The following is a 50,763-nucleotide window of genomic DNA, read 5'->3' on the forward strand; positions in this document are numbered from 1 at the left end:
CCGCACGAACCACGGCCGTCAGGCGGCGTAAGCCCGCACGAACCACGACCGTCAGATGACCTAAGCCCGTACGAACCACGGCCGTCAGGCGGCGTAAACCCGCACGCCCACGGCCGTCAGTCGACCGCACAGCCCCCGGTGGCCGCTGGCAGTGGCTCCGGGACGCCGATCTTCGGCAGCCCCAGCATCACGCCCGCCGGCTTGGCCGCCTCGGCGGCGTTGCGCTTCTCCCAGGCGTCGCCCGCGCGCGTGGGGCGGACGAAGAGGACGTCGCCCTCGGCCAGGAGGTGGTGGGGGGCGGCGTAGGTGATCTCGACCGTGACCACGTCGCCGGGGCGGACCTGCTGGGCCGGCTTGGTGAAGTGGACCAGGCGGTTGTCGGCGGCGCGGCCGGAGAGGCGGTGGGTGGCGCCGTCCTTGCGGCCCTCGCCCTCGGCGACCATCAGCTCGAGGGTGCGGCCGACCTGCTTCTTGTTCTCCTCCCAGGAGATCTCCTCCTGGAGGGCGACGAGACGCTCGTAGCGCGCCTGGACGACCTCCTTGGGGATCTGGTTCTCCATGGTCGCGGCGGGGGTGCCGGGGCGCTTGGAGTACTGGAAGGTGAACGCCTGCGCGAAGCGGGCCTCACGGACCACGTGCATCGTCTGCTCGAAGTCCTCCTCGGTCTCGCCGGGGAAGCCCACGATGATGTCGGTGGTGATGGCCGCGTGCGGGATGGCGGCGCGGACCTTCTCGATGATCCCGAGGTAACGCTCCTGCCGGTAGGAGCGGCGCATCGCCTTCAGGACGGTGTCCGAGCCGGACTGCAGCGGCATGTGCAGCTGCGGCATCACGTTCGCCGTCTCCGCCATCGCCGCGATCACGTCGTCCGTGAAGTCGCGGGGGTGGGGAGAGGTGAAGCGGACGCGCTCCAGGCCCTCGATGTTCCCGCAGGCCCGCAGGAGCTTGCTGAAGGCCTCGCGGTCGCCGATGTCGCTGCCGTACGCGTTGACGTTCTGGCCGAGCAGCGTGATCTCGGAGACGCCCTCGGCGACCAGGGCCTCGATCTCGGCGAGGATGTCGCCGGTCCGGCGGTCCTTCTCCTTGCCGCGCAGCGCCGGGACGATGCAGAAGGTGCAGGTGTTGTTGCAGCCGACGGAGATCGACACCCAGGCCGCGTAGGCGCTCTCGCGCCGCGTCGGCAGCGTCGAGGGGAACGCCTCCAGCGACTCGGCGATCTCGACCTGTGCCTCCTCCTGCACGCGGGCGCGTTCCAGCAGCACGGGCAGCTTGCCGATGTTGTGCGTGCCGAAGACGACGTCCACCCAGGGCGCCCGCTTCACGATGGTGTCGCGGTCCTTCTGCGCGAGGCAGCCGCCGACCGCGATCTGCATACCGGGCCGTGAGGCCTTCCTCGGCGCGAGGCGGCCGAGGTTGCCGTAGAGCCGGTTGTCGGCGTTCTCGCGGACGGCGCAGGTGTTGAAGACGACGACGTCGGCGTCCCCGTCGGCATCCTCGGGGGCACGGACGTAGCCGGCCTCTTCCAGCAGCCCGGACAATCGCTCGGAGTCGTGGACGTTCATCTGGCACCCGTAGGTGCGCACCTCATACGTTCGCTTGACGTCCACGGTGTGGCTCCGGTCGATGCTGCTCATGCCATAAGGGTAAGGGCGCGCCGGGAGCACCCCTCCCGGGCGCCGATGCTCCCCGCACCGGAGGCCCGTTCGATGCCCTCTCCCCTGTCCTGGGACACCCCCGCCGCCGCGGCCGCCTATCGGAACCGTGACATGCGCCTGGCACGGCAGTTGATCTTCCCCGCGGTACTGGACCGAGTCGGCACCGCACCGCATCCCGGCGCGACCGTGCTGGACGTCGGCTGCGGCACCGGCGCCCTGTCCCTCGAACTGGCCGAGCGAGGCTGGACAGTGCAGGGCGTCGACCCCTCCGCGCACATGCTCGACATCGCCCGAGCCGACCGCCCCCACCCCCGCGTCGACTACCGCCGCTTCGACGGCCGCGCCCTGGACTGGCTCCCGGACGCCTGTGTCGACGCGGCCGTGTGCTGCCTGGTCTGCTGCACCGACCCCGACGACGGCCGCCTGGCCGCGCTGACCGCCCAGATCCACCGGGTGCTGCGGCCGGGAGCCCCGTACGTCCTCGCCGACCTCAACCCGGGCGCCGTCGGCGAGCGGTTCTCCACCCTTCGGTACGGCGATCCCGGCGCGGCCTACCCCGAGGGCGCACCCGTGCCGACGGTGCTGCTACAGCTCGACGGCGGCTCCGTCACCACGGCCTGCTCCTTCCGTCCCGCCTCGGCTTACGGCGCCCTGCTCACCGGGGCCGGCTTCCCCGCACCGGCCATGGAACTACCCCCCGCCGAGACCGGCGGCGCGCCGTACATGATCCTCAGCACCGTCCGCTGGCCCGGCTTCCGGCAGTACAGGGCGTCCGGAGTCCGACCCGACCCCATCCGGCCGGTGTACGCGATCCCGGCCGCGTCCTCGTCGTCGGCGCACTGCCCCTTGTAGTGGCCGTACGCGAAGTCCCCGCCCCTGGGCGCAGCTCCCCGGTTGTCGCCCCGGTCGAACCAGACCGTACGGCCACTCGTGCCGCCGGCGACGTCCGCCGTGCACAGCGCCGCGGAGACCGCCGAGCCACGGACGTTGTAGCCGGTGAGCAGGGAGCCGCCGGGGCACTGGAGTTCGGTGTAGCCGGACGCCCAGTCCTGCCGCACGTGCCGCTCGTCGACGACCACCTCGCAGGCGCCCGAGCCCGTTGAGAAGCCAACGTCCGAGCACAGGCGCCGGTTCCCGGTATGGCTGAGGCCCAACAGGCGCTGTCCGTCCGGGCAGACGGCCTTGCGGGCGCCGGGGTTCCAGTCGGCAACCTTGTCATGGCGGCGTCATGATGGCGCCGAACCCCTCGTCGGTCCATACCTTCGGCTCAGGGCTCGATGAGCCCCGCCCTTATCGCGTACCGCGTCAGCTCCAGCCGGTCCCGCACGCCCAGCTTCTGCAGCAGATTGGCCCGATGCCGCTCGACGGTCTTCGCGCTGATGAAGAGCAGCTCACCGATCTCCTTCGAGGTGTGCCCTTCGGCGACCAGCTTGAGTATTTCCTCCTCGCGTTCGGTCACGGGCCGCTCCGGCAGCCGGTCACCGCCGTGCAGCCGCTCCAGGTACGAGCGGACCAGGGCGCGTTCGGCGCCGGGATAGATGAACGGTTCGTCGCGTACGGCCGCCCGGCATGCCTCGACCAGATCGCGGTCGGCGACGGACTTGAGGACATATCCGCCGGCGCCCGCCTTCAGCGCCTCGAAGAAGTACTGCTCGTTGTCGTACATGGTGAGGATCAGGATCCGCACGTCGGGCAGTCGCCGGGAGAGTTCCCGGGCCGTCTGGAGGCCGGTCATCCGCGGCATGGCGATGTCCAGCACGGCCAGGTCGACCTCGTGGGACCGGGCCAGCGCGACCGCCTCTGCACCGTCGGCGGCCTCGGCGACGACCTCCAGATCCGGCTCACCGTCCAGGATGAGCCGCACGCCCCGGCGTACAAGGGTGTGGTCGTCGGCGAGGAGCACCCTGATCGGCGCAGCCATCAGTGACCGCCCACCCGCAGCCGTATCTCCTGCCCAGGCCCGACGGAGAGCTCCGCCCCCACCAGCAGCGCCCGCTCGCGCATCCCACGGATTCCCGCCCCCTCCGGCGCCGCCCCGAGTCCCCTGCCGTTGTCGCGTACGACCAGTTCGACGCCGTCGGCGAAGGGCCGGAGCCCGATCTCCGCGCGATCGGCGCCCGCGTGCCGGGCGCTGTTGGTCAGGCCTTCCTGGGCGACCCGGTAGAGCACGAGTTCGGACTCCTCGGTGAGCGGGGGCAGTTCGGCGGGGATGTGGTGGCGCACGGTCAGGCCGGGCGTGGTGAACTCGGCGGCCAGTGAGCGCAGGGCGCTGACCAGGCCGAGCTCCTCCAGGACCCCGGGGCGCAACCGACGGGCGATCCGCCGGATCTCGTCGAGTCCGGCCCGGGTGGCCTCCTGTGCCTGGCCCACCTCCTCGCGCAGTTCCCCGGGGGCCCGGTCGGCGACCCGCTTGAGCTGGAGCAGCACGGCGGTCAGCGTCTGGCCGACCTCGTCGTGCAGTTCCCGCGCGATCCGATGGCGCTCCCGCTCCTGCGCGGACAGCGCCCGGGCGGCCCCGGCGGCCCGCTCGCTCTGGAGCCGGTCGAGCATCGTGTTGTACGTCGTGATCAGTTCGGCCGCCTCGGACGGACCGGCGACCACCGCGCGGGCTCCGGGGCGCAGCAGGTCGGCGGCGGCCATGGCGCGGCCCAGCCGGTGCAGCGGGGCGAGCCCGAGGCGCAGCACGATCGCGTTGCCGAGCAGCAGCAGCGCGAGGCCCGCGACGACGACCAGCGCCTCGGCGGGCAGCACCGGCGTCGAGACGGTGACCGGGCCCAGGAGCAGCGCGGCGGCCACGACCAGGCCCACGGCGTTGAGCGAGAAGATCCGCCAGAACAGGGACACGGGCGCGTTCCGACTCCTTCCGGCTCTCCTGGGCACCGCCGTCACCAGCGTCGATGTTCGAGTCCGATCGCGTATATCCGTGCTGACACCCATATCGCCACCGTACGGGGGGCTGGCAGCATGCCGACCGAGCCGTTGGAACGATCACCAAGAGCGAGGGGAAGAAACGTGTCAGCTCCACGTCTGAGGGCGACGCCGCTGCCCGGTATCGGGGTCCAGTACGACCTCGTGACACGGGAACACCGCCATCTGTCCGTGGTGGCGCACCGCGACGGCGGCCGTACGGTGAACGTCTACCGGGCCGACGATCCCGACTCCTGCCTGCAGTCCCTGCGGCTGACAGGACCGGAGGCCGACTCGCTGATCGACGCGCTGAAACCGACCCACCACAGCGCGAGCCTGCTCTACACCACCGACCTGGGCCTGGTCGCGGAGCGGATCGAGGTGGCCGCGACCTCGCGCTGGAACGGACGGCTGCTGGGCGACACCCGGATGCGCACGGAGACGGGCGCATCCGTGGTGGCGGTGCTGCGCCGGGCCGAGGCGATCCCGTCCCCCGCGCCGGACTTCCGGCTGGTGGGCGGTGACACCCTGATCGTCATCGGCACCCGCGAAGGCGTGGACGCCGCCGCGTCGATACTCGGGCGGGAGTGAACCGGTGCACTCCGGCATCCTGCTGATCGAATTCGGTTCGATCATCCTCGGCCTGGGGCTGCTCGGCCGGGCCGCCGCCCGCTTCCGGCTCTCGCCGATCCCGCTGTATCTGCTCGCCGGTCTGGCCTTCGGGGAGGGCGGGCTGCTGCCGCTCGGGGCGAGCGAGGAACTGATCGCGGCGGGCGCGGAGATCGGCGTCATCCTGCTGCTGCTGATGCTGGGCCTGGAGTACACGGCCGGCGATCTCGTCACCAACCTCAAGGCCCACTACCCCGCTGGACTCGTCGACGGCGCCCTCAACGCCCTCCCCGGCGCGGCGACGGCGCTGCTGCTCGGCTGGGGCCCGGTGGCGGCCGTCGTCCTGGCCGGCGTCACCTGGATCTCCTCGTCCGGTGTCATCGCGAAGGTGCTGGGCGACCTGGGCCGGGTGGGCAACCGCGAGACCCCGGTCATCCTCAGCGTCCTGGTCCTGGAGGACCTGGCGATGGCGGTGTACCTGCCCATCGTCACCGCGCTGGTCGCCGGGGCGGGGCTGCTGGCGGGCAGCGTCACCCTGGCCATCGCGCTGGGCGCGGCGGGCCTGGTCCTGTTCGTCGCGGTCCGCTACGGCCGTGTCATCTCCCGTTTCGTCTCCAGCGACGACCCGGAGAAGCTGCTGCTGGTGGTGCTGGGTATGACCATCCTGGTCGCGGGCGTCGCGCAACAGCTCCAGGTGTCCGCGGCGGTGGGGGCCTTCCTGGTGGGCATCGCCCTGTCCGGGGAGGTGGCGGAGGGCGCGCACACCCTGCTCAGCCCGCTTCGGGATCTGTTCGCCGCGGTGTTCTTCGTCTTCTTCGGCCTGCGCACGAACCCGGCGAGCATCCCTCCGGTCCTGCTGCCCGCGCTGGCGCTGGCAGTCGTGACAGCGGCCACGAAGATCGGGACCGGCTACTGGGCGGCCCGGCGGGCGGGCATCTCGGTGAAGGGCCGCTGGCGCGCGGGCGGGGCCCTCGTGGCCCGCGGCGAGTTCTCGATCGTCATCGCGGGCCTGGCGGTCAGCGCGGGCGTGGAACCCTCGTCCCTGGGCCCCCTGGCCACGGCCTACGTCCTCATCCTGGTCATCGTCGGCCCGCTCACGGCACGGTTCACCGAGCCGGTGGCGATGTGGTGGGTGGAACGGCGGACGGCGGCGCAGAAGCGGGAGGAATCCCGGCACTACGAGGAATCGGAGGCCCCGGTGGCCGACCTCTAGCGCTGCCGGACCGGCGGGCGAGAGGTGCCGCCCCTGGTCAGGGAGGCGCAGCGGCTGGCAGTATCGCCCGCATGCCCACGCTCCTCCCGCCTGTCGGCAGGCGCCGCGCCCTCCAGGGCGCCGCCGCCGGCCTCGTCGCGCTCGGGCTGCTGCTGTGGTGGCTGCTGCCCCTGGGCGAGGAGCCACCGACCGGGACGATCACGTTCAGCACGGGGACGCGGGCCGGCGTCTACTACGAGTACGGCGAGCGGCTCCAGAAGGAGCTCGCCAAGGACATGCCCGGCCTGGAGGTCAAGCTGGTCACCAGTGCCGGCTCGCAGGCGAACGTACGGAGCGTGGCGACCGGGAAGGCCGACATCGCCATCGCCGCCGCCGACGCGGTGGACACGTACGAGACCGACGGCGGCGCCGGTGCCGACCGGCTGCGCGGGGTGGCCCGGCTGTACGACGACTATGTGCAGCTCGTCGTCCCGCCGGACTCCGACGTCGAGTCCGTCGCGGATCTGCGGGGCAAGCGGGTGGCCATAGGGCTGCCGAACTCGGGTGTGCGGCTCATCGCCAACCGGGTGCTGGAGGCGGCGGGCATCGACCCGGAGAAGGACATCACGCCCCGGTCGGACGGCATCGACACCGGGCCGAAGCGGCTGGGGTCCGAGCTCGACGCGTTCTTCTGGTCCGGCGGGCTGCCCACGCGCGGGCTGCGGGAGCTCGCCGAGACCTCCGCCTTCCGGTTCGTGCCCATCGAGCCCGCCCTGGTCGCCCGGGTGCACGCCCAGGGCGGGGCCACCCGCTACTACCGGGCCACCAACATGCCGGAATCGGCCTACAAGACCATCCAGAACGGCTCCACGGTCGCCACGATGGCCGTGTCCAACCTGCTCGTGACCCGCAAGGACCTCGACCCCCGGCTCACCGAGTGGCTGACCCGGACCGTGCTCGACAGCCGTGACGGCATCGGCGCGAACGTCCACTCCGCCCAGCTGGTCGACGTCCGCACCGCGATCTACACCGACCCGCTCCCGCTGCACGAGGGCGCCCGGCGCTACTACCGCTCGGTCAAGCCGTAGGCCCGCTCCTGGGCACCCGCACCGTCACCCTCAGACCCTGCGGCTCATGATGCGCGTACGCGATCGAACCGCCGCCCACCGAGAGCAGCGCCCGGGAGATGGACAGGCCGAGGCCGGAGCCCTTGACGTTCTGATGGCGGCCGCTGCGCCAGAAGCGGTCGCCGACGCGGGCGAGCTCCTCGTCGGTGAGGCCGGGCCCGTGGTCGGCGACCACGACGGTTGCGGTGCCGCCGTTGGACGCGACCGCCACCTCGACGCGCTCGCCCTGCGGGGTGAACTTCACGGCGTTGTCGATCACCGCGTCCAGCGCGGACGACAGCGCCACGGGGTCGACCCACGCGGTCGTGGCCGGGCAGTCCCCGGTCAGCTCGACCCCCTTCGCCTCGGCCGTCGGCGACCAGGCGGCGACCCGCTCGGCGGTCAGCGCGCCGATGTCGGTGAGCCGCAGATCGGCCGCGGTGTGCTCGGCGAGCGCCAGGTCGAGCAGATCGTCCAGGACCTGGGCCAGACGCTTGCCCTCGGCCTGGACCGAGGCGATCTCCTCGTTGCCCTCGGGCAGTTCGAGGGCGAGCAGTTCGATGCGCAGCAGCAGCGCCGAGAGCGGGTTGCGCAGCTGGTGCGAGGCGTCGGCGACGAACGCGCGCTGCTGTTCCAGCACGTCCTCGACGTTGTCCGCCATCTCGTTGAACGACCGGGCGAGCCGCCTGAGTTCCGGCGGTCCGCCGGCCGCCGCGACCCGGGACTTCAGGGCGCCGCTCGCGATGGCATGCGTGGTGGCGTCCAGGACCCGTACGGGTCTGAGCACCCAGCCGGTGAGCCGCAGCGCGGCGCCGACGGCGAGCAGCATCGCGGCGAACTCGCCCGCGGCGATGACCATCCAGCCATACAGGATCCGCGAACGCATCTCCCCGGTGGGCGAGTCGGTGACGACGACCGCGACGACATCGCCGTCCCGGACGACCGGTGAGGCGACGACAAGACGGCCCCGCTGCCAGGGCCACACCTGCTGCGGATCGTGGCTGCGCCGGCTGAGCAGGGCCTCCTCGAAGGCGTCGCGCACCTCGCCCGCCTCGGGCAGGAACCAGGTCTCCGGCGCGTTGGCCAGCGGGGTGTCGCCGGGCAGGAAGACGCCCGCGCGGATGCCGTAGACGCCGTAGTAGCTCTCCAGCTCCCGGCTCAGGGTGCGGCCCTCGTCGCGCGGGCCCTCGGGGGGGTCCATCACGGACCGGGCCATGGCCGCGAAGTACGCCGTGTCGTCGATCCGGTCGACGACCACCTTCTGCTGCTGGGCGGCGGCCAGGCTGACGGCGAGCGGAACCCCGAGCGCCAGCAGGACGGCCGCCATCAGGACGATGAGCAGCGGGAGGAGCCGAGTGCGCACCCGTACCCGCTAGGCGGCCGGGGCGACGAGGCGGTAGCCGACCCCGCGCACCGTCTCGATCAGGGCCGGCATCCGCAGCTTGGCCCTGAGGGAGGCCACATGGACCTCCAGGGTGCGTCCGGTCCCCTCCCAGCTGGTCCGCCACACCTCGCTGATGATCTGCTCGCGGCGGAAGACCACGCCGGGCCGCTGGGCGAGCAGGGCCAGCAGATCGAACTCCTTGCGGGTCAGCTGGACGACCGAGCCGTCCACGCTGACCTGCCGGGTGGGCAGCTCGATGTGCACGGAGCCCAGACGCAGCACGGTGTCGCCGCCGGACGCGGGGTCCTCCTGGACGGTGCGCCGGCTGACGGCGTGGATCCGGGCGAGCAGCTCGCCGGTGTCGTACGGCTTGACCACGTAGTCGTCGGCGCCGAGGTTGAGGCCGTGGATGCGGGAGCGTACGTCGGAGCGGGCGGTCACCATGATCACCGGGGTGCTGGTGCGCTTGCGGATCTTGCCGCAGACCTCGTAGCCGTCCTGGTCGGGCAGGCCCAGATCGAGCAGGACGACGCCGAAGCCGGCGCCCTCCGGGACGAGCGCCTGCAGGGCCTCCTCGCCACTGCGGGCGTGCGTGACGTCGAAGCCGTGCCGCGCCAGAATCGCGGACAGGGCGGCGGCGACATGGTTGTCGTCCTCGACGAGGAGCAGTCTCATCCCGTCCCCCTCCTGTTCATCGGCCGTACGGGTGACCTCACTACACACGATGTGTGCACGCGCGCGTGCACCATGGCAGTCACGCTGATGGACGACGGCGCCGTCAAGTGGGTTCCGGTTGCGCGGGGCTTGTCGTTATCCACCCGGTACGCGCCCAGCTCGCAAGTGCTACGACACGTGTCTGATTGCTACCGGATCGTGATGCTCAAATTCCCCTCAGGACTAATGACGCAGGTCGGATACGGTTATTAGTGTCCTCCGAAACCGAGGAGGACGGAGCCTGAGAGCGATGACCGAAGTATCGGTGGCCAAGGAAGACGTGGCTGCGACCGGCGACCTGGTCGTCCTGAAGAGTGTCAACAAGCATTTCGGCGCGTTGCACGTGCTCCAGGACATCGACCTGACGATCGCCCGCGGCGAGGTCGTCGTGGTCATCGGGCCCTCCGGGTCCGGGAAGTCCACCCTGTGCCGCGCCATCAACCGCCTGGAGACGATCGACTCGGGGACGATCGTCATCGACGGCAAACCGCTGCCCGCCGAGGGCAAGGAGCTGGCCCGGCTGCGCGCCGACGTCGGCATGGTGTTCCAGTCGTTCAATCTCTTCGCGCACAAGACCGTGCTCGAAAACGTCATGCTGGGCCAGATCAAGGTCCGCAAGACCGACAAGAAGAAGGCCGAGGAGAAGGCCCGCAAGCTGCTCGACCGGGTGGGTGTCGCCAACCAGGCGGACAAGTACCCCGCCCAGCTCTCCGGCGGCCAGCAGCAGCGCGTGGCCATCGCACGCGCACTGGCGATGGATCCGAAGGTCATGCTCTTCGACGAGCCGACCTCGGCGCTCGACCCGGAAATGATCAACGAGGTGCTGGAGGTCATGCAGCAGCTCGCCCGGGACGGCATGACCATGATCGTCGTCACCCATGAGATGGGCTTCGCTCGTTCGGCCGCCAATCGAGTGGTGTTCATGGCGGACGGGCGAATCGTCGAAGAGGCTGTGCCGGACCAGTTCTTCAGCAACCCCCGCAGCGACCGCGCCAAGGACTTCCTGTCCAAGATCCTGCACCACTGACGACGCACCGACGTCCACGAACGGCCCTGCGTCACCCGCACTGACGGCTCGCATCTCTTCACCAGACAAAGGATGTTCACCATGAAGCTCCGCAAGGTCACCGCCGCGGCGGCCGCTGCGCTCGTGCTGTCCCTCACCGCGACCGCGTGTGGCGGCGGCGACGACAGCGACAGCGCCGACACGGGTTCCGGCGGTGGCGACAAGATCAAGGTCGGCATCAAGTACGACCAGCCGGGTCTGGGCCTGAAGGAGCCCGACGGTTCCTTCTCCGGCTTCGACGTGGACGTCGCCACCTACGTGGCGAAGGAGCTCGGTTACGAGCCCAACCAGATCGAGTTCATCGAGACCAAGAGTGCCGACCGCGAGAACGCCCTCGCCCGCGGCGACGTCGACTTCATCGCGGCCACGTACTCGATCACCGACGAGCGCAAGGCGAAGGTCGACTTCGCCGGCCCGTACCTGCTGGCCCACCAGGACCTGCTGGTCAAGTCGGACTCGGACATCGCCGAGGGCACCGACCTCAACGGCAAGAAGCTCTGCTCGGTCACCGGCTCGACCTCGGCGCAGAACGTCAAGGACGAGATCGCTCCGAAGGCCCAGCTGAAGGAGTACGGCACGTACTCGGAGTGCATCGCCGGTCTGCAGAGCGGCGCCGTCGACGCCGTGACCACCGATGACTCGATCCTCGCCGGCTTCGCCGCGCAGGACCAGTACAAGGGCCAGTTCAAGCTCGCCGGCCTGAAGCTGAGCAACGAGAACTACGGCATCGGCGTCAAGAAGGGCGACACCGAGACCGTGAACAAGATCAACGACGCTCTGGAGAAGATGGTCAGCGACGGCGCCTGGGACACGGCCGTCAAGGACAACTTCGGCCCGGCCAACTACAAGAACGAGCCCGCCCCGAAGATCGGCAACATCGTTCAGTAACGCGGATTCCGCTCACGCGCCGCCGCCGTCGGCCCGACCTCACGGCGGCGGCGCGGCACGTCAGTACGGCGGCGGCCTGACACGACCGCCCGTACACCACGTACGCCACACACCCGGAAGCGCGGGAGATCGTGTTCGACTTTCTTTCTGACTATGACGACCCGAGCCTGCTCGGCGCCTTCTGGGTGACGGTGCAGCTCACCTTCTTCTCGGCCATCGGTTCCCTGATCTGGGGCACCCTGCTGGCGGCCATGCGGGTCAGCCCGGTTCCTCTGATGCGCGGCTTCGGCACCGCCTATGTGAACATCGTCCGGAACATCCCCCTGACCGTCATCATCGTCTTCACCTCGCTCGGCCTCGCCGACATCTTCGGGATGACGATGGGCGCGCCCGACGACTTCGAGGCCCAGGGCTTCCGTCTGGCGATCCTCGGTCTGGTCGGATACACGGCCGCCTTCGTCTGCGAGGCGCTGCGCTCCGGCATCAACACCGTGCCGGTCGGCCAGGCCGAGGCGGCCCGCGCCCTCGGACTGAGCTTCCGACAGGTGCTCAGCCTCATCGTCCTGCCACAGGCGTTCCGCTCGGTCATCGGCCCGCTCGCCAACGTCCTGATCGCGCTCACCAAGAACACCACGGTGGCCGCCACGATCGGCGTGGCGGAAGCGGCCCTCCTGATGAAGGAAATGATCGAGAACGAGGCTCAGACGCTGCTCATCGGCGCGATCTTCGCCTTCGGTTTCGTGGTACTGACCCTGCCCACCGGCCTGATCCTCGGCTGGCTGAGCAAGCGACTGGCGGTGAAGCGGTGACCTCGGTTCTGTACGACGCCCCCGGCCCGAAGGCCAAGCGGCGCAATGTGATCTTCTCGATCGTCTTCTTCGTCCTGCTGGCCCTGCTGGTCTGGTGGATCTGGACGGTGATGGACGACAAGGGCCAGCTGGAGTGGGCCCTGTGGGAGCCGTTCTTCACCGAGTCCGAGGCCTGGACCACGTATCTGCTGCCCGGTCTGGCGGACACCCTGAAGGCCGCGGCGCTGGCCATGGTCATCGCGCTGCCGCTGGGCGCCGTCTTCGGCATCGCCCGGATGTCCGACCACCGCTGGGTGCGGATCCCGGCCGGTGCCGTGGTGGAGTTCTTCCGCGCCATCCCGGTGCTGCTGCTGATGCTGTTCGCGAACGAGTTCTTCGCCCGTTCCACGGACGTCAGCAGCGCGGAGCGGCCCATGTACGCGGTCATCACCGGTCTGGTGCTGTACAACGCCTCGGTCCTCGCCGAGATCGTCAAGGCCGGCATCCTCGCCCTGCCCAAGGGCCAGACGGAGGCCGCCAAGGCGATCGGTCTGCGCAAGGGCCAGACGATGACGAGCGTTCTGCTGCCGCAGGCGGTCACGGCGATGCTCCCGGCGATCGTCAGCCAGCTGGTCGTCATCGTGAAGGACACCGCGCTGGGCGGCGTGATGCTCGGCTACACCGAGCTGCTGAACGCGCGCGGCACGCTCGCGGCCAACTACGCCAATGTCATCCCGAGCTTCATCGTGGTGGCGGTCATCTTCATCGTCATCAACTTCATCCTGACCAGCTTCGCCGGCTGGCTGGAGCGCAGGCTGCGGCGCAGCAAGCGCTCCACGGGAGCGGTCCTCGGCGCCGAGGACATGGAGGAACTCAACCCGGCGGCGGTCGGCGGCTCCTTCGGGACCGGCGGCGAGGGCGGCGGACCGGGCGGCTTCGGCGGCTTCACCTACCCGCCCAAGAACAAGTGACGCACGGTCAAGTGACCTGAGCGACACGCGAGACATGGCGTGAACGACACGGAGGCAGTGGCATGATCGCCACTGCCTTCCGTCACTTGACGCAAGCACCGGCAATGGGTTGCATACGTTCTGTGATCGTGCACCCTGCTCCAACCTCCTGTTCACACACGTCCCTCGGGGCACCGCTGCGGGCAGGGGGCACCACGCCGTGGACCCGGTGATCATCGTCGGAGCGGGGCCCGTCGGGCTCACGCTCGCCCTGGCGCTGGCGCGTCAGGAGGTGCCGTCGGTCGTCCTCGACGAGGGGCCCGGCAAGGACGAACCCCGCCTCGCGCGCACCGTCGTGCTGCGCGAGGACACCGCCGCCCTGCTGGAGCGGCTGACCGGTCTTCCGGTCGCGCAGGCCGGCTGCCGTTGGGCCGGATGGCGGTCGATGCGGCGCAAGCAGGTGATGCGGGAGGTGTCTTTCGAGGACGCGGCCGGGGAGGGGTCCTTCGACGGCTCGGGCCGCGAGGGGACCGCTTACGGCGCCTACGGCTCGGTGCGTGAGGGGTCCCCCTACGACTCCGCCGCCCCCGTGCACATCGCCCAGCACGTCCTGACCGGCGCCCTGCGCGCGGCCCTGGCCGGCGAGCGGCTGGTGAGGATCGCCGTCGACAGCCGTCTGGACGGCATCGAGCAGGAGCCCTCCGGCGTCACCGCCCACACCCGCGGCCCCAAGGGCACCTGGTGGCGCGGGAGTTACCTGGTCGGCTGCGACGGCCCCCGCTCCACCGTGCGCAAGCTCCAGGACATCCGCTTCCCCGGCCGTACGGCGGTGGAGCGACACGCCGTCGCCGCACTGCGCGCGGAACTTCCTTGGTCCGACGAGGCGTTGCTCCATCGGATGCCGCCGTGGCGGACGTCGGGCCCCTCGGGCGGGGAGGTGGTCGGCCGCCCGCTGCCGGACGGCGCCTGGCGGCTCGACTGGCTGCTCCCGCCGGGCAAGGACCTGGTCACTCCCGAGCTGCTGGTGGCCCGCGTCCGGGAGACACTCGCGGGGTGGACGGGCGGCTCGACACCGCCGTACGAACTCCTCGACACCGGAGTCCATACGGTGCACCACCGGCTGGCGCGGCGCTGGCGGGCGGGGCGGGTGTTTCTCGCCGGGGACGCGGCGCACCTGCTCGGGGCGCTCGGCACACAGGGGCTCGACGAAGGGCTCCGGGACGCCGACAACCTCGCCTGGAAGCTGGCGCTCGCCTGGCATCACGGGCCGCACGAGGCGCTGCTCGACAGCTACCAGAGTGAGCGGCGCATGGTCGTCGCCGCCCGGCTGCGCGCCGCCGACCAGGCGCTGCCGCTGCTGCGCGGCGGCGGGGGCATCAGGGCGTACGTGCCCGGCTCGGCCCGGGGCCATGACGCGCTGCTCGCGGAGGGCCACTTGGGGCGCGGGACGCTGGGCGCGCCGGGGGCGTACGCCGACTCGCCGCTCGCGCCCCGGCATCTGGAGGGCGAGGTGACCGTCGACACCGCGGTGGGCGCGCCGGTCGCCGATGTACGGGTGACCGCGGAGGACGGCTCGTTCGTACGGCTGCGGGGGCGGCTCGGGCGAGGGGCGCTGCTGGTGCTGCTGATCGCGCCGGGCACGGGGGTGTGGGACCGCAAGCACTGGGTGACCGCCGGGATCATGCCCCGCCTCGCGGCGGCCGTGACGGCGCTGCCGCATCCCGCGGAGCTGCTGGTCGCCGAGAGCTACCCGGGCGCACCCGCGCACACCGTCCTGCTCGTCCGGCCCGACGGCCATCTGGTCACGGCGCTGGGCGGGGTACGGCCCGCCGACCTCTACGCGGCCGCGGAGGCGACGCTGGGCGGTCCCGTGGAGGCGGGGGCGGAGGCTACGGCGGGGTCGCGCTGAGCGGTCCCGCTGGTCCGCGGGTCGCGCGCCGGGAGGCTTCCGTGGGCCCACCGTCCACATGCTGACGGTGAGTTGACCGGCCCACACCTCCATGGTGTACTCCGGATCGTGACCGACACCTGTGTGCACCTGTGGCGGAAGGTCCATGTGGACCTCGTCCGCTACGCGGGCTGCATGTGTACCCGGTCCTGCTGAATTCGCAGATCTCCCCCTTTCCGCGTGCGGCCCCTGTGCCCTCACGCGCTCCTCGCGAACACTCATCAGGACGGTCGAAGTGTCTGTCTCCCCTTCTGGTTCTGTTTCTGTTTCCACCGCCACCGCTCCCACACAGGCGGATCTCCTCGACTTCGTACGGCGTACGGCCGCGGATGCCGAGCTGGTCGCCTCGCTTCCGCTCGACCCCGAGGGCCGCACCTGGGTGCGTCTGGAAGGGCCCGCCGGGAGTGAGGCCTGGCTGATCGGCTGGCCGCCGGGCTCGGGCACCGGCTGGCACGACCACGCGGACTCGGTCGGCGCGTTCCTGACGGCGGCCGGTGAGCTGAAGGAGAACTCGCTCGCCGCCCGGCTGCCCACCGACGGCTGGAAGACCCTCGAACTCAGCGAGGACGTCGACCGGGAACGCAGGCTGTCGGCCGGCAAGGGCCGCTCCTTCGGCCGCCACCATGTCCACGAGGTCCTCAACGAATCCCCCGACCGGCATGCGATCTCCGTCCACGCCTACTATCCGCCGCTGCCCCGGATCCGCCGTTACAGCCGGAGCGGGCCGATCCTGCGGCTGGAGCAGGTGGAGAGGCCGGAGGACTGGCAGTGACCGGGTTCGGCGAACGGCCCGTGGGGATCGACGAGTTGCTGGAGCGGGTCCGCGCGACCTACGCGCGCGTGGAGCCCCACGAGGCCTACGACGCCGTCCGGTCCGGCGAGGCGCTGCTGGTGGACATCCGGTACGCGGCGCTGCGGGAGCGGGACGGGCTGGTTCCGGGCGCGCTGGTGGTCGAGCGCAATGAGCTGGAGTGGCGGCTGGATCCGTGGGGCAGCCATCGGGTTCCCGAGGCCGGCGGCCATGACCTGCGGGTGGTGCTGTTCTGCAACGAGGGGTACGCGTCCAGTCTGGCGGCTGAGTCGCTGCACCGGCTGGGGCTGCGCCGGGCGACCGATCTGGCCGGGGGGTTCCAGGCATGGCGGGCGGCGGGGTTGCCGGTGACGGACCCCGGACGGGGCGCGCCTCAAAGGACGTCCGGCGGACAGTAGAGCGGTGCCGTGTCCGCGTTGCTCTTCGTCACCAGACGGACCGGCGTGTGGGCGATTCCCGGCCGCGTCCCAGTCCCGTAGGAGGGAGATCGTGTTCGTCACCGCCCGTTCGCGGTGTCCGCGGCCGAGTTGGCGACGGTCGCCGCGAACCGGGCGTCCTTGAGCGCGGCCAGCTCCTCGTCGGTGCCGTTGACCGTGACGATCCTGACGGCCTCGGCGCCGGCCGCGTGCCGGGGATCTACGACGTGTCCTCTCGGGGACGACCGAGGTGAGGAAGACCGGGACATCGGCGTCGCGTGCCTTGGCGATGTCGGCCCGGAGGGCGTCGACGTCCACCGTCTGCACGGTGATCGCGTCCACCTCCCGGGCGATCATGTCCTCGATGTGGGCCAGCTCGGTCCCCGCGTCCTGGCGGGGGTTGGCGAGGTGGAGCTCGGCGAGGTTGTTCCGCGCCGTGTCGTCGACGCCCGCCTCCAGGCAGGTGTGGAACGGCGAGGTGCCGCCGTTGACGAACCCGAGCGTGAGGGGGCCGGCGACCCGGTCCTCGGTATCCGGTCCCAGAACCTCACAACCACTGAGGATGAGGCTTCCGGCGAGCACCGGCACGGTCAGCGTTCTTCGGCGGCGGACGGAACAATGCATCGCGGGCTGCCTTTCGGAACGCCCGGATTGCGGGTCCGTGCGGGAGTCGTCAGGGTCAACTCGTCGGTGGGGGCCACAGACCTGGAAGCCCACAGGCTCGAACGTCCGCGCGATGACGGCAGACGGCACAGCCACCGGGAGCCCGCTCAGCCCTCCCGGGAACGCAAGGCAATGCTGCGCCGGATGCATCCGGCGGGGCAGCTCACGCCCTGCGTCAGAACCCCTCGCCCTCCAGAAACTCCGTCTCCTCCCCCTCCGCTTCCAACGCCTGCCGGACCACCCGCAATGCCATCCCCTCGGGATACCCCTTGCGGGCCAGCATTCCGGCGAGACGGCGCAGGCGCTTGTCGCGGTCGAGACCTCGGGTGGACCGGAGCTTGCGGTCGACGAGTTCGCGCGCGGTCGCCTCCTCCTGCTCGGAGTCGAGCTGACCGACGGCCGCGTCGATCAGCGAGGAGTCGACGCCCTTGGTCCGCAACTCCTGGGCGAGCGCCCGCCGGGCCAGTCCTCGCCCGTGGTGCCGGGACTCCACCCAGGCGTCCGCGAACGCACCGTCGTTGATCAGTCCGACCTCCTCGAACCGCGACAGCACCTCCTCCGCGGCCTCGTCCGGGATCTCCCGCTTGCGCAGGGCGTCGGCGAGCTGCTTGCGGGTGCGTGGAGTCCCGGTGAGCAGGCGCAGGCAGATCGCCCGTGCCCGCTCCACCGGGTCCCTCGGGGGCTCCCCCTTCTCGGCCCTCGACGAGGCAGAGGTGCCTCCGTCCTCACCGGACGGCTCCTCGCGACCGCGCCGACGACGCCCTCGGGCGCCGCCCGCGCCACGAGCCCCGCCGGCTCTCCGGCGCGCACCGCCGGCGAGCTCATCGGCCTCCGACGCCGGGCCTCCGTCTGCCCGGTGCCCGCCGCCGTACGGTCCGTCCATGCCAAGGGCGCCGTCTTCGCCGTACGGCCGGTCCGCGCCCCGCGCGTCTTCGCCGTACGGCCCGCCCACGCCATGCCCGTCGTCGTACTCGCCACCGTCCATCCCGGCGGAACCTCCCACGCCTGTCCCGTCCCGCTCACGCGGCGGGTCCGGGTAGACGTGCTCGGCCCAGTCGGTTCGTCGCGTCACGGGTCAGCTCTTGGCGGCGGCGGCCTTGGTCTTGGCAGCCTTGGCCGCGGCCGGAGCGGGTACCGTCTGGGCCGCGTCGTCCGCGGCGGCGGCACCCGCGGCGTCCGCACCCGGCTCGGCGGCCGGCTCCTCCGGACGCACGCCGACGCCCAGCTTCTCCTTGATCTTCTTCTCGATCTCGTTGGCCAGGTCGGGGTTGTCCTTCAGGAAGTTGCGCGCGTTCTCCTTGCCCTGACCGAGCTGGTCGCCCTCGTACGTGTACCAGGCGCCGGCCTTGCGGACGAAGCCGTGCTCCACGCCCATGTCGATCAGGCCGCCCTCGCGGCTGATGCCCTGGCCGTAGAGGATGTCGAACTCGGCCTGCTTGAAGGGCGGCGCGACCTTGTTCTTGACGACCTTGCAGCGGGTGCGGTTGCCGACCGCCTCGGTGCCGTCCTTCAGGGTCTCGATGCGACGGATGTCGATACGCACCGAGGCGTAGAACTTCAGCGCCCGGCCACCGGTCGTGGTCTCCGGGGAGCCGAACATCACGCCGATCTTCTCGCGGAGCTGGTTGATGAAGATCGCGGTGGTCTTCGACTGGTTGAGCGCACTGGTGATCTTCCGCAGCGCCTGGCTCATCAGACGGGCCTGCAGACCGACGTGGCTGTCGCCCATCTCGCCCTCGATCTCCGCGCGCGGGACGAGCGCCGCGACGGAGTCGATGACGATGAGGTCGAGGGCGCCGGAGCGGACCAGCATGTCCACGATCTCCAGGGCCTGCTCGCCGTTGTCCGGCTGGGAGAGGATCAGGTTGTCGATGTCGACGCCGAGCTTCTTCGCGTACTCGGGGTCGAGGGCGTGCTCCGCGTCCACGAAGGCGACCTGGCCGCCCGCCTTCTGGGCGTTCGCCACCGCGTGCAGGGTCAGGGTCGTCTTACCGGAGGACTCCGGTCCGTACACCTCGACGACGCGACCGCGCGGCAGGCCGCCGACGCCGAGCGCCACATCGAGCGCGGTCGACCCGGTGGGGATGACCTCGATGGGCTCGTTCGGCCGCTCGCCCAGGCGCATGACCGCGCCCTTGCCGAATTGCCGTTCAATCTGTGCGAGCGCGGCGTCCAGGGCCTTCTCGCGGTCGGTTCCTGCCATGGGTTCCACCCGATTTGCTTGAGTCGATCGCTTCACGTCAAAGACGCTAACGCCTGCCACTGACAATGCGCCCCGACGCCCGTCCGGCCTGTGGATAACTCGGGCACTTCCCTGTCTGAACCAGGGCAAACCACCCGCCGAGAGCCCCGCCGGAGATTCCATAAGAATGGATGTTCGATTTTTGTGTCAAGCGCACCACGCGAGCGTCGGACGGGGGGGTGGGGGCGTCCACGGGTGGGTGCTTCAGCCGATCTGCTCGGCCAGTCCGACGACGATGCCCTCGGGGCCGCGCACGTAACAGAGCCGGTAGACGTCCTCGTACCGCACGATCTTGCCGACGAGACGGCCGTCGACGCGGCCCCCGAGGTGCTGGACATCGCCCGCGCGCGTGCCCCCATGCCCCACGTCCGCTTCGTGCAGGCCGATGTGTTCCGCTGCCGGCCCGCGCGCCGCTACGACACGGTGTTCTTCGCCTTCTGGCTCTCCCATGTCCCGCCGACACGGCTGTCCGGCTTCTGGAACGGCGTCGCCGCCATGCTCGCGCCGGGCGGCAGGGCGGTCTTCGTCGACGACGGCCCGGTCGCGGCAGCGGCCGAGGAGGGCCTCACGGAGGGACCTGTTCCCACCGTGCTGCGCCGGCTCGGGGACGGCGGCCGGTACCGGATCGTGAAGGTCTTCCACGACGCCCGGACCCTCACGGAGGACCTCACGGCCCTGGGGTGGACGGTCCGCGTCCGGCCCCTGGGCGCGAACATCGTCGGCATCGCGGAACCATCTGGTTCTATCGTGCAGGCATGACCATCGAGGTTCGCCCCGCGTCGGTCTTCGAGGACGTCAGGGCCGTGCTCGGCCCGAAGTCGCCCGGAGCCAACGTCTGCTGGTGTCTGAGCTACCGGATCCCGTCCAAGCTCAACAACGAGCTGCGCGGTCCGGCCCGGGGTGAGTACGTCGCCGAGCTGTGCCGGGCCGACCCGCCTCCCGGGGTGATCGCCAACGACGGCGACGAGCCGGTCGGGTGGGCCGCCGTGGCCCCGCGCGCGGAGAGCTCCTTCGCCCGCAACCGCAAGATCCCGCACGTCGACGATCTGCCGGTCTGGTCGCTGTGGTGCATCCGGGTCCGCCCCGGCCATCGCAAGCAGGGAATCTCACACGCCCTCATCGAGGGCGCGGTGGAGTTCGCCCGCGCGCACGGCGCACCGGTCGTCGAGGCCTACCCCCTCGACAACGGCGAAGCCAAGGTCGACCTGACGATGGCGTACGCCGGTCTGCGCAAGAACTTCGAGCGGGCCGGATTCGTCCACGCCGCCGACACCACCTCGGTGCTGGCCGGTCACCCCCGCATCCTGATGCGGCTCGACCTGCGCTGAGAGATCAGCCCTTGTCGGTCTTCGGAGTGGCTTCTCCCGGCCGCCGGGCCCATATCCGACGCGCGCGCGTGAGCAGACCCGGTCCCTGTCCCCGGTGCCCGTGCACACGGGGGTCGTCGGTGACGTCGTACCGCTTCACATACGCCCCCAGGAAGGCCTGGAGCGTGGCGACCGCCGGGATCGCGATCAGCGCGCCCACCGCTCCCAGGAGGGCGGTGCCGGCGACGACGGAACCGAAGGCGACCGCGGGGTGCACATCGACGGTCTTCGCCGTCAGCTTGGGCTGGAGCACATAGTTCTCGAACTGCTGGTAGATCACGACGAAGATCAGCACCCACAGCGCGTACCAGGGATTGACCGTGAAGGCGATCAGCATGGGCAGGGCGCCCGCGAGATACGTACCGATGGTGGGGATGAACTGCGAGACCAGGCCCACCCAGACGGCCAGCACGGGCGCGTACGGCACGTCCAGGGACTCCAGCAGGACGAAGTGGGCCATCCCGGAGATCAGCGCCATCAGTCCGCGTGAGTACAGATAGCCGCCGGTCTTGTTCACCGCGATCTCCCACGCGCGCAGCACCTCGGCCTGCCTGGCGGGCGGCAGCACGGAGCACAGGGCGCGGCGCAGTCGCGGGCCGTCCGCGGCGAAGTAGAACGAGAACAGCGTGATCGTCAGCAGTTGGAACAGACCGCCGATGACCTGGGCGGACACATCGAGGACGCCGGTCGCGCTGTTCTGCACGTAGTTGCGCAGCCAGTCGGAGCGCAGCAGGCCCTCCTGGATGTCCACCCGCTTCAGGTCGGTCTGGAAGTGGGTGTTGATCCAGTTGATCACGGAGTCGAGGTAGTCCGGGAATCCCTCGACCATCGTGATGATCTGGCCCGCGAGCATCGAGCCGAGCAGCGTGACGAAGCCGGCGGACACCACCATCACGGCGAGGAACACCAGCGCGGTGGCCAGCCCCCGGCGCATCCCTCGGGCGGCCATCCAGCTCACCGCGGGCTCGATGGCCAGGGCCAGGAAGAAGGCGATCAGGATGTTGATCAGCAGCCCGGTGAGCTGGTGGAAGGCCCAGCTGCCGAGCTGGAACGCACCGACGAGCGCGAGCGCGAGCACCATGGCGCGCGGCAGCCAGCGCGGCATGCGCGCATTCGGCTGCGCGGCGGCGCCGTCGGCCGGGGGCCGGGTCGGCGGCGTCGTACCGAAGGGAGAGGCGTGCTGGGCCAGCTGCCCGGTGTCGTCAGTGGGTGCCACGGAGCAAGTCTCGCCCACGCCACCGACAATCGGATGCCGTCCTGCGATCTTCGTGACGTGTCAGCGCTGTTCCTGTGGCACGTTCATGACGTGGCAGACGATCCGCCACACGTCCTTGGCCTCCCAGCCGGCCTCCAGCGCCTCGTGCACGGTGCGCCCGCCGAGCTCCGACATCACGTGATCACGCGCGAAGGTCTCGGCGTATCCCGACGTGCCGAAGTGCTCCGCCATCCGCTCCCAGAAGACCGTCAACCTCATGCCATCAGTATCCCGCCCCTGAGGGTGGGCCCGAGCCGGGACCCCTCGCCGGGGCCGCGTTCCGGCCTACGGTCTGACGCATGGCCGAAACCGGAGCTTCCCCACTCCCCCCGACGCCCCCGGCGCACTCCCCGCTCTTCCGCGCCGAGCAGTTCGTGTGGCTCACCGCGCGCGTGCTGGAGCAGCGCCTGTTCGCGCACCACTTCCTGCACGGCGCCGCCGATCCGGTGGAGACGGCGCTGGACGCCTACCGCAATGACGACGGCGGTTACGGTCACGCGCTGGAACCCGATCTGCGCGGCCCGGTCAGCCAGCCGCTGCACACCGCGCACGCGCTGCATGTGCTGGACGCGGTCGGACGCTGTGGCGGACAGCGCGTGGAGCGCGTGTGCCGCTATCTGACTTCGGTCTCCACCGCGGAGGGTGCCCTGCCGACGGTCCATCCCAGCCAGCGCGGCTACCCGGCGGCGCCGTTCGTCCCGATCGTGGACGACCCGCCGAGCGAGCTCCTGGCCACCGGACCGGTGGTGGGGGTGTTGCACCGCAACGAGGTGTGGCACGCCTGGCTGTTCCGGGCGACGGACTTCTGCTGGCAGGCGGCGGAGTCCCTGGAGAAATCCCATCCGTACGAGATCGAGGCCGCGGTCGCCTTCCTGGACTCCACGCCCGACCGCCCGCGCGCGGAGGAAGCCGCGGACCGGCTCGGCCGCCTGGTGCGCGAACACCGGCTCGCGGCCCTGGACCCGGACATCCTCACCGCCTACCCGGTGGCCCCCGGCTACGCCCCCGCCGAGCACCACTTCCCGCACGACTACGCGAAGACTCCGCGTTCGCTGGCCCGCGCGTGGTTCACCGATGACGAGATGGCCCGCTCGCTGGACTTCCTCGCCGCCGAGCAGCAGGAGGACGGCGGCTGGCCCGTCCGCTGGCGCCGATGGGCTCCGGCCCCCGTTCTGGAGGCGCGCCCCCTGGTGACGATCGAGGCACTGCGCACGCTGCGGGCGTACGGCCGGGCCATCGGATGAGCCCTCACATCCCCAACGCCCGTACCCCTGCCGTAACCACCACAGCCGCCCCCACGACCACCAGGAACGGTGCCCGCAGCACCAACGCCACGGCCGCCGCAGCGAGCCCGGCCGCCCTCGCGTCCAGCACCAGCGTCCGCCCGTCGGCGAAGGTCTGCTGGGCCGTGAGGGCGGCGAGGAGCGCGACGGGCAGCAGCGCGGCGAGCCGCCTGACGAGGGGCCGCTCCAGGACCCCCGCGGGCACCAGGAGCCCGGCGAGTTTGACGGCATAGCAGCCGACGACGGTCAGCGCGATGGCGGTCCAGATGTTCAACGCTCCCCCTTGCTCGCCTCGCGCCGCCCCTGGGCCCACAGCACGGCTGGTGCCGCGAGCGCGGCCACCAGCACGGGCACGCCGGCGGGCAGGACGGGCAGCAGCCCGAGCCCCAGCACGACCGCGGCTCCGGCGACGGCGCGCTCGGTGGTGCTCGTCAGCATCGGCGCGAGCAGCGCCAGGAACACGGCGGGCCCGGCCGCGTCGAGGCCCCACGCGTCGGTGTCCCCGATGGCCTCGGCGCCGAGCGCCCCGGCCAGGGTGGTGAGGTTCCACAGCGCGTACAGGCTGAGCCCGGTCACGACGAACCCGATCCGCGCGGCGCGCCGGGTGGGCTGCGCCAGCGCGACGGCGGCCGTCTCGTCGATGACCCATTGGGCGGCGAACGGCCGCACCGCGCGCGGGAGGGCGAGCACCTGCGACAGACGCAGCCCGTAGAAGGCGTTGCGCACCCCGAGGAAGAAGGCCCCCGCGGCCGCCGCGACCGGCCCGCCGCCCGCCGCCAGCGCCCCGACGAGGGCGAACTGGGACGCACCGGTGAACACCAGAAGGCTGAGCGCACAGGTCTGCAAGAGCGTGAGCCCGCTGCCCGCCGAGGTCACCCCGAACGCGAACCCGGACAGCCCTACGGCGACTCCGACCCCGAGCCCGTCCCGTACGACGGCGGCGTCCGGCTTGGCTCCGCCGTCCCGTATGTCTGTGAGTGTTGTGTCTGCCACGCCTCGGACGGTAGGAGCAGCCGCCCCTGCGGGTCTTGTACGTTCTTGCGCTCGCGCTGGTAGGCGCCCGGGGGTACGCCCACGATCCGGGTGAAGTGCCGGTTCAGATGCGGTTGGTCGGCGAAGCCCACCGCGACGGCGGCCTCGGCGGGCGCCACGCCCGTGTCCAGCAGCCGGCGCGCCTGCCGTACCCGGGCGTCCGTGAGCCAGGTGTGCGGTGGCATCCCGTAGGCGTCCCGGAACGCGCGCAGCAGCGCGAACGGGCTGGTCTTCAGTTCACCGGCGAGCTTCTCCAGGGTCGGCGGCTCGGCCATCCGTTCCTGGAGCACGCCACGCGCGCGTGCCGCGATTCTGGCTCCCGCCGTGCGCACCTCGCGCTGTGGCAGCGCACCGCCGTTCAGCCGCAGCAGCCGGGTCACGGCGACCCGGAGGAGTGTGTCGGCGGCCAGGGCGTTCCTCTCGTCGGCGGCGCGCAGCACCTGATGGACCAGGGACACGGCGTAGGGGTCGTCGAGGACCGGGGAGACGAAGCCGGGGGTGCCGCGGATCGCCGTGGTCTCGGCCGCGATCTCCGCCACGAGCTCGGGCGACGGGTACACCGCCCCGTACCTCCAGCCCTCCGGTACCCCGGCCCGCCCCGTGTGCGGGGTGTCGGGGTTGACCAGCGCCAGCGCTCCGGCGCCCGCGTACTGGTCGGAGCCGCGATGGTGGAAGACCTCGACCCCGTCGGCGATGGCGGCGATCACGAAGTGCTCGTGGGTGTGCCGGACGAACGTCTTGCGGATGTACCGGGCCCGCAGCAGGTCCACACCGGGCAGCTCGGCGTACTGCCAGTGCCGCGCCCGCTCGCTCGATCCCGCCATGCCCCCATTCTCACCGCACCCGCCACGGATCACGTTCCCGCAGGTCAGCGTGATTGTCAGTGGCCGGGTGCAGGATGGACGCATGGTCAGCTCCGCGCATCGAGCTCTGGACGGCTTCTCCCCCGCCACCCGCGGCTGGTTCACGGGGGCCTTCTCCGCGCCCACCGCGGCCCAGGCGGGCGCGTGGCAGGCCATCGGCGAGGGCTCGGACGTCCTGGTGGTGGCCCCCACCGGGTCGGGCAAGACGCTGGCCGCGTTCCTCGCCGCCCTGGACCAGCTGGCCTCGACACCCCCGCCCGCCGACCCCAAGAAGCGCTGCCGCGTGCTGTACGTCTCCCCGCTGAAGGCCCTGGCGGTGGACGTCGAGCGCAACCTGCGCAGTCCGCTCACCGGCATCCGCCAGGAGTCCGTGCGCCTGGGCCTGCCCGAGCCGGAGGTCAAGGTCGGCATCCGCTCCGGCGACACCCCCGCGGCCGAGCGCCGCGCCCTGTCCACCCGTCCCCCGGACATCCTGATCACCACCCCCGAGTCCCTGTTCCTGATGCTGACCTCGGCCACCCGCGAGGCACTGACCGGTATCGAGACGGTGATCCTGGACGAGGTGCACGCGGTCGCGGGCACCAAGCGCGGCGCCCATCTCGCGCTCTCCCTGGAGCGCCTGGACGAACTGCTGCCGAGGCCCGCCCGCCGTATCGGCCTGTCCGCCACGGTCCGGCCGGTCGACGAGGTCGCCCGCTATCTCTCCCCGCGCCGCAAGGTGGAGACCGTCCAGCCGAAGTCGGGCAAGGAGTTCGACCTCTCCGTGGTCGTCCCTGTCGAGGACCTGGGCGAGCTGGGCGGCTCCCCGGTGGCCGACGGCACTGAGGGCGGGGAACGCCCGTCGATCTGGCCGCATGTCGAGGAGCGCATCGCCGACCTCGTCCAGTCCCACCGCTCCACCATCGTGTTCGCCAACTCCCGCCGCCTGGCGGAGCGCCTGTGCAACCGCCTGAACGAGATCGCGTACGAGCGGGCCACAGGCGAGCCCCTGGACGAGCACCACGCCCCCGCCGAGCTGATGGGCGGCTCCGGGGCCGCCCAGGGCGCCCCGCCCGTCATCGCCCGCGCCCATCACGGCTCGGTCTCCAAGGAGCAGCGCTCCCTTGTCGAGGAGGACCTCAAGGCGGGCCGGCTCCCCGCCGTCGTGGCCACCTCCAGCCTTGAACTGGGCATCGACATGGGCGCGGTCGATCTGGTCGTCCAGGTGGAGTCCCCGCCCTCCGTGGCCTCGGGCCTCCAGCGCGTGGGCCGCGCGGGACACCAGGTGGGCGCGGTCTCGACCGGTGTGGTCTTCCCGAAGTACCGCGGCGACCTGGTCCAGGCGGCCGTGGTCACCGAGCGGATGCTCACCGGCTCGATCGAGTCGCTCCGCGTCCCGGCCAACCCCCTGGATGTGCTGGCGCAGCAGCTCGTCGCCATGACGTCGATGGACACCTGGCAGTTCGACGACCTCCTCGCGATGGTCCGCAGGGCCGCCCCCTTCGCCTCGCTGCCCGAGTCCGCGTTCACGGCCGTCCTCGACATGCTCGCCGGGCGCTACCCCTCGGACGCCTTCGCCGAACTGCGCCCGCGCGTGGTGTGGGACCGGGTCGCCGGCACCATCACCGGCCGCCCCGGCGCCCAGCGCCTCGCCGTCACCTCCGGCGGCACCATCCCCGACCGCGGTCTGTTCGGGGTGTTCCTCGCCGGATCCGACCCCAAGAAGGGCGGCGGCCGGGTCGGCGAGCTCGACGAGGAGATGGTCTACGAGTCACGCGTTGGCGATGTCTTCACGCTCGGCACCAGCTCCTGGCGCATAGAGGACATCACCCGTGACCGTGTCCTGGTCTCGCCCGCGCCGGGCGTTCCCGGCCGGCTCCCCTTCTGGAAGGGCGACCAACTGGGCCGCCCGCTCGAACTGGGCCGCGCGGTGGGCGCGTTCCTGCGCGAGGTCGGCTCGCTCACCAAGGAGGACGCCCGGCTGCGCCTCCTCGCGGCGGGCCTGGACGCCTGGGCCGCCGACAATGTCCTGTCCTACCTGGACGAACAGCGCGAGGCCTGCGGCCACATCCCCGACGACCGCACCATCGTCGTCGAGCGCTTCCGCGACGAGCTCGGCGACTGGCGGGTCGTCGTGCACTCCCCCTTCGGCGCCCAGGTGCACGCCCCCTGGGCCCTGGCGCTCGGCGCCAAGCTCTCCGAGCGGTACGGCATGGACGCCCAGGTGATGCACGCCGACGACGGCATCGTGCTGCGCCTCCCGGACGCCGACCTGATGGGCCTGGACCTGCTCGACCAGGAGCCCATGAAGGCGGGCACGGAGTTCGACGCCGACCAGGCCCCCGTCGGCGCCGCGGATGTCGTCTTCGACAAGGGCGACGTCGATCAGATCGTCACCGACCAGGTCGGCGGCTCGGCGCTGTTCGCCTCCCGCTTCCGGGAGTGCGCCGCGCGCGCCCTCCTCCTGCCGCGCCGCAACCCCGGCAAGCGCACCCCGCTGTGGCAGCAGCGCCAGCGCGCGGCCCAACTGCTCCAGGTGGCCAGCGAGTTCGGTTCGTTCCCGATCGTCCTGGAAGCGGTCCGCGAATGCCTCCAGGACGTCTTCGACGTCCCCGGCCTCACCGAGCTGATGGGCGACCTGGAGTCCCGCAAGGTGCGCCTGGTCGAGGTCACCACCCCCGAGCCCTCCCCCTTCGCGCGCTCCCTCCTCTTCGGCTACGTCGCCCAGTTCCTGTACGAGGGGGACTCCCCGCTCGCCGAGCGCCGCGCCGCCGCCCTCTCCCTCGACTCCCGGCTGCTGGCCGAGCTGCTCGGCCAGGCGGAGCTGCGCGAACTGCTCGACGCGGAGGTGCTGACCGAGCTGGAGCGGGAACTCCAGTGGCTCACCGAGGACCGCCGCGCCAAGGACGCCGAGAGTGTCGCGGACCTCCTGCGCCTCCTCGGCCCGCTCACGGACGCAGAACTGGCCGAGCGGGGCGCGGAACCCGAGTGGGCGCAGGAGCTCGCCGGAGCCCGCCGAGCGATCAAGGTCCGTGTCGCCGGTGCCGACCACTGGGCGGCGATCGAGGACGCGGGCCGGCTGCGCGACGCCCTGGGCACCGCACTGCCGGTCGGCGTCCCGGAGGCCTTCACGGAACCGGTGAAGGACCCGCTCGGCGACCTCCTCGCCCGCTACGCCCGCACCCATGGCCCGTTCACCTCGGTCTCCGCGGCGGCCCGCTTCGGCCTGGGCGTGGCTGTCACCGAGGGCGCCCTCCAGCGGCTCGCGGCGGCGGGGAGGGTCGTCCAGGGCGAGTTCCATCCGGCCGGGATCGGCCAGGAGTGGTGCGACGCGTCGGTGCTGCGTCGCCTCAGGCGCCGCTCCCTGGCCGCTCTGCGGCACGAGCTGGAGCCCGTTGCCCCGGCCGCGCTCGCCCAGTTCCTCCCGCAGTGGCAGCACATCGGCAAGGGGCACGGGCTGCGCGGCATCGACGGACTGGTGCGCGCCATCGAGCAGTTGCAGGGCGCGTCAGTGCCCGCCTCCGCCCTGGAGAAGCTGGTCCTGCCGTCCCGGGTCGCGAACTACACGCCCGGGATGCTCGACGAACTGACCGCCGCCGGAGAGGTGGTGTGGGCGGGCGCGGGTGCCCTGCCCGGCAAGGACGGCTGGGTCTCCCTGTACTTGGCGGACGCGGCTCCTCTGCTGCTGTCCGCGCCCCACCCCCTGGAGCTGACCGCGCTCCACCAGTCCGTCCTGGACGCGCTGTCCGGGGGCTACGGCCTGTTCTTCCGGCAAATCGCCGACCAGGTCCGCGCCACCACCCACCCCGACGCCACCGACCCCCAACTCGCCGACGCCATCTGGGACCTGGCCTGGTCGGGCCGGTTGACGAACGACACGCTGGCCCCGATGCGCTCGCTGCTGGGCTCGGGCCGCACCGCGGGCTCCACGGCCCACCGCGCCAAGCGCACGATCCCGCGCGGGCGCTACGGCTCGCTCACAGCCGCGGCCCGCCCCGCCTCCCGCTCGGGCCCGCCCACCGTCGCCGGGCGCTGGTCCCTGCTCCCCGCCCACGAACCCGACACGACCGTCCGCGCACATGCCCTGGCCCGTACCCTCCTCGACCGGCACGGCGTGGTGACCCGGGGCGCGGTCTCCGCGGAGGGCGTCGAGGGCGGCTTCTCGGCGACGTACCGCATCCTGTCCGTCTTCGAGGAGAGCGGTCAGGCCCGACGCGGCTATGTGGTGGAGGGCCTCGGCGCCGCACAGTTCGCGATGGACGGCGCGGTGGACCGCCTGCGCGCGGTGTCGAACGCCCGCGACCGGGGCGAGACCATGCCGGCACCGGCCGCGCCCTTCCCGACGGACGCCTTCCCGACCGACCCCTTCACAGACCACGGTTTCGCCGAACACTTCGACGACGGCACCCCCCACACCCCCACCAGGCCGGACGAGTACATCTCCCCCCGCGACTTCCCCCCGCCCCCGAACCGCCGCCGCACGACCCCCGACTCCCGTGCCGTAGTCCTCGCCGCCGCCGACCCGGCGAACGCGTACGGCGCCGCCCTCCCCTGGCCCGAACCCCCCACCGGCGCCGGACACAAACCGGGTCGCAAAGCAGGCTCGCTCGTGGTCCTGGTCGACGGCGAGCTGACCCTCTACATGGAGCGCGGCGGCAAGACCCTGCTGGCCTGGCCCGCCGCCCCGGACGAATCGCCGACGGACGACCCCCGCCTCCAAGCGGCCGCCGACGCCCTGGCCGCGGCAGCCCGCGCGGGCTCCCTGGGCACGGTCACCGTCGAACGCGTCAACGGCGCCTCGGCCCTGACGTCCCCCCTCGGCGCCCTCCTGGAAGGAGCAGGTTTCATCGCCACGCCCCGAGGCCTGCGCCTGCGCGCGTGATCGAGTCCACGAAGACCATGACAGCCTCATCGCCCCCTCGTGACCGAGCGGGCCGCACCCCAGCCCACGCGCATGCGTCTGATCCGCACGCCCAGGCCGCATGCCACCCTTGACCCATGCCCGAAGGTGACACGGTCTGGCAGGCGGCACGGCGCCTGCACGCAGCCCTCGCGGGCAAGGTGCTGACCCGCAGCGACTTCAGGGTGCCCAAGTACGCCACGGTCGACCTCACCGACCGCACCGTCCTGGACGTCACCCCGCGCGGCAAGCACCTCCTCACCCGGGTGGAGGGCGGCCTGACCCTGCACTCGCACCTCGGCATGGACGGTTCCTGGAAGGTGTACGCCGACCGTCAGCGCTGGACCGGCGGCCCCACCCACCAGATCCGCGCGGTCCTCGCCACCGCCGACCGCACCGCCGTCGGCTACCGCCTCCCGGTCCTCGAACTGCTCCGCACCATCGACGAATCCCGGGCCGTGGGCCACCTCGGCCCCGACCTCCTGGGCCCGGACTGGGATCCCGACCAGGCCCTGGCCAACCTCCTCGCGGACCCCGCCCGCCCTCTCGGCGAGGCCCTCCTCGACCAGCGCAACCTCGCCGGCATCGGCAACATCTACAAGAGCGAGCTCTGCTTCCTCCTCGGCACCACCCCCTGGCTCCCGGTCGGCGCTCTCCCGCCCGACCGTGCGGCGAAACTCCCCGCCCTCGCCAGGAAGCTCCTGGAGGCCAACCGTGACCGCCCGGTCCGCAACACGACGGGCACGAGCGGCCGCCGCGGCCAGGACCTCTTCGTCTACGGCCGTGCACCCCGCCCCTGTCTGCGCTGCGGCACCTCGATCCGTTCCGCCAACCAGGGCGACGGCTCCCGCGAACGCCCCACCTACTGGTGCCCGAGCTGCCAGACCGGCCCGGCCCCGACACCGGGACATCACCGCCGTACCACCAATTGACGGTACGTCAGAAACAGTCGGAAACACCGATTGACGGCCCGTCAGAAACCCTCGTACCGTCCCTTCATGGCCGTCAGCGCGTACGACCTCTCCGGACGCACCGCCTTCGTCACCGGCGCCGCGAGCGGCATCGGCCGCGCCTCGGCGCTCCTGCTCGCGGAAGCCGGCGCCACCGTGCACTGCGCGGACCGCGACCCGCAGGGCCTGCACGAGACGGCGACGCTGATCAAGGACCGGGGCGGCACGGCCCACACCCACCCCCTGGATGTCACGGACCGCGCTCAGCTCAAACAGGCCGTCGAATCCTGTGAGCGCCTGGACGTGCTGGCCGCGGTCGCCGGCATCATGCACAGCAGCCCGGTCCTGGAGACAACGGACGAGGACCTCGATCGCGTCCTGAGCGTCAACTTCAAGGGTGTCCTCTACGCCTGCCAGGAGGCCGCCCTCCTCATGCTCTCCCGGCGCGTGCGGGGCAGCATCGTCACCATGGCCTCGGGCGCAGTCGACACCGGCGGCCCCGGACTGCTCTGCTACGGCGCGGCCAAGGCGGCCGTCGTCCAGCTGACGAAGACGCTCGCGGCCGAGGTGGGCCGGCACGGCATCCGGGTCAACGCCGTGGCGCCGGGCTGGATCCGCACGCCCATGACGGGCCGTCACGACGACGAGGCACAGGCGCACACGGAGGCGCTCATGACGCGTATGGCGCCCCTGGGCCGCGTCGGCGAACCGGAGGACGTCGCTCACGCGGTGCTGTATCTGGCCTCGGACGCCTCGGCCTTCACGACGGGTCAGATCCTGCGTCCGAACGGGGGTGTGGCGATGCCGTGGTGACCCCGGCCGCCCGCCACGCCTGCACCCACCGCCCCGTGGCCAGCGCGCCCGCGGCCCGCGACTTCGGCACACAGTGCACCGGCAGCAGACTCAGCCCCCACCCCCCGGCGGCGATCGCGCCCTCGACCGCTCCGGCGTCCGGCGCCAGGGCGAGTCGCAGCACGGCCCACCACCACAGCGCCCCGAGCCCGAGCGCCACCCCCCAGCGCACTATCCCCGCCATGACCGCCACCTCCAGCCCGCCGAACAGCCCGAAGCTAGATCACCACCCGCACCCACCGGGAGGGCGCGCCGGCGGCACACGGAAGCAGCGTCATCCGTTCTCGGCCTGGAACATCCAATGGTGTTTCTCCAGGTCCGCCGTGATGGTGATGAAGATGTCCTGGCTGACGGGGTCCGCCTCGCCGGTCGCCCCGACCCGTTCCCGCATCCGGACGATCACCGCACCGAGCGCCTTCACCAGCGTCCCCACCGCGTCCACATCCTTGACCCAGCCGTCGGGCACAGAGCCGATGCCGCTGCCCGCGGCCACCGTCGCGGCGCGCCCGTCGGGTGGGACACCGAGGGCCGAGGCGCGCTCCGCGACCGTGTCGGAGTGCGTCCGCGCGGTGTCCACCACCTCGTCGAGCTGGAGATGCACGGAACGGAACCGCGGTCCGATCACATTCCAGTGGATCTGCTTCGCCACCAGACCGAGGTCCACGAGATCGACGAGAGCGCCCTGCAGCGCCTCGGACACGGTCTTCAGGTCGGCGTCGGACAACGGGCTCTTCACGACGTACATCCACATGCTCCGATCGGTGTGCCGGCCCCGAGTCCACGCCCTCCACCATGCACGAAAGCCCCGGCCGTCGCCTCTCCAGTTCATCTGGAAAGGCCCCGGCCGGGGCTTCGCACACTTCCTCAGCGCATGATCAGCTCATGCGCCCCATGCGCGTGGGACTCACGCGGCGACCACGTCCACAGCTTCCGCGGGCGCCTTGATCGTCACCCGTTCCGGTGGCACACCGGTCACCGAAACGGAACCCAGCATCGGTCGGACCGATGTGGGCACGGGTTCGCTGGGGGTGGCCGCAGCAGACTGGGCCAGCTCGGCGAGGGCGAGCTCGTCGCTCACTTCCCGCATGAGCTCGGACATCCGTACGTCCAGCGCGTCGCAGATGGCGGAGAGCAGCTCGGAGGAAGCCTCCTTCTGCCCCCGCTCCACCTCGGAGAGATAGCCGAGTGAGACTCGGGCGGACGAGGAGACTTCGCGCAGAGTACGGCCCTGGCGCTGGCGCTGCCGACGCAGCACGTCACCCAGCAGGCGACGGAGCAGAATCATCGGTGGCTCCCTCCTCGGACCGCGTAGCCGCATCCTTCACGCCCCACCGTACCGCCTCGCGCTGCGGCCGTGCGGGGAGCGATGTCGTGTTCACTCAGGGCTGCAAACATCAAAACCCCCCGTTCTGTTCCGTATCCTGTGCCCGCTCATTCTCGGTCTGTTCGCTCGCAAGCTGCTGAAGGAGCAACGCGAGTACGCTCCGTACACTCTCCATACGAATTTCCGCCCGGTCGCCGTTCAACCGCAGCGAAGACACTTTCCCGCCACCGGCCGATCCGGAATGCGTGGCCCAGGGGCCGTCCACGGCCACGAAGACGGTTCCTACGGGCTGCCCGTCCTGCTCCTCGGGGCCCGCGACCCCGGTCGTCGCGATGCCCCAGTCGGCTCCCAGAGCCTTTCGCACTCCGGCCGCCATCTGGGCCGCGACCTGTGGGTCCACCGCTCCGCGCCGCTCCAGCAGGCCGGCGTCGACACCGAGCATCCGGTGCTTGAGCTCGGTGGCGTAGGCGGTCACCGAGCCCCGGAAGGCCTTGGACGCCCCGGGGGCCGCTGTGATTTCCGCCGCAACAAGGCCACCGGTGAGCGATTCCGCGACGGCAAGGGTCTCGCCCCTCACTGTCAGTAGTCGCACCACGTCGGCGGCGGGGGAATTCACGCTTCCGTCTCCTCCAACGCTGCCTTGCGCTCGGCGATTCCCTGCCTGCGCAGCACAATGGCCTGTCTTACATAGTCGAGCCCGGTCACCACGGTCAGGACCACCGCCGCACCCATCACCCAGAACCGCAGAGTGGCCAGCCACCCCGTCAGCGCCAGGATGTACATCCCGACGGCCACGCCCTGGGTGAGCGTCTTGAGCTTGCCGCCACGGCTCGCCGGGATGACGCCGTACCGGATGACAAGAAAACGCAGCAGGGTGATGCCGAGTTCCCGGCCGAGGATCACCGCGGTCACCCACCACGGCAGATCGCCGAGTGCGGACAGACAGATCAGCGCCGCCCCCATGATCGCCTTGTCGGCGATGGGGTCGGCGATCTTCCCGAAGTCGGTGACCAGGTTGTACGTCCGGGCCAGATGACCGTCGAACAGGTCGGTGATCATGGCGATGGCGAAGGCCGCCCAGGCGAGCGAGCGCCACGCCGGGTCATAGCCGCCGTCGGCCAGCATCAGCGCGACGAACGCGGGCACGAGGAGCAGCCGGAGCATGGTCAGGAGGTTGGCGACGTTCCAGACGCTGGCCTGGTTGACGGCCGCCGCCGCGATCTTCCCGCCCCGCGCGGGCTTCGCGCCCCCGGGTTCACCGGAGGCCGCAGCCACCGGCGTCGCCTTGGAGGGGCCGCCTGCGGCGGATGCCGGGACTCCGGTCATCTGGCCGCCTCCTCGGGTACGAACGAGCCCTGAAGCGGCTCGGCCACGAGGTCGACACCCTCGGTGCCGACCACCTTCGCCTCGACCATACGACCGATACTCAGGCCCGCGCCGCTCGTGAGAAGCACCTGGCCGTCGGTTTCCGGCGCCTGGTGCGCACCGCGGCCGTGGACGCCCTCCTCGTCCACGGACTCCACGAGCACCTGCACGGTCTCGCCCAGCCGCTCCTCGGCCCGCTGCGAGACCAGCTGCTCGGCCAGCCGGGAGACACGTGCCAGCCGGTCGGCGACGACGTCCACGTCGAGCTTGTTCTCGTACGTCGCCGCTTCGGTGCCCTCCTCGTCGGAGTAGCCGAAGACGCCGATGGCGTCCAGCCGTGCGCCATTGAGGAAACGCTCCAGCTCGGCCAGGTCGGCCTCGGACTCGCCGGGGAAGCCCACGATGAAGTTGGAGCGCACGCCCGCCTGCGGAGCCTTGCTCCGGATGGTGTCGAGCAGCTCCAGGAAGCGGTCGGTGTCGCCGAAGCGGCGCATCGCGCGCAGCACGTCGGGCGCGGAGTGCTGGAAGGAGAGGTCGAAGTAGGGCGCGATCTTGGGCGTGGACGTGAGGACGTCGATCAGCCCGGGGCGCATCTCGGCCGGCTGGAGGTAGCTGACCCGCACCCGCTCGACGCCGTCGACCTCGGCCAGCTCGGGCAGCAGGGACTCCAGCAGACGGATGTCGCCGAGGTCCTTGCCGTAGGAGGTGTTGTTCTCGGAGACCAGCATGATCTCCTTGACGCCCTGCTCGGCCAGCCAGCGTGTCTCGTTCAGTACGTCGCTGGGGCGGCGCGAGATGAAGGAGCCGCGGAAGGACGGGATGGCGCAGAAGGAGCAGCGCCGGTCGCAGCCGGAGGCGAGCTTCACCGAGGCGACGGGGGCACCGTCCAGCCGGCGGCGCAGGGGCGCACGGGGGCCGGAAGCGGGCGCGAGGCCCTCCGGAAGATCCACGGGCGCGTGCCCGGGCAGCGCGACCCCCGCGGCGGACTCCTGCCGCTCGGCAGGGCTGATCGGCAGCAGCTTGCGCCGGTCGCGCGGGGTGTGCGAGGCGTGGATACCGCCGTTCAGGATGGTCTGAAGCCGGTCGGAGATATCCGAGTAGTCGTCGAAGCCGAGCACGCCGTCGGCCTCGGGAAGGGCCTCGGCGAGCTCCTTGCCGTACCGCTCCGCCATGCAGCCGACCGCCACCACCGCCTGGGTTCTCCCATGACCCTTGAGGTCATTGGCCTCCAGCAGGGCGTCCACGGAGTCCTTCTTGGCGGCGTCGACGAAGCCACAGGTGTTGACGACGGCGACATCCGCGTCGGAGGCGTCCTCCACGAGATCCCAGCCGTCCGCCTCCAAGCGGCCTGCGAGCTCCTCCGAGTCCACCTCGTTGCGGGCGCAGCCAAGAGTGACGAGTGCGACGGTACGGCGTTCAGGCATGGGCTCAAGACTACTTTGTCCGACTGACACCGAACGCCGACGGGGTTGGCCGATCTTGGCCAACCCCGTTGTGACATGAACCCGTCTCAGCCGACCTCAGGGTCGCCCTTCGTGTATGTCAGGCGCTCCACGGCCCCCGGCTGCCAGTCGTCGTCGATCTTCTTGCCGTTGACGTAGAGCTGGATCGCGCCCGCGTCGCCGAGCACGAGGTTGATCTTGTCGCTGTCCTGGAAGGTCTTGGACTCGCCCTGCTGGAGCAGGCCGTCGAAGAGCAGTCGGCCGTTGTGGTCCTTGGCGGAGATCCAGCTCTTGCCGTCGGCGGCGCTGACCTGGACCGTCACCTTGTCCTGGGGCGCGGCCGCAATCGCACTGTCGGACGGGTCCGGCTTCGGGTCCTCGGGCTTCTCGGTCTTGGGCTTGGACGTGGCGGGCTTGCTGGTCGAGGGCGTGGCGCCCTCGGCGACCGACACGGAGCCGCCCTCGTCGTCACCCTTGAACGCGGTGAACCCGACGAAGCCGATCACGGCGACGATCGCGGCGACCATGGCCGCGGTCCAGTTCGGCCCACGCCGCTCCGGCCGGATGCGTTCCGCCTCGAAGAGCGGGGCCGCGGGGGTCGGCGCCGGGCGCCCGCCGTGGTCCGCGTCGTACTGGGCGAGCAGCGGGGCCGGATCGATGCCGACGGCCTTGGCCAGGGTCCGGATGTGACCCCGGGCGTACACGTCTCCGCCGCACGGGCCGAAGTCGTCCGCCTCGATGGCGTGCACGATGGGCAGGCGGACCCGGGTGGCGTTGCTGACGTCGTCGACGGTCAGCCCGGCAGCGATACGCGCCTGCTGGAGGGCACGGCCGACGGAGATGCGGGCTTCGTCGGAAACGTCTTCGAACGGACGCTCGTCTTCAGGGGAGTTGCCGATGGACACGGGGGCGCCTTTCGAGCGTGTAGCCACCTGTGCTGGAGGTTCAGTCTAGGGGGGGTGCGAAAGGGTGGGGCAACCGGGCGGCGGGACTTTGTACGCCATCGGTATGGCCCGGCACACCGATGGTGGGACAGCAGCCTTTCGCTTCCCTCAACTTGACGTACGCCGAAGGGAAACGGTTGCTCAATGATCCCTTACGGGTGAGTCACGATCGACCATCGGTGGCCCGGCCCGCGCAGGACTCCTCTCAAGCCTCCCCGCGGATCTGCGCCAGCACGCCATCCAGCTCGTCAGGCTTCACAAGAACATCACGTGCTTTGGAGCCTTCGCTCGGTCCGACGATGTTCCGCGACTCCATCAGGTCCATCAGCCGTCCGGCCTTGGCAAAGCCCACCCGCAGCTTGCGCTGGAGCATGGAGGTCGACCCGAACTGCGTGGAGACCACGAGTTCCGCCGCCTGGCACAGCAGGTCCAGGTCGTCGCCGATGTCCTCGTCGATCTCCTTCTTGTGCTTGGTGCCCACGGTGACGTCGTCCCGGAAGACCGGCGCCATCTGGTCCTTGCAGTGCTGGACGACCGCCGCGACCTCGTCCTCGGTCACGAACGCGCCCTGCATACGGGTGGGTTTGTTGGCCCCCATCGGCAGGAACAGCCCGTCACCCTTGCCGATGAGCTTCTCGGCACCGGGCTGGTCGAGGATGACCCGCGAGTCGGCGAGCGAGGAGGTGGCGAAGGCGAGCCGCGAGGGCACGTTCGCCTTGATCAGACCGGTGACCACGTCGACCGAGGGCCGCTGGGTCGCGAGCACCAGGTGAATACCGGCCGCGCGCGCGAGCTGCGTGATCCGCACGATCGCGTCCTCGACATCGCGCGGCGCGACCATCATCAGGTCGGCGAGCTCGTCGACGATCACCAGCAGATACGGATACGGCTGGAGCTCACGCTCACTGCCCTCCGGCGGCTTGACCTTGCCGTCCCTTATGGCCTGGTTGAAGTCGTCGATGTGCCGGTAGCCGTAGGCCGCCAGGTCGTCGTACCGAAGATCCATCTCTCGTACGACCCACTGCAACGCCTCTGCAGCCCGCTTGGGGTTGGTGATGATCGGCGTGATCAGGTGCGGGATGCCCTCATAGGCCGTCAGCTCGACCCGCTTGGGGTCGACGAGGACCATCCGGACGTCCTCGGGGGTCGCGCGGACCATGATCGAGGTGATCAGGCAGTTGATGCACGAGGATTTACCGGAACCGGTGGCTCCGGCGACCAGGACGTGCGGCATCTTGGCGAGGTTGGCCATGACATAGCCGCCCTCGACGTCCTTGCCGAGCGCCACCAGCATCGGGTGGTCGTCCTCGGCCGCGGCGGCGAGCCGCAGCACGTCACCGAGGTTGACCATCTCCCGGTCGGTGTTCGGGATCTCGATGCCTACGGCCGACTTGCCGGGGATCGGCGAGATGATCCGCACGTCCGGGCTGGCGACGGCGTACGCGATGTTCTTGGTCAGCGCGGTGATCCGCTCGACCTTCACGGCCGGGCCCAGCTCGACCTCGTAGCGCGTGACCGTCGGCCCGCGGGTGAAGCCGGTGACGGCGGCGTCGACCTTGAACTCGGTGAAGACATTGGTGAGCGAGGCGACGACGGCGTCGTTGGCGGCGCTGCGCGCCTTGCCGGGCCCCCCGCGCGTGAGGAGGTCGAGCGAGGGCAGCGCGTAGGTGATGTCGCCGGACAGCTGGAGCTGCTCGGCGCGCGGCGGCAGGTCGGTGGGGGCCTCGGGAGCGGGCTTGGTGAGGTCGGCGACCTCGGCCTTCAGCTTCTCCTGCTTGGGCCGCGCGGCCGGCACGGGCGTCGGCGTCGGGGTGGTCTCCTCGCGGTCCCCCACGCTCACGCCCTGGGTGAGGTCGGCGACGATCGGCGAGGGCGGCATGCCGTGCAGCACGGCTCCGTCGAGCGCGGCGGCGGCAGCAGCGGCGACGTCCACGGCGTCCATGGGACGGCTCATGTCGGGCTGGGGCACCGCGGACCGCCGGGGCCGCCCACGACGCCGCGAGAGGGCCTCCTGCTCGGCGCTGTCGGGGTCGTAGGCCTTGGGGGCCGGTCCGCGCCTCCGGGGGCGCGCGGGCAGCGCCTCGCGCCACTGGTCGTCGTAGCGCTCGTCGTCGTCGGAGAAGTCCTCCGCCTCGGGGTTGTCGAGGATCCCGAGCTTCACCCCGAGCAGCCGCAGCCGCTGCGGGATGGCGTTGACCGGGGTCGCCGTGACCACGAGCAGCCCGAAGATCGTGAGCAGCACCAGCAGCGGTACGGCGAGGACCTCGCCCATCGTGTACGTCAGCGGGGTCGCCGCGCTCCAGCCGATGAGGCCGCCGGCATCCCTTATCGCCTGCATGCCGTCGCTGCGCGCGGGCGAGCCGCAGGCGATGTGCACCTGACCGAGGACGCCGATGACCAGCGCGGACAGGCCGATGACGATCCGGCCGTTGGCCTCGGGCTGCTCCGGGTGCCGGATGAACCGTACGGCGATCACCGCGAGCAGGATCGGCACCAGCAGATCGAGCCGGCCGAAGGCGCCGGTCACCAGCATCTCGACCAGATCGCCGACGGGACCACGCAGATTGGACCAGGTGCCCGCGGCGACGATCAGCCCGAGCCCGAGGAGCAGCAGCGCGATGCCGTCCTTGCGGTGGGCCGGGTCGAGGTTCTTGGCGCCCTGCCCTATGCCGCGGAACACCGCGCCGACGGCGTGCGCGAGCCCGAGCCAGACGGCACGCACCAGCCGGTAGATGCCCCCGGTGGGGTTGGGGGCCGGCTTGGGCGCGGGCTTCTTCGCCGCGGCCTTTTTGGCGGGCGCCTTCTTCGCCGGGGCCTTTTTGGCAGCGGCCTTCTTCGCCGGACCCTTCGCGGGAGCGGCCGCCTTCTGCGCGGGCTGCTTCTTGGCTGCGGAGGGACGTGAGGCCATAGGTGTGAGATTACCGGTGGAGACCACAGCGGACACGTGTGCCCACTGCTTCACCCGTTCGTGTCGCCGTTACGACGGCGCCGAACTGACGCGTGTTCACAAGGACGTCATCTCCAACATGCCCCATCCGGGCGTCAGTTCTGCGAGGACACCGAGGAGGTGTTCCCGGCGCCCGGCTCCAACGCGTCCAGCGCGCGCCGCAGTCCGGTGAGTTTGCGTTCCAGATGAGCCGCCGTGGCGACGGCCGCCGCGTCCGCCGACTCGTCGTCGAGTTGCTTGGACAGCGCCTCGGCCTGCTCCTCGACCGCCGCGAGCCGCGCCGACAGTTCGGCGAGCAGCCCGGCCGGCTCCTTCGTCTCGGCGCCCGCGGACTTGCCGCCGCCCTCCAACTGGAGCCGCAGCAGCGCCGCCTGCTCCCTGAGCTGGCAGTTCTTCATGTAGAGCTCGACGAACACCGAGACCTTCGCCCGCAGTACCCACGGGTCGAACGGCTTGGAGATGTAGTCCACCGCACCGGCGGCGTACCCGCGGAAGGTGTGATGGGGACCATGATTGATCGCGGTGAGGAAGATGATCGGGATGTCCCGGGTCCGCTCCCGGCGCTTGATGTGCGCCGCGGTTTCGAAACCGTCCATGCCCGGCATCTGGACGTCCAGCAGAATGACCGCGAAGTCGTCCGTGAGCAGTGCTTTGAGCGCTTCCTCCCCGGACGATGCCCGCACCAGGGTCTGATCGAGCGCAGAGAGGATCGCCTCCAGCGCAAGCAGATTCTCCGGCCGGTCATCGACCAGGAGGATCTTGGCCTTCTGCACCATGGCCCGCCCTCCTCGCCCCGGCATGGGGCCTCCCCTGTCCGCAGGACTTGGGGCAGCACCAGCGGGTGCCGCCCCAGGGGACGACTCCCTTGCGCCGCCCGTCCTCGTGCCGGTCATGGTAGCCGCACCCCGCCCGTCGCCACACCCTGTCACCGCGATGTCACTGTGCACGTAGCAGAAACGTAGCGGGAGACCAGAAGGTTCCCCGAATCCCGTACTTCTACACGGCGTCGAGCACACTGAGTCAGCAACTCCGTGTGAACACCGTAGGTGCCCACCGGGGCCTTTCCGGGCCCGCACACCGGGCCCGTACGAACCCCGTACGAAGCCCGACCGATCCCGTCACTCCTCCCGCATCCACTGCTCCATCACGGACAGCAGGTGATCGGGGTCGACCGGCTTGGTGACGTAGTCGGAGGCGCCCGACTCGATCGCCTTCTCCCGGTCGCCCTTCATGGCCTTGGCGGTCAGCGCGATGATCGGGAGCCCGGCGAACTGCGGCATCCTGCGGATCGCCGTGGTCGTCGCGTACCCGTCCATCTCGGGCATCATGATGTCCATCAGGACGACCGCCACGTCGTCGTGCTGCTCCAGCACCTCGATGCCCTCACGGCCGTTCTCGGCGTACAGCACCGACAGGCCGTGCTGCTCCAGGACGCTGGTGAGCGCGAAGACATTGCGGATGTCGTCGTCGACGATCAGCACCTTCTCCCCGCCGAACCGGATGCCCCGGCGCACCTGTGGCGCCGGCTGCTGCTCCAGCGACGGCCACTGCTCCTGCTGTACGGACCGCCGTTCGAGCTCGGCGGCGGTCCTGCGGCGGCGGCGCCGGAAGAGCGCGGCGGCCCCGTTCTGCGTCTCCTGGTACGACTTCACCTCGGCCGGCGTCTCGATCTCCACGTCGGACAGCTCGGACAGGTCCGCGGCCGACACCATCAGGTCGCCGGCCTCCAGGGCGGGCATGGGCTGCTGGTGGTAGCCCTGCGGCGGCAGCTCGCTCGGGTGCAGCGGCAGGTACAGCGTGAAGGTCGAGCCGCGTCCCGGTTCGCTCTGCGCGTGGATCTCGCCGCCGAGCAGTTGCGCGATCTCCCGGGAGATCGAAAGCCCCAGGCCCGTGCCGCCGTACTTGCGGCTGGTCGTGCCGTCGGCCTGCTTGAACGCCTCGAAGATCACCCGCATCTTGCTGGCCGCGATCCCAATGCCGGTGTCGGTCACCGAGAACGCGATCAGGTCGGCGTCAGCGTCCCGCAGCGAACCGGCCTCCAGCAGCTGCTCCCGGATCGCGACCGGCACATCCGCCCCGGCCGGCCGGATGACGAGCTCGACCGACCCGGAGTCGGTGAACTTCACCGCGTTGGACAGCAGGTTGCGCAGCACCTGGAGCAGCCGCTGCTCGTCGGTGTGCAGCGTGGCGGGCAGCTCCGGCGAGACCCGCACCGACAGGTCCAGGCCCTTCTCCGCGGTCAGCGGACGGAAGGTCGCCTCCACGTAGTCGACGAGCTGGACGAGGGCGATGCGGGTCGGGGAGACGTCCATCTTGCCCGCCTCGACCTTGGACAGGTCGAGGATGTCGTTGATCAGCTGGAGCAGGTCGGAACCGGCCCCGTGGATCGTCTCGGCGAACTCGACCTGCTTCGGGGAGAGGTTGCCCTCGGCGTTGTCGGCGAGCAACTTGGCCAGGATCAGCAGCGAGTTGAGCGGCGTACGCAGCTCGTGCGACATGTTGGCGAGGAACTCGCTCTTGTAGCGCATCGACACCGCGAGCTGCTCGGCCCGCTCCTCCAGGACCTGCCGGGCCTCCTCGATCTCGGTGTTCTTCACCTCGATGTCACGGTTCTGCTGGGCCAGCAGCTCGGCCTTCTCCTCCAGCTCGGCGTTGGACTCCTGGAGGGCCTTCTGCCGGTTCTCCAACTCGGCCGACCGCTCCTGGAGTTGCTCGGTCAGCTCCTGGGACTGCTTCAGCAGCTGCTCGGTCTTGGTGTTGACGGAGATGGTGTTGACGCTGGTCGCGATCATCTCCGCGATCTGGTTCAGGAAGTCCTTCTGGATCTGCGTGAACGGCGTGAAGGAGGCCAGCTCGATCACACCGAGCACCTTGCCCTCGAACAGCACCGGCAGCACGATCACCTGCGCGGGCGGGGCCTCGCCGAGCCCGGAGGAGATCTTCAGATAGCCGCTGGGCGCGTTCTCCACCAGGATGGTGCGCTTCTCCTGGGCGGCGGTTCCGACCAGGGCCTCCCCCGGCCGGAACGAGGTCGGCATGGAGCCCATGGAGTAGCCGTACGAGCCCAGCATCCGCAGCTCGTACTGGTCCTCGCCGCCATGGCTCGCGTCGGGCATCGCCAGGAAGAACGCGCCGTGCTGCGCGGAGACCACCGGCGTCAGCTCGCTCATGATCAGCGAGGCCACGTCCTGGAGGTCGCGGCGGCCCTGCATCAGCGCGGAGATCCGGGCGAGGTTGCCCTTGAGCCAGTCCTGCTCCTTGTTGGCGATCGTGGTGTCACGCAGGTTGGCGATCATCTTGTTGATGTAGTCCTGGAGTTCCTGGATCTCGCCGGAGGCGTCGACGTCGATCTTCAGGTTCAGGTCACCACGGGTCACCGCGGTCGCCACGCGCGCGATGGCACGCACCTGCCGGGTCAGGTTCCCGGCCATCTCGTTCACGGACTCGGTGAGGTCGCGCCAGGTTCCGTCGACGTCGCGCACGCGTGCCTGGCCGCCGAGCTGTCCCTCGGTGCCCACCTCGCGGGCGACCCGGGTGACCTCCTCGGCGAAGGAGGAGAGCTGGTCGACCATCGTGTTGATCGTCGTCTTGAGTTCGAGGATCTCGCCCCGCGCGTCGATGTCGATCTTCTTGGTCAGATCACCCTTGGCGATGGCGGTGGTGACCATGGCGATGTTCCGCACCTGACCGGTCAGGTTGGACGCCATCTGGTTCACCGACTCGGTGAGGTCCTTCCAGGTACCGGCCACACCCGGCACGCGCGCCTGGCCGCCCAGGATGCCGTCCGTGCCCACCTCACGGGCCACCTTGGTGACCTGGTCGGCGAACGAACTCAGCGTCTTCACCATGGTGTTGAAGGTGTCGGCGAGCTGCGCGACCTCGCCGCGCGCCTCGATCGTCACCGTCCGGGTCAGGTCACCGTTGGCGACCGCCGCCGCGACCTGGGAGATGTTCCGCACCTGCATGGTCAGGTTCTTGGCCATCAGGTTGACGTTGTCGCTGAGGTCCTTCCAGATGCCGGTGACGCCCGGCACATGCGCCTGGCCGCCCAGGATGCCCTCGGTGCCCACCTCACGGGCCACCCGGGTCACCTGCTCGGCGAAGGAGGAGAGCTGGTCGACCATCGTGTTGACGGTGGTGACGAGCTCCAGGATCTCGCCCTTGGCGTCGACGGTGATCTTCTTGGACAGGTCGCCCTTGGCCACCGCGGTCGTGACCTCGGCGATGTTACGGACCTGGATGGTCAGGTTGTTCGCCATGAAGTTCACGGACTGGGTGAGGTCCTTCCAGGTACCGGAGACACCCTGCACCTCGGCCTGGCCGCCGAGCTGCCCCTCCGTGCCCACCTCACGGGCGACCCTGGTGACCTCCTCCGCGAAGGACGACAGCTGGTCGACCATCGTGTTCAGGGTGTTCTTCAGCTCGAGGATCTCCCCGCGCGCGTCCACGGTGATCTTCTGGGACAGGTCACCCCGGGCCACCGCGGTGGCGACCTGGGCGATGTTGCGCACCTGGGCGGTGAGGTTGCCGGCCATGCCGTTCACGGAGTCGGTCAGATCGCGCCACACACCGGCCACGCCGGGCACCTGCGCCTGACCGCCCAGGCGCCCCTCGGTACCCACCTCACGGGCCACCCGGGTCACCTGCTCGGCGAAGCCGGAGAGCTGGTCGACCATCGTGTTGATGGTGTTCTTCAGCTCCAGGATCTCCCCGCGCGCGTCCACGTCGATCTTCTGGGACAGGTCACCGCGCGCCACCGCCGTGGTCACCTGGGCGATCTGCCGCACCTGCGAGGTCAGGTTGCCGCCCATGAAGTTGACGGAGTCGGTGAGCTCCTTCCACGTCCCCGACACGCCCGGTACGACCGCCTGACCGCCCAGGCGGCCCTCCGTGCCCACGTCCCGGGCCATCCGCGTCACCTGGTCGGCGAAGGCCGAGAGCTGGTCCACCATCGTGTTCACGGTGTTCTTCAGCTGGAGCATCTCGCCGGAGACGTCCACGGTGACCTTCTGCGAGAGATCACCGTTGGCCACGGCCGTCGTCACCTGGGCGATGTTCCGCACCTGTCCGGTGAGGTTGCGGAACGCGGTGTTGACGGAATCCGTCAGGTCCTTCCACGTCCCCGCGGCCCCGGGCACCTGCGCCTGCCCGCCGAGCTCACCCTCGACACCGACCTCCCGCGCCACGCGCGTGACCTCGGAACCGAAGGACGACAGCTGGTCCACCATGCCGTTGACGGTGTTCTTGAGCTCCAGCATCTCGCCGGCCACATCGACGGTGACCTTCTGCGAGAGGTCACCGTTGGCCACCGCCGTCGTCACCGCGGCGATGTCCCGCACCTGGATCGTCAGATTCCGGAAGACCGTGTTGACGGAGTCCGTCAGGTCCTTCCACGTCCCCGCGGCACCCGGCACATTCGCCTGGCCGCCCAGCCGCCCCTCGGCGCCGACCTCGTTGGCCACGCGCGTGACCTCGTCCGCGAAGATCCGCAGCGTCTCGGTCATCTGGTTGATGGTGTCCGCGAGCTGCGCGACCTCGCCGCGTGCCGACACGGTCACCTTCTGCGACAGATCACCGTTGGCGACCGCGGTGGTGACCTGTGAGATACCCCGCACCTGGGCCGTGAGGTTGCCGGCCATGAGGTTCACCGAATCGGTGAGGTCCTTCCACACGCCGGCCACACCCGGCACCTGCGCCTGCCCGCCGAGCTCGCCCTCGGTGCCCACCTCGCGCGCGACCCGGGTCACCTCGGAGGAGAACGACGACAGCTGGTCCACCATCGTGTTGACGGTGTTCTTCAGCTCCAGCATCTCGCCGGCCACATGAACGGTGACCTTGCGTGACAGGTCACCCTTGGCGACCGCGGTGGTCACCAACGCGATGTCCCGCACCTGCGCGGTCAGCCGGTGCGCCATCGTGTTGACGGAGTCCGTGAGGTCCTTCCACGAACCCGACATGCCACGCACGCGTGCCTGCCCGCCCAGCTTGCCCTCGGTGCCCACCTCGCTGGCCACGCGCGTGACCTCGTCGGTGAACGTGGACAGCTGGTCCACCAGATTGTTGACAGTACGGCCGACCTTCAGGAACTCCCCGCGCAGCGGATGCCCCGTCCCGTCCGGCGCCTGCGTCCGCAGCTCCATGCGCGGCGACAGATCGCCCTCCGCGACCGCGGACAGCACCCTGCCGACCTCGGAGACGGGCCGTACGAGGTCGTCGACCAGGGCGTTGGAATTGTCGATGGCAGCCGCCCAGGAGCCCTCACAGGCGCCTGTTTCCAGCCGTTCCGTGAGCTTGCCCTCACGGCCGACCATGCGCCGCACCCGCGACAGCTCGCCGGTCAGATGCAGATTGCGGTCGGCCACCTCGTTGAAGACGGCCGCGATCTCGGACATCACTCCGTCGCCGGAGACCGTGAGCCGCTTGCGGAAGTTCCCGTCCCGCATCGAGACAAGGGCCGCCAGCAGCCGGTTCAAGGAGGCCGTGTCCACCGCGGTGGTTCCACCACGCGGTTTACGCTGGTTCATCAGGGACTGTCCGCCTTTCGCGCGCGTCTTCGTGCCCCGCGTCGCTGCGCCAGACTCCACTGTGTCCCTCCCGCAGGGGTCGACCGTCACTGCCGTGCTCCCGGCACGCTTGCTCGGCGTACCGGTTACTGCTGGGTATTTCTGCCGGATATACCAGGCCGTACGACGGGCTGCTGCCCGCGGTACGTGGAAGACACTCCGCCTGCCCGTACCTCCACAAGAAGCTTGCCCAGTGTTTCACCCCGGCTGAACCCGGCCATAACAGTTCGGCAGCTTCGCACACGGTCCGCACACCCTCCGGGCGGAAACACTGCAGACCGGCATCCGCGTGGACGGCGAAGGTAAGTAACCTTGCATGCGGCTGTCCAGCCGCACCGGTCCGTCCGGCTAGGGCGGTGGCACGGAAACGAGCGGGCATCGGAGGGGCGGCCGCACACATGACCACCGGACTGATCCCGGGGGAGCAGCCCTCGGACCCCCGGCCGACGGGCGGCCTGCCGCATCAGCGGCAGGAGCCGGTCGGCCACGGAGCCCTGCACGTCGACAACCGGTCGAGGAGTTCTGTGATCACCGCGCGCGCGGCCGCCAGCTTCGAGCCCGTCGGGCGATCGGTCGCGAGCGCCCGCTCCTTCGTCCGCGACACCCTCCAGGGCTGGGGCTTCGCCGACATCGTCGACGACGCCGTGGTTCTCACCAGCGAACTGGTGACCAACGCCGTGGTGCACGCGGGCACTTCCGCCGACGTCCTGTGTCTGCGCGCCGACGACGGCGTCCGGATCGAGGTCGCCGACCGCTACCCGGAGCGCGAGATCCCGCTCCAGGGCACGGCCGTCAACATGGGCAGCCCCGACCGCGAGGGCGGTCGCGGCCTCCAGCTGTGCGCGGCCCTGGCCGGCCGCTGGGGCGTGGAGTACGCCCCCACACACAAGCAGGTCTGGTTCCAACTCGACCTTCCCGAGCGCCCGGTCGGCACCCGGGCCGCGGGCCCCTCGCTCCCCGCCGACCTCCTCCCGATCGCCGACGCCCGCGTCCGCGTCGCCGTGGTCCAGATCGACCGTACGGGCGCCATCTCGGCATGGAACGAAGACGCGGAGGAACTCTTCGGCTACCCCGCCGAGCAGGTCACCGGCAAGCCCCTCACCGACCTCGCCGCCTGGCCGCACACCCCGGGCACCGGCACCGGCATCGCGGAGGCCCTCCGACTCTCCCGCTGGGAGGGCAGTTACGGCATCCGCGGCGCCAACGGCCGGGTGACCCCGGTGTACGCCTCTCACCTCCGCGTCCGCGACACGGGCGGTGAGCCCTCCACGGTCTGCCTGCTCGTCCGGGACCATGAACGCGCGGTTCTGCAGACGCCGTTGCGCATGCCGGCCTCCGACGCCGGCGGCTCGGGTGAGGGCCAGAGCACCGATCCCTTCGAGGTGTTCATCGGCTCCCCTGCCCCGGACGACCTGGACGGCCTCCTCCAGCGCACGGTGGAGCGCGCCCGCGACATGCTCGACGGCGACTCCGCCTTCCTGCTCCTCGCGACCGACGACGAGACCGAGTTGGAGGTCCGCGCCTCCACCGGCCTGCCCTCCGCCCGCCAGCGCTTCGCGCGCGTGCCCGTCGAGGCGGGCCCCGGCCGCTACGGCTCGGCCCGCATGCCGGCCGTCCACGACGACCTGACGGCCGTCCCCGGCGCCGTACCGCTGCTCAGCGGCACCGGCATGCGCTCGGTCGTGACGGTCCCCCTGAAGGTCGAGGGCCGCCTCACCGGCTCCCTAGGCGTCGCGGCGGAGGCCCCCGGCAGATACTCCAACGAAGAGGCCCTGCGCCTCCAATTCGCCGCCGACCGCATCGCGCTGGCCGTCGAGTCGGCCCGCCTCGGCGAACTGGAGCGCCTGCGCCGAGGCTCGCTGAGCTTCCTGGTCGAGGCTTCCGACCTGCTCGCCGGTACTCTGGACCGCGATCAGACCCTCGCCCTGATGGCCCAGATGACGGTCCCGACCCTGGCGACCTGGTGCGCGGTCTACACGATCGCCGACCAGGCCTCCGAGCCCTACCTGTCGTACGTCCTGCACGAGGACGAGGAACTCATCGACGGCATCAAGTCGTTGCTCTCGAAGATCGCCCCGCCCGACCCGGTTCCCACCCCCGGCGCCCGCATCTGGTCCGCCCCGGCGGAGGCCGCCCACCAGGCCGCCCTGCGCACCTCCATGCGCAGCCTGGGCCTCGGCGAGCCGCTTCCGCGCGTCAGTTCGGGCATCGGCCCGACCCTCGCCACTGCCTCGGCGGTCGGCGGCGAGACGGTCGTTCTGCCACTGGTGGCCCGTAACCGCGTCATCGGCATGCTGACCCTCGGCAAGCCGACCGACGAGCACTTCCGCCAGGAAATCCTGGAGTTGGCGGAAGACCTCTCCCGCCGGGCCGCCCTGGCCCTCGACAACGCCCGCCTGTACTCGGAGCGCACGGCCATCAGCCAGTCCCTCCAGCGCAGCCTCCTGCCGCCCGAACTCCCCGAGATCGACGGCGTCGAGGTCGAGGTCATCTACCGCGCGGCCGGCGAGGGCAACGAAGTCGGCGGCGACTTCTACGACCTCTTCCCGATCAGCGACGGCGCCTACGGCTTCGCCATCGGCGACGTCTGCGGTACGGGCCCGAACGCGGCGGCGGTCACGGGCCTCGCCCGGCACGCCCTGCGCCTGCTCGCCCGCGAGGGCCTCAGCGGCCCCGCGGTCCTGGAGCGCCTCAACTCCGCGATCCTCGACGAGGGCGCCCGCAGCCGCTTCCTGACCCTCCTCTACGGCGAGCTGCGCCCGCAGGAGGACGGCAGCGCGGAGTTGAAGGTGGTCTGCGCCGGCCACCCGCTCCCGCTCCGCCTGCGCCAGGACGGCACGGTCGAACCGGCCGCCGAACCCCAGCCGCTGCTGGGCGTGATGGAGGATCTGGAGCTCTACGAACAGACCGTCACCCTCGACCCCGGCGACGTCCTGCTGTGCGTCACGGACGGCGTCACCGAGCGCCGCGAGGGCAGCCGCATGCTGGGCGACGACGGCCTCACCGACGTCCTGACGACCTGCACGGGCCTGACGGCCGGCGCGGTCGCCGCCCGCATCATGCGCGCCGTGGAGCGCTTCGCCTCGGACGCCCCGTCCGACGACATGGCGATCCTCGCGATGCGCGTGCCGGGCCTCCACAAGGACTGAGCGCCTCGGGCATACGAGAAAGGCCCCCGCCCGTAAGGGCGGAGGCCTTTTCTTCTTGAGCCCCCAAACGGAATCGAACCGTTGACCTTCTCCTTACCATGGAGACGCTCTACCGACTGAGCTATAGGGGCCTGTCACCTTCGGGGTCTCCCCCGTGGCAACGAGCAAAATCATACCCTGAATTCGCGCATGCTTCGAACCAACCGCCCCTCAGACGGCAGGCTGCAGCAACCCGCCCAGAGCGTTGCACGCGGAGACGATCCGCTGCATGTCCCGCTTGGTCAACGCGGCCTCCACAGGCAGCGTGAGCGTCTCGTCGGCGGCCCGCTCGGTCTCCGGCAACGACACACACCGACGGAACTCGGGCAGCCGGTGCACGGGCGTCTTCACCGGCACCTTGCAGTCGACCCCGCGAGCGCGCACCGCGCGAGCGAAGGCGTCGCGGTCGGGCCGACCGTTCCCGGGCACGCGCACGACGTACTGCTGGTAGGTGTGCCCGTCACCCCCGTCGGGCGTCCACACACCCTTCAGCTTCGAGTCCAGATAGGCGGCCCGCTGCCGACGCTGCGCAATCTCGTCATACGGCGCCTCGGACTCACCCTGCTCCAGCACGAGCAGCCCGTGCCGCTGCCCGACCCCGCGCAGCCGCGCGATGTCGGCGGTCCGTCCGAAGCGGTGTACGACGACCACGGCCGCGGTGCGTGCGGTCACGACCGCCTCGACCGCAGAAGCGTCCAGGCAGTACGTGACCGGGTCTATGTCGGCGAAGACCGGAAGCGCCCCGGCCAGGACCACGGCCTCGGCGACCTCGGCGTTCCCGAAGGCCGGTACGACGACCTCGTCACCGACTCCGACGCCGGCGGCCCTGAGCATTGCAGCAGTACCCATGCTGCGGATGTTGGTTCCGCAACGTGAACTTCAAGTGACGCACAGCAAAAAAGGGTTGGACCCCGAACCGAAGTTCAGGGTCCAACCCTTTTCAAAATTTGTTCGGCGGCGTCCTACTCTCCCACAGGGTCCCCCCTGCAGTACCATCGGCGCTGTAAGGCTTAGCTTCCGGGTTCGGAATGTAACCGGGCGTTTCCCTCACGCTATGACCACCGAAACACTATGAAGTCCGACCGGAAAAGACACGGTCGTTGCCTCAGAACTAACACAGTGGACGCGAGCAACTGAGGACAAGCCCTCGGCCTATTAGTACCGGTCACC

Annotated in this window: 43 protein-coding genes, 1 tRNA gene, 1 rRNA gene and 3 pseudogenes; 19 read left to right on the top strand and 29 right to left on the bottom strand. The window is 70.7% G+C overall.

Annotated features, from left to right (window positions below; translation table 11 throughout):
* Positions 1 to 116 precede the first annotated feature (116 nt).
* Positions 117 to 1,634 (bottom strand): tRNA (N6-isopentenyl adenosine(37)-C2)-methylthiotransferase MiaB, encoded by a 1,518-nt coding sequence (miaB, locus tag RMT89_RS01960; RefSeq protein ID WP_315882128.1) that lies wholly within the window; start codon positions 1,632 to 1,634, stop codon positions 117 to 119.
* A 132-nt stretch (positions 1,635 to 1,766) separates the two neighbouring features.
* On the opposite strand from miaB, the gene RMT89_RS01965 reads away from it, so the two are divergent.
* Positions 1,767 to 2,507: a class I SAM-dependent methyltransferase gene (locus tag RMT89_RS01965; RefSeq protein WP_399497456.1), complete on the top strand. Its 741-nt coding sequence runs from the start codon at positions 1,767 to 1,769 to the stop codon at positions 2,505 to 2,507.
* Here RMT89_RS01965 and RMT89_RS01970 read toward each other — a convergent pair.
* From RMT89_RS01970 to RMT89_RS01980, 3 genes and pseudogenes are all read right to left on the bottom strand, one after another.
* Positions 2,411 to 2,866 (bottom strand): annotated as a pseudogene (locus RMT89_RS01970) (glycoside hydrolase); the annotation flags it as partial. The gene RMT89_RS01965 and the pseudogene RMT89_RS01970 sit on opposite strands and share 97 nt — an antisense overlap.
* A 56-nt stretch (positions 2,867 to 2,922) precedes the next feature.
* Entirely contained in the window at positions 2,923 to 3,576 is a 654-nt protein-coding gene (locus RMT89_RS01975; protein WP_315882130.1) for a response regulator transcription factor, read from the bottom strand.
* Complete coding sequence (locus RMT89_RS01980; protein ID WP_315882131.1) at positions 3,576 to 4,499, bottom strand: HAMP domain-containing sensor histidine kinase; 924 nt, start codon at positions 4,497 to 4,499, stop codon at positions 3,576 to 3,578. The genes RMT89_RS01975 and RMT89_RS01980 overlap by 1 nt, the downstream gene beginning before the upstream one ends.
* A gap of 168 nt (positions 4,500 to 4,667) precedes the next feature.
* Here RMT89_RS01980 and RMT89_RS01985 point away from each other — a divergent pair, with 168 nt between their 5' ends.
* From RMT89_RS01985 to RMT89_RS01995, 3 genes are all read left to right on the top strand, one after another.
* Positions 4,668 to 5,153, top strand: coding sequence for a TrkA C-terminal domain-containing protein (locus RMT89_RS01985; protein WP_315882132.1), 486 nt, complete (start codon positions 4,668 to 4,670; stop codon positions 5,151 to 5,153).
* Positions 5,154 to 5,157: 4 nt separating this feature from the next.
* Complete coding sequence (locus RMT89_RS01990) at positions 5,158 to 6,384, top strand: cation:proton antiporter (RefSeq protein WP_315882133.1); 1,227 nt, start codon at positions 5,158 to 5,160, stop codon at positions 6,382 to 6,384.
* 71 nt (positions 6,385 to 6,455) lie between these two features.
* Positions 6,456 to 7,451, top strand: coding sequence for a TAXI family TRAP transporter solute-binding subunit (locus RMT89_RS01995; RefSeq protein ID WP_315882134.1), 996 nt, complete (start codon positions 6,456 to 6,458; stop codon positions 7,449 to 7,451).
* Here the strand turns inward: RMT89_RS01995 and RMT89_RS02000 are convergent.
* Both RMT89_RS02000 and RMT89_RS02005 read right to left on the bottom strand, forming a co-directional pair.
* Positions 7,441 to 8,832, bottom strand: a complete 1,392-nt coding sequence (locus tag RMT89_RS02000) for a HAMP domain-containing sensor histidine kinase (protein ID WP_315882135.1) — start codon at positions 8,830 to 8,832, stop codon at positions 7,441 to 7,443. The genes RMT89_RS01995 and RMT89_RS02000 overlap by 11 nt on opposite strands.
* Positions 8,833 to 8,841: 9 nt before the next feature.
* Complete coding sequence (locus tag RMT89_RS02005; RefSeq protein ID WP_315882136.1) at positions 8,842 to 9,528, bottom strand: response regulator transcription factor; 687 nt, start codon at positions 9,526 to 9,528, stop codon at positions 8,842 to 8,844.
* 289 nt (positions 9,529 to 9,817) lie between these two features.
* On the opposite strand from RMT89_RS02005, the gene RMT89_RS02010 reads away from it, so the two are divergent.
* The 8 genes from RMT89_RS02010 to RMT89_RS02045 all read left to right on the top strand — a co-directional run bounded on the left by RMT89_RS02010 (position 9,818) and on the right by RMT89_RS02045 (position 16,416).
* Entirely contained in the window at positions 9,818 to 10,594 is a 777-nt protein-coding gene (locus tag RMT89_RS02010) for an amino acid ABC transporter ATP-binding protein (protein WP_315882137.1), read from the top strand.
* An 81-nt stretch (positions 10,595 to 10,675) separates the two neighbouring features.
* The gene (locus RMT89_RS02015) at positions 10,676 to 11,521 is read left to right on the top strand and encodes a glutamate ABC transporter substrate-binding protein (protein WP_315882138.1); all 846 of its coding nucleotides are present in this window, start codon (positions 10,676 to 10,678) and stop codon (positions 11,519 to 11,521) included.
* A gap of 131 nt (positions 11,522 to 11,652) precedes the next feature.
* On the top strand, positions 11,653 to 12,330 hold the full coding sequence (locus RMT89_RS02020; RefSeq protein WP_315882139.1) for an amino acid ABC transporter permease: 678 nt from the start codon (positions 11,653 to 11,655) through the stop codon (positions 12,328 to 12,330).
* The gene (locus RMT89_RS02025; protein WP_315882140.1) at positions 12,327 to 13,280 is read left to right on the top strand and encodes an amino acid ABC transporter permease; all 954 of its coding nucleotides are present in this window, start codon (positions 12,327 to 12,329) and stop codon (positions 13,278 to 13,280) included. The genes RMT89_RS02020 and RMT89_RS02025 overlap by 4 nt, the downstream gene beginning before the upstream one ends.
* Positions 13,281 to 13,479: 199 nt before the next feature.
* Complete coding sequence (locus RMT89_RS02030; RefSeq protein WP_315882141.1) at positions 13,480 to 15,168, top strand: FAD-dependent monooxygenase; 1,689 nt, start codon at positions 13,480 to 13,482, stop codon at positions 15,166 to 15,168.
* A 123-nt stretch (positions 15,169 to 15,291) separates the two neighbouring features.
* Positions 15,292 to 15,363 carry a putative leader peptide gene (locus RMT89_RS02035; protein ID WP_315882177.1) on the top strand — a complete coding sequence of 24 codons (72 nt, stop codon included), beginning with the start codon at positions 15,292 to 15,294 and terminating at the stop codon, positions 15,361 to 15,363.
* Positions 15,364 to 15,442: 79 nt separating this feature from the next.
* Entirely contained in the window at positions 15,443 to 15,979 is a 537-nt protein-coding gene (locus RMT89_RS02040; RefSeq protein ID WP_315882142.1) for a cysteine dioxygenase, read from the top strand.
* A complete protein-coding gene (locus RMT89_RS02045; protein ID WP_399497457.1) occupies positions 15,970 to 16,416 on the top strand; it encodes a rhodanese-like domain-containing protein in 447 nt (148 codons plus the stop codon). Before RMT89_RS02040 ends, RMT89_RS02045 begins: the two co-directional genes overlap by 10 nt.
* A gap of 98 nt (positions 16,417 to 16,514) precedes the next feature.
* Here the strand turns inward: RMT89_RS02045 and RMT89_RS02050 are convergent, their stop codons facing one another.
* The 5 genes and pseudogenes from RMT89_RS02050 to RMT89_RS02070 form a co-directional block, all read right to left on the bottom strand.
* Positions 16,515 to 16,703 (bottom strand): hypothetical protein, encoded by a 189-nt coding sequence (locus tag RMT89_RS02050; RefSeq protein WP_315882144.1) that lies wholly within the window; start codon positions 16,701 to 16,703, stop codon positions 16,515 to 16,517.
* 40 nt (positions 16,704 to 16,743) lie between these two features.
* Positions 16,744 to 17,247 (bottom strand): annotated as a pseudogene (locus RMT89_RS02055) (sugar ABC transporter substrate-binding protein); the annotation flags it as partial.
* A gap of 25 nt (positions 17,248 to 17,272) precedes the next feature.
* On the bottom strand, positions 17,273 to 18,169 hold the full coding sequence (recX, locus tag RMT89_RS02060) for a recombination regulator RecX (RefSeq protein WP_315882145.1): 897 nt from the start codon (positions 18,167 to 18,169) through the stop codon (positions 17,273 to 17,275).
* A 3-nt stretch (positions 18,170 to 18,172) separates the two neighbouring features.
* Positions 18,173 to 19,300: a recombinase RecA gene (gene recA / locus RMT89_RS02065; RefSeq protein WP_315882146.1), complete on the bottom strand. Its 1,128-nt coding sequence runs from the start codon at positions 19,298 to 19,300 to the stop codon at positions 18,173 to 18,175.
* A gap of 243 nt (positions 19,301 to 19,543) precedes the next feature.
* A pseudogene (locus tag RMT89_RS02070) lies at positions 19,544 to 19,642 on the bottom strand (VOC family protein); the annotation flags it as partial.
* Positions 19,643 to 19,666: 24 nt separating this feature from the next.
* On the opposite strand from RMT89_RS02070, the gene RMT89_RS02075 reads away from it, so the two are divergent.
* Complete coding sequence (locus RMT89_RS02075; RefSeq protein WP_315882147.1) at positions 19,667 to 20,098, top strand: class I SAM-dependent methyltransferase; 432 nt, start codon at positions 19,667 to 19,669, stop codon at positions 20,096 to 20,098.
* A complete protein-coding gene (locus RMT89_RS02080) occupies positions 20,095 to 20,667 on the top strand; it encodes a GNAT family N-acetyltransferase (protein WP_315882148.1) in 573 nt (190 codons plus the stop codon). Before RMT89_RS02075 ends, RMT89_RS02080 begins: the two co-directional genes overlap by 4 nt.
* Before the next feature lie 4 nt (positions 20,668 to 20,671).
* On the opposite strand, the gene RMT89_RS02085 is transcribed toward RMT89_RS02080, so the two are convergent.
* Entirely contained in the window at positions 20,672 to 21,922 is a 1,251-nt protein-coding gene (locus RMT89_RS02085; protein WP_315882149.1) for an AI-2E family transporter, read from the bottom strand.
* Between the two features lie 60 nt (positions 21,923 to 21,982).
* A complete protein-coding gene (locus RMT89_RS02090) occupies positions 21,983 to 22,180 on the bottom strand; it encodes a DUF3046 domain-containing protein (RefSeq protein WP_315882150.1) in 198 nt (65 codons plus the stop codon).
* Between the two features lie 80 nt (positions 22,181 to 22,260).
* Between RMT89_RS02090 and RMT89_RS02095 the strand changes: the two genes are divergently transcribed.
* Complete coding sequence (locus tag RMT89_RS02095) at positions 22,261 to 23,205, top strand: hypothetical protein (RefSeq protein WP_315882151.1); 945 nt, start codon at positions 22,261 to 22,263, stop codon at positions 23,203 to 23,205.
* A 4-nt stretch (positions 23,206 to 23,209) separates the two neighbouring features.
* Here the strand turns inward: RMT89_RS02095 and RMT89_RS02100 are convergent, their stop codons facing one another.
* The 3 genes from RMT89_RS02100 to RMT89_RS02110 are packed head-to-tail and all read right to left on the bottom strand — an operon-like array spanning position 23,210 to position 25,100.
* A complete protein-coding gene (locus tag RMT89_RS02100) occupies positions 23,210 to 23,518 on the bottom strand; it encodes an AzlD domain-containing protein (protein ID WP_315882152.1) in 309 nt (102 codons plus the stop codon).
* Positions 23,515 to 24,237, bottom strand: a complete 723-nt coding sequence (locus RMT89_RS02105) for an AzlC family ABC transporter permease (protein ID WP_315882153.1) — start codon at positions 24,235 to 24,237, stop codon at positions 23,515 to 23,517. The genes RMT89_RS02100 and RMT89_RS02105 overlap by 4 nt, the downstream gene beginning before the upstream one ends.
* Positions 24,144 to 25,100 carry an AraC family transcriptional regulator gene (locus RMT89_RS02110; protein WP_315882154.1) on the bottom strand — a complete coding sequence of 319 codons (957 nt, stop codon included), beginning with the start codon at positions 25,098 to 25,100 and terminating at the stop codon, positions 24,144 to 24,146. Before RMT89_RS02110 ends, RMT89_RS02105 begins: the two co-directional genes overlap by 94 nt.
* 82 nt (positions 25,101 to 25,182) lie before the next feature.
* On the opposite strand from RMT89_RS02110, the gene RMT89_RS02115 reads away from it, so the two are divergent.
* The 3 genes from RMT89_RS02115 to RMT89_RS02125 all read left to right on the top strand — a co-directional run bounded on the left by RMT89_RS02115 (position 25,183) and on the right by RMT89_RS02125 (position 31,781).
* Positions 25,183 to 30,000 (top strand): ATP-dependent helicase, encoded by a 4,818-nt coding sequence (locus tag RMT89_RS02115; RefSeq protein ID WP_315882155.1) that lies wholly within the window; start codon positions 25,183 to 25,185, stop codon positions 29,998 to 30,000.
* A 116-nt stretch (positions 30,001 to 30,116) separates the two neighbouring features.
* Positions 30,117 to 30,950, top strand: a complete 834-nt coding sequence (locus RMT89_RS02120) for a DNA-formamidopyrimidine glycosylase family protein (protein ID WP_315882156.1) — start codon at positions 30,117 to 30,119, stop codon at positions 30,948 to 30,950.
* A 66-nt stretch (positions 30,951 to 31,016) separates the two neighbouring features.
* Positions 31,017 to 31,781: an SDR family NAD(P)-dependent oxidoreductase gene (locus RMT89_RS02125; protein ID WP_315882157.1), complete on the top strand. Its 765-nt coding sequence runs from the start codon at positions 31,017 to 31,019 to the stop codon at positions 31,779 to 31,781.
* On the opposite strand, the gene RMT89_RS02130 is transcribed toward RMT89_RS02125, so the two are convergent.
* The 10 genes from RMT89_RS02130 to RMT89_RS02175 form a co-directional block, all read right to left on the bottom strand.
* Positions 31,729 to 32,004 carry a hypothetical protein gene (locus RMT89_RS02130; protein ID WP_315882158.1) on the bottom strand — a complete coding sequence of 92 codons (276 nt, stop codon included), beginning with the start codon at positions 32,002 to 32,004 and terminating at the stop codon, positions 31,729 to 31,731. The two genes, RMT89_RS02125 and RMT89_RS02130, sit on opposite strands and share 53 nt — an antisense overlap.
* A 90-nt stretch (positions 32,005 to 32,094) precedes the next feature.
* Positions 32,095 to 32,565 (bottom strand): DNA starvation/stationary phase protection protein, encoded by a 471-nt coding sequence (locus RMT89_RS02135; RefSeq protein WP_315882159.1) that lies wholly within the window; start codon positions 32,563 to 32,565, stop codon positions 32,095 to 32,097.
* A gap of 159 nt (positions 32,566 to 32,724) precedes the next feature.
* Positions 32,725 to 33,105: a helix-turn-helix domain-containing protein gene (locus RMT89_RS02140; protein ID WP_015657463.1), complete on the bottom strand. Its 381-nt coding sequence runs from the start codon at positions 33,103 to 33,105 to the stop codon at positions 32,725 to 32,727.
* A gap of 109 nt (positions 33,106 to 33,214) precedes the next feature.
* The gene (locus tag RMT89_RS02145; RefSeq protein ID WP_315882160.1) at positions 33,215 to 33,760 is read right to left on the bottom strand and encodes a CinA family protein; all 546 of its coding nucleotides are present in this window, start codon (positions 33,758 to 33,760) and stop codon (positions 33,215 to 33,217) included.
* Positions 33,757 to 34,470, bottom strand: coding sequence for a CDP-diacylglycerol--glycerol-3-phosphate 3-phosphatidyltransferase (gene pgsA / locus RMT89_RS02150; RefSeq protein ID WP_315882161.1), 714 nt, complete (start codon positions 34,468 to 34,470; stop codon positions 33,757 to 33,759). The genes RMT89_RS02145 and pgsA overlap by 4 nt, the downstream gene beginning before the upstream one ends.
* The gene (rimO, locus tag RMT89_RS02155; RefSeq protein WP_315882162.1) at positions 34,467 to 35,933 is read right to left on the bottom strand and encodes a 30S ribosomal protein S12 methylthiotransferase RimO; all 1,467 of its coding nucleotides are present in this window, start codon (positions 35,931 to 35,933) and stop codon (positions 34,467 to 34,469) included. Before rimO ends, pgsA begins: the two co-directional genes overlap by 4 nt.
* 86 nt (positions 35,934 to 36,019) lie before the next feature.
* Positions 36,020 to 36,856: a RodZ domain-containing protein gene (locus RMT89_RS02160; RefSeq protein ID WP_315882163.1), complete on the bottom strand. Its 837-nt coding sequence runs from the start codon at positions 36,854 to 36,856 to the stop codon at positions 36,020 to 36,022.
* Positions 36,857 to 37,100: 244 nt separating this feature from the next.
* Positions 37,101 to 39,803 carry a DNA translocase FtsK gene (locus RMT89_RS02165; RefSeq protein WP_315882164.1) on the bottom strand — a complete coding sequence of 901 codons (2,703 nt, stop codon included), beginning with the start codon at positions 39,801 to 39,803 and terminating at the stop codon, positions 37,101 to 37,103.
* A 134-nt stretch (positions 39,804 to 39,937) separates the two neighbouring features.
* A complete protein-coding gene (locus RMT89_RS02170) occupies positions 39,938 to 40,618 on the bottom strand; it encodes a response regulator (RefSeq protein ID WP_315882165.1) in 681 nt (226 codons plus the stop codon).
* Positions 40,619 to 40,960: 342 nt separating this feature from the next.
* Positions 40,961 to 46,366 carry a HAMP domain-containing protein gene (locus RMT89_RS02175; protein WP_399497451.1) on the bottom strand — a complete coding sequence of 1,802 codons (5,406 nt, stop codon included), beginning with the start codon at positions 46,364 to 46,366 and terminating at the stop codon, positions 40,961 to 40,963.
* A gap of 437 nt (positions 46,367 to 46,803) precedes the next feature.
* Here RMT89_RS02175 and RMT89_RS02180 point away from each other — a divergent pair, with 437 nt between their 5' ends.
* A complete protein-coding gene (locus RMT89_RS02180) occupies positions 46,804 to 49,554 on the top strand; it encodes a SpoIIE family protein phosphatase (protein ID WP_315882167.1) in 2,751 nt (916 codons plus the stop codon).
* 58 nt (positions 49,555 to 49,612) lie between these two features.
* On the opposite strand, the gene RMT89_RS02185 is transcribed toward RMT89_RS02180, so the two are convergent.
* From RMT89_RS02185 to rrf, 3 genes are all read right to left on the bottom strand, one after another.
* A tRNA-Thr gene (locus RMT89_RS02185) sits at positions 49,613 to 49,685 on the bottom strand.
* Positions 49,686 to 49,764: 79 nt separating this feature from the next.
* Positions 49,765 to 50,427 carry a DegT/DnrJ/EryC1/StrS family aminotransferase gene (locus RMT89_RS02190; protein WP_315882178.1) on the bottom strand — a complete coding sequence of 221 codons (663 nt, stop codon included), beginning with the start codon at positions 50,425 to 50,427 and terminating at the stop codon, positions 49,765 to 49,767.
* A 115-nt stretch (positions 50,428 to 50,542) separates the two neighbouring features.
* A 5S ribosomal RNA gene (gene rrf / locus RMT89_RS02195) occupies positions 50,543 to 50,659 on the bottom strand.
* Positions 50,660 to 50,763 lie beyond the last annotated feature (104 nt).

Source organism: Streptomyces sp. P17 (assembly GCF_032436805.1).
In the GTDB taxonomy this organism is placed as follows: domain Bacteria; phylum Actinomycetota; class Actinomycetes; order Streptomycetales; family Streptomycetaceae; genus Streptomyces.

Coding starts and splice junctions, on each gene's coding strand:
- miaB (WP_315882128.1), bottom strand. CDS start 1,634: ATGAGCAGCATCGACCGGAGCCACACCGTGGACGTCAAGCGAACGTAT.
- RMT89_RS01965 (WP_399497456.1), top strand. CDS start 1,767: ATGCGCCTGGCACGGCAGTTGATCTTCCCCGCGGTACTGGACCGAGTC.
- RMT89_RS01975 (WP_315882130.1), bottom strand. CDS start 3,576: ATGGCTGCGCCGATCAGGGTGCTCCTCGCCGACGACCACACCCTTGTA.
- RMT89_RS01995 (WP_315882134.1), top strand. CDS start 6,456: ATGCCCACGCTCCTCCCGCCTGTCGGCAGGCGCCGCGCCCTCCAGGGC.
- RMT89_RS02005 (WP_315882136.1), bottom strand. CDS start 9,528: ATGAGACTGCTCCTCGTCGAGGACGACAACCATGTCGCCGCCGCCCTG.
- RMT89_RS02010 (WP_315882137.1), top strand. CDS start 9,818: ATGACCGAAGTATCGGTGGCCAAGGAAGACGTGGCTGCGACCGGCGAC.
- RMT89_RS02015 (WP_315882138.1), top strand. CDS start 10,676: ATGAAGCTCCGCAAGGTCACCGCCGCGGCGGCCGCTGCGCTCGTGCTG.
- RMT89_RS02050 (WP_315882144.1), bottom strand. CDS start 16,703: ATGTCCCGGTCTTCCTCACCTCGGTCGTCCCCGAGAGGACACGTCGTA.
- recA (WP_315882146.1), bottom strand. CDS start 19,300: ATGGCAGGAACCGACCGCGAGAAGGCCCTGGACGCCGCGCTCGCACAG.
- RMT89_RS02080 (WP_315882148.1), top strand. CDS start 20,095: ATGACCATCGAGGTTCGCCCCGCGTCGGTCTTCGAGGACGTCAGGGCC.
- RMT89_RS02090 (WP_315882150.1), bottom strand. CDS start 22,180: ATGAGGTTGACGGTCTTCTGGGAGCGGATGGCGGAGCACTTCGGCACG.
- RMT89_RS02095 (WP_315882151.1), top strand. CDS start 22,261: ATGGCCGAAACCGGAGCTTCCCCACTCCCCCCGACGCCCCCGGCGCAC.
- RMT89_RS02110 (WP_315882154.1), bottom strand. CDS start 25,100: ATGGCGGGATCGAGCGAGCGGGCGCGGCACTGGCAGTACGCCGAGCTG.
- RMT89_RS02115 (WP_315882155.1), top strand. CDS start 25,183: ATGGTCAGCTCCGCGCATCGAGCTCTGGACGGCTTCTCCCCCGCCACC.
- RMT89_RS02120 (WP_315882156.1), top strand. CDS start 30,117: ATGCCCGAAGGTGACACGGTCTGGCAGGCGGCACGGCGCCTGCACGCA.
- RMT89_RS02125 (WP_315882157.1), top strand. CDS start 31,017: ATGGCCGTCAGCGCGTACGACCTCTCCGGACGCACCGCCTTCGTCACC.
- RMT89_RS02130 (WP_315882158.1), bottom strand. CDS start 32,004: ATGGCGGGGATAGTGCGCTGGGGGGTGGCGCTCGGGCTCGGGGCGCTG.
- RMT89_RS02135 (WP_315882159.1), bottom strand. CDS start 32,565: ATGTACGTCGTGAAGAGCCCGTTGTCCGACGCCGACCTGAAGACCGTG.
- RMT89_RS02140 (WP_015657463.1), bottom strand. CDS start 33,105: ATGATTCTGCTCCGTCGCCTGCTGGGTGACGTGCTGCGTCGGCAGCGC.
- pgsA (WP_315882161.1), bottom strand. CDS start 34,470: ATGACCGGAGTCCCGGCATCCGCCGCAGGCGGCCCCTCCAAGGCGACG.
- rimO (WP_315882162.1), bottom strand. CDS start 35,933: ATGCCTGAACGCCGTACCGTCGCACTCGTCACTCTTGGCTGCGCCCGC.
- RMT89_RS02165 (WP_315882164.1), bottom strand. CDS start 39,803: ATGGCCTCACGTCCCTCCGCAGCCAAGAAGCAGCCCGCGCAGAAGGCG.
- RMT89_RS02170 (WP_315882165.1), bottom strand. CDS start 40,618: ATGGTGCAGAAGGCCAAGATCCTCCTGGTCGATGACCGGCCGGAGAAT.
- RMT89_RS02175 (WP_399497451.1), bottom strand. CDS start 46,366: ATGAACCAGCGTAAACCGCGTGGTGGAACCACCGCGGTGGACACGGCC.
- RMT89_RS02180 (WP_315882167.1), top strand. CDS start 46,804: ATGACCACCGGACTGATCCCGGGGGAGCAGCCCTCGGACCCCCGGCCG.
- RMT89_RS02190 (WP_315882178.1), bottom strand. CDS start 50,427: ATGCTCAGGGCCGCCGGCGTCGGAGTCGGTGACGAGGTCGTCGTACCG.